This window comes from Bizionia sediminis (genome assembly GCF_042684585.1).
Lineage (GTDB): Bacteria > Bacteroidota > Bacteroidia > Flavobacteriales > Flavobacteriaceae > Algorimicrobium > Algorimicrobium sediminis.
In genome coordinates, this window is the sequence record NZ_JBHULS010000004.1 from 191,031 (window position 1) to 248,089 (window position 57,059).

Consider the following 57,059-nt stretch of genomic DNA (forward strand, 5'->3'; position numbering starts at 1 on the left):
CACAAGTTTCCACTACTACAGCCGCACCCGTTACATCCAGCGCAGCACACAAACCGATACTTGTAACTAAATTTAGCACATCGCCACCGGTAGTGACACCAAAATTAATTACAGAGGTATCCAAATAATTTGGGTCGTTGGAATCGCTTAACTCTGCAACTAACGTGTGAATGGTATAATTTCCAGCGCTAGTCACGGTAAATTCTGGTGTTGCAGCCAATTGCTCAATAATAAGTGTGGTACCAGATGTTAGCACATAAGCCATTTCATAATTGGCAGGAATAACAGGAGCCGCATCTTGGGTAGCACTAATGGCTACGTCGGCACCAGCCAATTGTACTGGCGAGGCATCGGCTGTTAAAGTTCCAGCGTCAGCAGTACAAGTTTCCACTACTACAGCCGCACCCGTTACATCCAGCGCAGCACACAAACCGTTGCTTGTAACTAAATTCAGCACATCGCCACCAGTGGTGACACCAAAATTAATTACAGAGGTATCCAAATAATTCGGATCGTTGGAATCGCTTAACTCTGCAACTAACGTGTGAATGGTATAATTTCCAGCGCTAGTCACGGTAAATTCTGGTGTTGCAGCTAATTGCTCAATAATAAGTGTGGTACCAGATGTTAGCACATAAGTCACTTCATAATTGGCAGGAATAATTGGCGCCGCGTCTTGCGTGGCACTAATGGCTACGTCGGCGCCAGCCAATTGCACTGGCGAGGCATCGGCTGTTAAGGTTCCAGCCCCTGCGGTGCATTGGGCGTGTAGGGTGTAGTTAAAGAATAAACTAAATAGAAAGAATGTTCCGAGTAGTTTAATTTTTTTCAAATTTCCGAAAGTTTGGGGATTGTAAAGATGTGTCATAGCAATTTTGTTTAATGATTTATTCGTAAAGCTAAACAAAATTACAATATGATGCTTTTTTAACCGTGTTAAAAAAAGTATAAATTCACTTTTAAAATTATTTTTAGTAATTGGTTTTTAAGTATTTAGGGTTTGAATACGCTGTTTTTACTGACTTCGTTCAGCCAAACAGCGGTTGTTGACTAGAAGTTTTTTTTTATTTAAGCCTTGCAGTAAAAACTGAAAATATTTTTTGTAACTTGGAGTGTATTAGGATTCCTATACTTTTGTAAGTACACTAATTAAAAAAGCATTTATTACAAGATGATGAGAGACGATAAGCAGCTGTTAGTTCTAACCCATTTGAGTCAGTTATTAACCTATGTAACCGGTTTTGGCGGCTTAATTGTGCCACTAATAATTTGGGCCACCCAAAAAGACAAAGTTCTTAAAATGGATGCTCACGGAAAACAGATTATAAATTTTCAAATTAGCATTTTTATTTATGCCATTTTGTGTATTCCTGCTGTATTACTGCTAGGTTTGGGTATTATTGCGCTACTTATAATAGGTGTTATTGCTTTAGTTTTTCCTGTGTTAAATGCTATTAAGACGAGCAATGGCGAACCAATAAACTATCCGCTCACAATAAACTTTATAAAATAAACCAGCACCTTACTTTTTTGAGGAAGCATGACAGGCCGTTTCGGAAGTAATTGATATTTTTTCGGTTTACATTGTGTTCAGAAAGGCATAGTAACTGAATAAGCTAAAAGCTTTTTAACAAAAAAACCACAACAAATAACGTGTTGTGGTTTTTTAATGATTTATATGTCTGTACCAGATTTTAACTGTTTAGCATTACCGGCATAACCAACATTGTAACTTGTTCGCCTTCATCCAAGCCATCTACAGGTGTTAAAATTCCTGCACGGTTTGGTAAGCTCATTTCTAATTGAACATCATCGCTAGTTAAGTTATTTAGCATTTCAGTTAAGAAACGCGAATTAAACCCAATTTGCATGTCGTCGCCTTGGTAGTCGCAGGTTAAACGCTCTTCGGCTTTGTTTGAATAATCGATATCTTCAGCAGAAATATTTAATTCTGCTCCCGCAATTTTTAAACGAATTTGATGGGTTGTTTTATTGGAGAATATACTTACACGACGAACCGAGTTTAAAAATTGATTGCGGTTTATAACCAGTTTGTTTGGGTTTTCTTTAGGAATAACCGCCTCGTAGTTTGGATATTTACCATCAATTAATCGGCAAATTAACTGAACGTTCTCAAACGTAAATTTTGCATTAGAATCGTTGTATTCAATGGTAACATCGTCATCGCTAGCAGCTAAAATGCCTTTTAACAAATTGAGCGGTTTTTTAGGCATGATGAATTCTGTAACTTCCGATGCTTGCACATCCGCGCGTGCATATTTTACTAATTTATGCGCATCGGTGGCAACAAACGTTAAGCCTTCTGTTGAAAACTGAAAAAATACACCACTCATTACTGGGCGTAAATCGTCGTTACCAGCCGCAAAAATAGTTTTGTTAATAGCGGTTGCCAGGATGTCTCCGTTTAATGTTGTGGACGAGGCATCCTCCAATGTAACGGGTTTTGGAAATTCGGCACCATCGGCATAAGCTAAGGCATACTTTCCGTGGTTGGAGCTAATTTCAATGGTATTATTATCGGCAACTGTAAATGTTAAAGGTTGCTCGGGAAATGTTTTTAAGGTGTCCAATAAAAGTCTAGCAGGAACGGCCACACTACCACTATTATCACTTTCTACAGTAAGTTTAGAAGACATAGTAGTTTCTAAATCACTTGCAGAAATAAGAAGTTCAGATTGATTTAAATCGAATAAAAAATTATCTAAAATTGGTAGGGTGTTGGAGTTATTAATAACGCCGCCAAGAACTTGCAGTTGTTTTAATAAATACGTGCTGGATACTATAAATTTCATCTATGTGTATTACGTTTTAGCTTTCAATAAACTTGTCTTACAAATATATCGTAATCCGTGTAATATTGGAAACAAACTTATTAACATTAATTTTATCAAATATTGATTTTTGCATGCGGCGTTTTAACGGTTTTGTTTTAAAAAGCCGGATATTTTTACAAGCCGTGTAATTGGTTTAAAGGCCTACTAAATAAGGTAGTTAGCAATTTTGTTAATACGTATTTTTGCTTCTTTAATTTTTGTGAAAACTTTAAAATTTTTAAATCAAATTTGGTAGTTGGCACTTTTTAATGTTTATAAGTAGCAACTTACAGCTACTTAAATTCGCCAATTTATACCAAATTACGGCCTGTTATGCGGGTTTTTAAGATGCGTATTTGCGTTTTCTAAACCAATTAAAAACAAAGCCAAACAGCCCTAAAAGGAGCAAAGGAAAGCCCATATTTATGAGTTGCCAGGTAGTTTTTTCGGCAGCTACTTTTTTGTAATCCAGAAATGCAATAGATAATTCTTTGGAGCGAATATAAATAAGCCCATTATCGTCTAGAAGGTAATTTACAGCATTTAATAGAAAATCCTTATTGCCATAACTTTGGCCCGTCCATCTGTCGAAACCAAGTTCCAAAGGTCCATTTCTGCCAATATCATTTTTAATAACATCGCCATCGGCTATAACAATCATTTTGGTATCTGTACTTTCAGTTTTAAAGTCACTAATATTAAATGGTTTTATTCTGTTTTTGTATACAGATGTAAATTGCCCCTCTAGAAGTACCGCCAGATTTTGAAAACCTTTGGTGTATAACTCGGGGTTGGGCTCCTCATTAGTCAATTCTAAATTAATTTCGCGAGGCGTGCCGTCTAGCTTGGTAAGTATGGAACTTTGCAAAAGCAGTGTTTTGTTTACACTGTTTTTTAAGGTATCTATCTGGTTGGCAAAGTCAAATTTTATCAAATTTAAGTTTTTGGTAATAGGGTGGGCGGATGTAGGGTTTACCAAAGGTGCATAAAACCAAGGTAACTGTTGGAATTGCGATTGACTACCTTCGCCTGAAGCGAGTGTAATGGGAGCAGAATACAAATCGTTTACTAATACCGGATTTATACGCACACCGTATCTAAAAAAGAAATCGGTTAAATTTAGGTCGCGTGGCATGGCGATAGTTTTTCCCGCTGGGTTGTACAAGCTATCTTGCTCTATGGCTACCTTATCTAACAGCCACAGACTCTTACCGCCAGACATGGTGTATTGATCCAGCACTAGCTTTTCTGCTTCCGAAAAGGCTTCCGTTGGTTTGGCTGATACAATGAGGTCGTATGTTTTTAAATCCTCAAGCGTTTTTTGTGGGTTTGTTGCTACGCTATCCAATGTAAAAGCTGCTATGTAGTAATAATCTTTTATACTCGTAACAAAGTCGAAAATGGCGCCATCGCGTAACTGATTATTGCCTTTTAAAATGGCAATTTTTCGGCGTTTTGGATTTACTAATTTACTCAAGCCATCGGCAAAGGCATATTCTAAATGCTGAATTGAGTTTGTTGCAAGTTCTTGCACATCTGCTCCAATTTTATTTTTTATTAAAGGAATTTCTACGGTAACATTATTGTAGCTTGCTAAGGCCCAAGGAAAAATAACTTCTTGACTAGCTTTCCCCGACTCCTGCACCGTAATTTGCATGGGTTTTAGGCCGCGCTCTGTTAACTGCTGTATGTTTTGCTCCTGGGTTGCTTCATCTGCAAGTGGGTTGATAAAATTGAAGACAATTTGCCTTTTCTTAGCCTTGAATTCCTCTAGTAACTGCCTCGTTTCAGTTTTAAGACGTCTAAACTCCGATGGTAAGTTGGAGCCATCTAAAAAAACATCTATTACAATAGGATTTTCAACTGTTTTTACAATATCCAGAGTAGCTTGGCTTAAGGTGTAACGTTTGTCTTGGGTAAGATCCAAACGGATATAAGTTTGTTGTGTTATTACGTTTACTACCAAAAGCAAAATAGGTGCCAAAAGCACAACCGTACGTGCGCGTTTATTGGCAGGTTTATTGCTTATTTTTAGCGTGGTTAGCAGTAAAAACACAGTTAAAATACTTATAAAATATAGTAAATCTCTGCTATCTATAACACCTCTGCTAATGCTTTTGTAATGCGCACTCATACCTAGTTGATCTATGGCATTACTGGCTGTAAAATCGGCTAACCCTTCAAAACCAACATAAAAAAAGAAGCATAAAAAAACGGCTGTAATAAAGGCTACAATTTGATTGTCTGTAATACTGGAGGCAAAAACCCCAATAGCTGTGTAGGAAGCAGCTAAAAATAACAAGCCCAAATAGGAGCCAAAAGTACTCCCAAAATCGATGTTACCCGCCGGATTTCCTAAAATAAAAATAGTGTAAACGTATAGCAAGGTTGGTATTAAGGCAATAATTATAAGGAAAAAAGCGCCAAAATATTTTCCTAAAACAACTTTGTAAAGCGGTAAAGGTTTTGTTAGCAGTAATTCTAAAGTTCCTTGTTTTTTTTCATCCGAAAAGCTTCTCATGGTAACCGCCGGAATTAAAAATAACAAGATCCAAGGAGCCAGTAAAAAGAAGCTGGACATGTCTGCAAAACCATTATCTAAAATGTTAAACTCGCCCTTAAAAAGCCATAAAAATAAGCCATTTAAAACAAGAAAAATGGCAATAACTAAATACCCAATGGACGATGCAAAGAAGGTGTTTATTTCTTTTTTAAGTAATGCTAACATATGGTTGTTATGAGTTTCTTATTATGGGGTTTAACACATTATTGTAGTACCAAGGCTTTATACAGAAACGGTTTCTAATTTATTGACACTCCAAGCCTCGGGCTTCATATTAAACAAAGGTTTGGTAGCTGCCCAAATTTGCTGGAACAAGTCAGATTGCCTGTAATGTTCCAAATGTTGCGCAGACCGCCAATAGCTATATGTAAAAAATACGTGCTTGTTTTGGTTGTCTTGGTAAAGTTCTAAAAACTCACAGCCTTCAAAATTTCTAATAGCCTGCTTATTTTTATGAAAATTGGCCGTAAACGTATTTATATGTTCTGGTTTAAAGCCTAGTTTAACTATTCGTATTAGCATGGTTTTTAGTCTAAAAAATTAACAGTTACCGTATCCATTAACCCCAATCCAAGCAAGGATGATGCACTACCAGTGGTATTTGGATTGCTTTTGTACACAGCAATTTCAATATAACCTGAAGCGTTAAAAACAACCATCCGTTGCCCTTCAATATGTCTGTCTTCGGGTGCTTTACTAAAATCTATTATATCGCTATACCGATTGTATATTTTATTAAAACGTTTATTGCGTGCCGATATTTCAAAAGCACGCCCGCGCTGAATTTTTTCAAAAAATGGCTGTTTAATGTTGCTTATAACATTGCCGTAATTATCAATATAAATTATGTGACCAATAATTTGAGTTTGATCGTCGTTTACAAACGGGTTAATATTTTTTATGGGCTTAATGGTGTGCACCACTTTACCAACCACCTCCAGAGTACCACCCCTAGCAATGTGGCAAGCCACTTTAACAAACACATCCAAAACTGGAAAACTGGTAACAATTTTGTCATGAATATTTATTTCAACAATTTTTTCAGGAGCAATTTCAGCACAAATCATGCTCATTATCCCATTGTTGGCACAAATAAAATAATGACCATCTAGCTTTACAGCAATGTGTTTGTTTTCGTCGTTTAACTCGGAATCTACACCAATTATATGAATGGTGCCTTTAGGAAAACTACTGTAGGCATTTAAAATAATATAAGCAGCCTCGGGAATGCTAAACGGCGAAATAGAGTGCGAAATATCTACAATTTTAACATCGGGTAATTCTGTATAAATTGCCCCTTTGGTTGCACCAGCAAAATGATCCCGTTCTCCAAAGTCCGTAGTTAATGTAATAATGGCCATCTATAATTGTTGAAATTTTTAACAAAACACGTATTAATTTGTGTATTTTTGTTTAAGCACAAAACTAATAAAACTTAATAGATTAATTTAATTAAATCTCTCAGCTTTTGAATGAAATTGAAATCGAATTAAATCAGGTATCACCAAAAGATTTTTTTGGTGCGCAAAACCGCCACATAGAGCATCTTAAAACGTATTTTCCTAAATTAAAAATTGTAGCTCGGGGTAATAAAATTAAGGTTTTTGGCGATGAAGAAATGCTGGAGGAATTCGATAAGCGCTTTCAAATGTTATTAGATCATTTTGTAAAATACAACAAACTAGACGAAAACAGCATTGAACGTATTTTAACCAGCAACAGCGAGCAGGATTATGAAACCTCTGCCAAAAGTGGCGAGGTTATTTTGCACGGTGTAAGCGGTCGTTTAATTAAGGCGCAAACCGCTAACCAGCGAAAACTGGTAGAGAGTGTGCGTAAAAACGATATGGTTTTTGCTATTGGTCCGGCAGGAACAGGTAAAACTTACACTGGGGTAGCTCTGGCTGTTCGTGCCCTAAAAAATAAAGAAGTAAAACGAATTATTTTAACGCGACCTGCTGTAGAGGCCGGTGAAAATTTAGGATTTTTACCAGGCGATTTAAAAGAAAAATTAGATCCGTACATGCAGCCGCTGTACGATGCATTGCGCGACATGATTCCGCCTGAAAAACTAGCACATTATATAGAAAATGGTACTATACAAATTGCACCGTTAGCTTTTATGCGTGGTCGCACGCTGGACCATGCCTTTGTTATTTTGGACGAAGGACAAAATACCACACACGCCCAAATGAAAATGTTTCTAACACGTATGGGCAAAAATGCCAAATTTTTACTTACCGGCGATCCTGGTCAAATAGATTTGCCGCGGCGCACGCGCTCTGGTTTAAAAGAAGCCTTATTAATACTTAAAGATGTAGAAGGTATTGGCATGATTTATCTAGACGATAAAGATGTAATAAGACACAAATTGGTTAAAAAGGTCATTTCTGCATACAAGAGTTTCGAAAACCTTAACCAAATATAAAAAGCTACCTGGTTACTACAGTCCTAATTTAAAGATTTGTTCGTCTTGTTTTTAAAAGCAATGGGTTGCTGTTTAACGTCAAAATAGTCTGTTTCTAGTAATTTCTAAAGGTTCTGTAAACAATGCCCATAATCTTGTAAGGGATAAGCTTACAAGTTTTGGAACTTTGTAATCTAATCAGAAAAACAATAATAATATGAAGAAATTACTAGTAGCAGTTGCATTTTTAGGATGTCTTTCTGCATTCGCTCAAACTGAAGATATTGATATTACACCTAATAATTCGTGGTTAAAAGCAGGAATTACAGCAGGAATACCGTTGGGTGATGCTGAAGATTTTTCGTCTTTTGCCCTGGGAGCAGATGTAAGAGGACAGTACTTATTTAATCCAAATATAGCCGTTGGTGTGGCATCTGGGTACACCCATTACTTTGGAAAAGATAATTTTGAGGATATTGGTATTATACCAGCCGCAGCCTTTTTCCGATACTATTTTACACCAGATGGCTTGTTTTTTGGTGCCGATGTTGGCTATGGTTTTTTAACAAACGTCGATAATAATTCTGGTGGCCTGTATTTAAATCCACAAATTGGCTACCATAACGAAGATTGGAATTTTTACGCGTATTACCAAAATACCATGGCCGAAAACGATATTAATATTCAAAATATTGGTGTAGGTGTAACCTATAATATTCGGTTTAAATAATTAATATAAAATCTTTCAGATACTTAAAAGGAGAACTATTTAGTTTTCCTTTTTTTATTTAGATTTGTCCCTTACTAATTTTCAACAAAGCCTAACCAAGCTATGAATACAATTACAGATACTAATTTTAATTTCCCAGGACAAACCAATCTTTATAAAGGGAAAGTTCGGGAAGTTTATACCATTAACCACTCAAAATTAGTAATGATAGCAACCGATAGGTTAAGCGCTTTTGATGTAGTAATGCCTAAAGGTATTCCTTACAAAGGACAAATTTTAAACCAAATTGCTACAAAAATGATGGAAGCCACCGCCGATCTAGTTCCTAATTGGTTGGAAGCAACTCCCGATCCAAACGTAGCCGTAGGGCATTTGTGTACCCCTTTTAAGGTGGAAATGGTTATTCGTGGCTATTTAGCAGGGCATGCAGCCAGAGAATACCATTTAGGGAAACGCCAACTGTGTGGTGTGGCCATGCCAGATGGTTTAAAAGAGAATGATAAATTTCCAGAACCTATTATAACACCCGCCACCAAAGCCGAAATGGGCGATCATGACGAAGATATTTCGCGCGAGGATATTATAAAAAAGGGCCTAGTGTCCGAGGCAGATTATGTAGTGTTGGAAGACTATACACGTAAACTTTACAAAAGAGGTTCGGAAATTGCTGCTTCCCGTGGTTTAATTTTAGTAGATACAAAGTATGAATTTGGCAAAACACAAGACGGTAAAATTGTTTTAATTGATGAAATTCATACACCGGATTCTTCCCGATATTTTTATGCCGAAGGCTACCAAGAACGGCAGGATGCCAATGTAGCGCAAAAACAACTTTCAAAAGAATTTGTTAGGCAGTGGCTTATAAAACATAAATTTCAGGGGTTACCTGGGCAAACAGTGCCACACATGTCCAACGAATATATACAATCTGTTAGTAATAGGTATATAGAACTTTACGAAAAAATTACAGGCGAACCCTTTGTAAAAGCCAATGTGGCCGATATTCAAAATAGAATAAAGCATAATGTTGAAAGTTATTTAAATAACTAAATTCACTATAAATTTTAAAACTGGCAATATTAAGTAACGATACCGCACGTATTTTTTCGTGCTAACTAAACTTATGTCAATTTTAAAAGATTGCAAATTAGCTTTTTAAATAATACATCTGCTAAAATTAACAGGGTCTTCGGTTTGTAATACGTGGCAAGTGGCTGCTTTTTAGAATTTCATTTTTGATTACTCCAACTAATATTTTATCTTTTCAGTTTAAAATAGAGCTACCATGAGTAATTACCACATAAAACATTTAGAAGAATATTATCAAGTTTATAGGAAATCTGTTAGGGAGCCTCATAACTTTTGGGAAGAAATAGCCGAAGAGCATTTTTTATGGCGTAAAAAGTGGGATACTGTTTTGAGCTGGGATTTTTCCAAACCAGAAATAACTTGGTTTGAAGGGGCGGAACTCAATATTACCGAAAATTGTTTAGATAGACATTTAGCTACTCGATCCGATAAAACGGCCTTGTTATTTGAACCTAATAATCCGGATGAGCCTGCGCAGCACATTACCTACAAACAGTTATACCACCAAGTAAATAAAATGGCCAATGTGCTAAAAAGTAAAGGGGTGCGCAAGGGGGACCGTGTTTGTGTGTATTTACCCATGATACCCGAATTAGCCGTGGCTGTTTTAGCTTGTGCTAGAATAGGCGCTATACACTCCGTAGTATTTGCTGGATTTTCGTCTACAGCTTTAGCAACACGCATAAACGATGCTAATTGTAGCTTGGTTATTACATCCGATGGCGCTTACAGAGGCGCTAAAACAATCGATTTAAAAGGAATAGTGGACGATGCACTAAATAGCTGCCCAGATGTGAAAACGGTTTTGGTGGTAAAACGCATTCACTCCAAAATAACCATGAAACCCAATCGCGATTGTTGGCTTCAACCACTTTTAGATGCCGCACCCAATGAGGCAAAAGCTGAAGTTATGAAAGCCGAAGATCCGCTATTTATTCTATACACCTCTGGGTCCACTGGAAAACCAAAAGGCATGGTTCATACCACGGCTGGTTATATGGTGTACACCGCATACACCTTTAAAAATGTGTTTCAGTATAAAGAAAATGATGTGTATTGGTGCACCGCGGATATTGGTTGGATAACAGGACATAGCTATATTATTTATGGGCCGCTTTGTAATGGGGCTACTTCGGTTATGTTTGAAGGTGTACCTAGCTATCCAGATTTTGGCCGCTTTTGGGATATTATTCAAAAACATAAAATTAATCAGTTTTATACGGCACCAACGGCTATTAGGGCGCTAGCTAAAAACGGAACAGAATTAATAGACACCTATAATTTAAGCTCTTTAAAAGTACTAGGGTCTGTAGGCGAGCCCATAAATGAGGAAGCTTGGCATTGGTACAACGATAATGTGGGCAAGCGAAAAAGTCCGATAATCGATTCCTGGTGGCAAACTGAAACTGGCGGCATAATGATTTCGCCGTTACCCTATGTAACACCTACCAAACCAACCTATGCAACCTTACCTTTTATTGGTATTCAACCATGTATTATGGATGAGCATGGCACCGAATTGCAAAACAACCAAGTAGAAGGACGTTTGTGTATTAAGTTTCCTTGGCCAAGTATGGCGCGTACCATCTGGAACGACCATAAGCGCTACAAGGATACCTATTTTTCAACGTATAAAAACATGTATTTTACAGGCGATGGTGCCTTGCGCGACGAAGTGGGTTACTACCGTATAACGGGACGCGTGGACGATGTTATTATTGTATCTGGCCATAATTTGGGCACCGCACCAATTGAAGATGCTATAAATGAGCACCCAGCGGTTTCAGAATCTGCCATTGTTGGGTTTCCGCACGAAATAAAAGGCCATGCTTTATATGGCTACGTAACACTGAAAGAAAAAGGCGAAAGCAGAGACCATAACAACTTGAGGAATGAAATTAATCAAATTATTACCGAGCATATTGGTCCTATTGCAAAACTGGATAAAATACAGTTTACACCAAGTTTGCCTAAAACCCGCTCAGGAAAAATTATGCGACGCATCTTACGAAAAATCGCAGAAAAAGATACGTCCAATTTAGGTGATATTAGTACATTGTTAAATCCAGAATGCGTTCAAGATATTATTAAAGAGGCCTTGTAACTTCTTAATTAATATTAACGTGTAGTTGGTACCTATTGGAAGCATGTATTTTCAATTAAGGTCTTACTATTTCTATTAAAATAATGATTAGAATCTGGTTTTAGTTAAATTTATATCCGGGCTAACGTAAACATATTTTTTACCTTTGACCTAAATTTCTGCTTATGGCGCTTCAAACACTATTTTCATATATAAATAATTATGTTTCATTAACTTCAGAAGAAGAGCAACTAATAGCAGAACATGTTACCGTTAGAAAGTATTTAAAAGGGCAATTTATAGTGCAACAGGGCGATATTTGTCAATACAGCAGCTTTATTATTAAAGGCTGCTCAAAAATGTATTTTGTAGATGCCTTGGGTCAGGAGCACATTATAATTTTAGCAGTAGAGGGTTGGTGGGTTTCAGATATAGCCAGTTTTATAAATCAGAAGCCGGCCGATTTTAATATTCAGTGTTTGGAAGATACCGAATTGGTTCAATTTCATTACAACACCATCGAAAACTTATACGATGCTATTCCCAAGCTGGACAAGTTTTTTCGAAAAATACTGGAACGTGGTTTGGCTGCTTCCCAACAGCGCATAGTTAGAAACTTTAGCATGACGGCCAAGGAGCGCTATTTGTATTTCAAAAATACCTATCCAGAAATAGAAACCCGGATCCCACAATATTTGGTAGCTTCCTATTTGGGTATTACCAAGGAGTTTTTAAGCAAAATTAAACGCCAACTGGCCTACGAGCGCTAAATGTTAAACTAGTTTAATAGTATTTAATAAACTAGGTCATTTTTTAGATAGGGAATCTGTTGCATCTTTGCATCAGAAATAAATAAAAAATTAAATAACACATACTATGAAAAAATTATTTTTAACAGTTATGGCCTTTGTAACTGTAGGCGCAGCAGTTGTAGCACAAAACAAAGCGGTAAAAGCTTCCGAGAGTAAAGTGGTTTGGAAAGGTTACAAAGTAGCTGGATCGCACGAGGGAACCATTAATATGGTTGCTGGTAATTTAGAATTTAAAAACGATGTTTTAAAAGGTGGTGCTTTTGAAATTGATATGGCATCTATTGAAACAACCGATTTATCTGGTGAGTATAAGGATAAATTAGACGGACACTTAAAATCGGACGATTTCTTTGGTGTTACAAAATACCCTAAAGCAAACTTGGTAATGACAAAAGTGAAGCCAAAAGGTAAAAATGCTTACGATGTTACAGGCAACTTAACTATTAAAGGTCAAACACATCCTATTCAGTTTGTAATGTCTGTTTATGGTAGTAAAGCAACCGCAAACTTAAAAGTAGACAGAAGTAAATACGATGTTCGTTACGGATCGTCTAGCTTTTTCGATAATTTACAGGACAAAGTAATATACGATGAGTTCGATATTATTGCCGACCTACAGTTCTAAAAAACTGTTATTATTTAAACTCCTAAAACCGTTTCATACAAAATGAAACGGTTTTTTTGTGTTCAAAATTAACCGATTGTGTACCTTTAAAGAAATTTTAAACAGTATGGATATAAAATTAGCAGTTCTTATAGATGGCGATAATATTCCTTCGGCATATGTAAAAGAAATGATGGAAGAAATTGCAAAATACGGGAACCCAACTATTAAACGTATTTATGGTGATTGGACCAAGCCGCATTTAGCAAAATGGAAAAACATGTTGTTAGAAAATGCCATTACACCCATTCAGCAATACGGCTACACCACCGGTAAAAATGCTACGGATAGCGCTATGATTATAGATGCTATGGATATTTTATACAGCGGAAAAGTTAATGGCTTCTGCTTGGTTTCTAGCGATAGCGATTTTACCCGGCTAGCTACCCGACTTCGTGAGGCAGGCATGCAAGTTTACGGAATAGGCGAGAAAAAAACACCAAAACCATTTATAGTGGCTTGCGATAAGTTTATTTATATTGAAATTTTAAAACAAGCATCCAATAGCGATGATGACGATGCTAATGCAGATGAAACAAGCAAAAAGAAAACAACCCAAACAAATACATACGATAAAATAACCCAAAAAGATATTCAGTTTATCTCGCAAACTATTCAAGATTTAGCCGACGACGATGGCTGGGCCTTTTTAGGCGATGTGGGTGGTTTACTTCAAAAAAAGCAACCAAATTTTGATTCGCGTAATTATGGGTTTGCAAAATTAACGCCTTTAATAAATTCTATTGATGCTTTTGAAATTGATAAAAGAGAAAGTGGTAATGGCCGTTTTAAATTAGTGTATGTGCGCCTTAAAGAAAAGAAAACAAACAGCAAAACGCGCCACAAAGGGAAATAAAACAAGCAACCTAAAAGCTTTAAATAACCTATTGCTATAACAGCTTTCTAAAACAACCTGTTGGCGTTACGTGTTACATTAACCGCTTAAAATTAATGCGGTTCGTTGGTACGTAGCAAACTATTTTAAGGTGTGTTTTACCAGTCCTTTTATACGGACTAATATTTAGTGCTTTTACGTACAGGCAAGACAAGGTTGTTAGCTGAATAAAACAAAAAGACTGCCAGAATACCACAAACAGAAAACCCAATAAATAAAGGCAAAACACTTTCGGTTACAAAACTACCTATAAAACTGGCAATAGGCACGGCCATAACCGTACTAAAAAAGCCATTTATGGCAGAGCCAACGCCGGCAATATGTCCAATTGGCTCCATAGCTAGGGATCGTAAATTGCCAAACAAAAATCCAATAGCCGTAAATTGTAAAGCAAAAAATACTACCAAAACAGGCAAACTAGGGTTAACACCAGACCAAAATAGGAAAACATATAATAAGGATACCGTGCTAAAACAAACCGCGGCAACAATGGCAATACGTTTCATGCCAAAGCGCATTACTAAAGTGCCGTTTAAAAAAGTAGAAAAACCTACCGAAATGGCCAAACTAGCAAAAATATACGGAAACAAGTCTGCTAAATTATATTGTTGCTCAAATATTTGTTGCGAGGTGCTTAAATACACCATAAAAGACCCCGTAATTAACCCTGAAATAATTGTATAAATAACGGCATCTTTATGTCTGTAAAATTCTTTGGCTCCAGCCATAAATAGTTGAGGCGTTAGTTTGGTTCGTTTGGAAATACGGTGCGTTTCGGGTTGTCTTTTCCAGAACCAAATCATAACTAAAACACCAAAAAGTAAATTAATGTAAAATATAGAGCGCCAACTGTAAAAACTAATTAGAAACTGCCCTAATGTGGGTGCAATAATTGGAATTAAAATAAAAATCATGACCACAAACGACATTACTTTGGCCATATAATCGCCGCTATACGAGTCGCGAACCATGGCAATGCTTATGGTTCGTGGAGCAGCTAATCCCACGCCCTGAAGAACCCGCCCCAAAATAAGCAGACTAAAACTAGCTGTAACCACACACAGTACGCTAGCAGCTATAAAGAGTAAAAATCCAGCGTAAATAATGGGCTTCCTACCAAAGCTATCAGATAGTGGCCCAAAAATTAGTTGGCCAAATCCCAAACCTAAAAATATCATAGTTACTAATAGTTGGTTGTCCGAAGTGTCTATTAGTTTAAAATCGCTTGCAATATTTGGTAAAGCAGGCAAAAGCGTATCTATGGAAAAAGCAACAATAGCCATGAGTGCAGCCATCATTGCTACAAATTCTATATTAACTTTTTCTGGTGTAATGGGTGTCCGTTGCATCCTGCAAAAATACTGGAAAACACAGCAATTTAGGGCATAATTTTGTTTAATAGATTGTTAATTCTTCCTATTGTTGGTTAGTAGCTTGTTACACATAGTGCTCATGCAGCTAAATAGCCCATAATTTTGGGTTTTTCAGAATTAAAAAATGTATTTTTGTTTAAATATTAGGCCTATGGCACCTCTCATTTCAGCGGAAGAAAAACTAAACGAACGCATTAAAGAACTTACTTGCCTGTATGCAGTTAGTTCGTTTATTGCCAATTCTAATCTGGACGATTTGCATCCAACCCTAAAAGCAATAGCCAGAAGTTTACAGGGAGCGCTGTTGTACTCGGAAGAGGCCTCGGTTGAAATAAAAATTGAAGAAACCATATTTTTTGCGGGTAAAAAAACGGCCGAACAAGTGTTTATTATTTCGGCTATTAAAGCCTTCAATATTCCTATAGGGGCTATAAAAGTAGGGTATTCTAAAGCAAAATTCACAAGCAATAGTTTTTTAAACGAGGAAAAACAACTACTTCATAAAGTAGCTTTTGAAATTGGCAACTTATTTGAACGCAAGCAAATTATAGAAAAAGAAATGCTGTCCAGACGCCAAGTGGAGCGTGCAGATAGGTTGTCTATTTTAGGCGAAATTACGGCCGGAATAGCCCACGAATTGAATACACCTTTGGCTAATATTTTAGGATATTCCGAACTTTTAAAAGAACAGTTTCAAGATAATAAGGCCGTTTTAAACGATTTAGAAAAAATTAGAAACAGTGCTATCTATTCCAGAGAAGTGGTTAAAAAACTTATGTTTTTTTCCTGCGACATGCCGCACCAAATGGCGCGTACCAATATAACCACGGTTATTAAGGATGCTATAAGCCTGTTAAAACCAAATTTTTCTAAAAAAGGTATTACCTGTCAGGTAGCTATTCAGGAAACTAATATTCCGTTTAGGGTAGATAGTATTCAACTAACTCAAGTTATTTTTAATTTAATAATTAACGCCATTTACTTTTCACCGGAAAAAGGTGTTATTACCGTAAAAGTTTCGCAAACCAGTACCCATATTATTATTGAAATAAGCGATCAGGGTACCGGTATAGATAAAACCATTGGCGATAATATTTTCAATCCATTTTTTACCACAAAACCGGTAGGCGAGGGGTCTGGTTTAGGATTAAGTGTGGTGCATGGCATTGTAAAAAGTCATAAAGGAAGTATAAAGCATAGCCCAAATTCGCCAAAAGGTACTATTTTTACCATACGGTTTCCTAAAAACTAATCATGGCCTTAAACCTGGAAAATATTTTACTTGTAGACGACGATGTGCACATACTAGAATTATTGCAACGGCATCTTCAAACCTTAAATTACCACACCTACAAAGCGGTCTCTGTTAAGGAGGCTATTGCCATTTTACAGGATAAAACAATCGATTTACTAATAACAGATTTGAAAATGCCTGGTGTAGATGGTTTGGAATTGGTTAAGTATGTTTCCGAGCATTTTCCAAGTATGCCAAAATTAGTTGTTACGGGTTACCCTTCAATTGATGGCGCTTTGGAAGTCATGAAATCTGGCGTAACAGAGTATGTTACGAAACCATTTACCAAAGAGGAACTAAAAACGGCCGTAAAAAAAGCACTGGATAGTCGGCCTAAAAGTCTTTCAAATTCGCAAGCCAATACCGTTTCAAGCACAGAATCAAGCGGATTAATAGGGCAGTCCGATGCTATTAAAAAAGTTATCGATATCATAAACAGGGTTAAAAATAACAAAGCTACCGTGTTTATTACTGGCGAAAGTGGCACAGGAAAAGAATTGGTAGCACGCTCCATTCATTATTCCGGTAAATTTTCAAAAGCACCATTTATAGCTGTAAACTGTGGTGCTATTCCAGAAAACTTACTGGAATCGGAATTATTTGGTTACGCCAAAGGCGCTTTTACTGGTGCAGAGGCTAACCGCGACGGTTTTTTTCAAGCCGCCCAGCAGGGCACTATTTTTTTAGATGAAATTGGCAACGCCTCATTGGCTACACAAGCCCGTTTGTTGCGTGTGTTGCAAGAAAAAGAAGTCACGCGCGTGGGATCGCAAAAAGTGGAACCTGTAGATGTACGTGTGGTAGCGGCAACCAATGTTAATTTAAAAGAATTAATAGCTAAAGGCACTTTTCGTGAAGATCTTTATTACAGACTCACTGTGGTTGAGGTAGCAGTGCCACCCTTAAAGGAACGCAAAGAAGACATTGCTTTACTTGCTAACAAGTTTTTGCAAAAATATGCCGTTGAATTTAAAGACACACGCATGGCTATGGCGCCTGGAGTTATTGAAGCACTAGAAAGATACGATTGGCCAGGCAATATTAGAGAACTTGAAAATGTTATTCAGCGTGCCGTTATTATGAGCGATAAGGAAGTTACCATTGCCGATTTACCCGACCAACTAAAATACCATATTGAGTTCCCTGAAGTAGAAGAAGCATTTTTACCACTAAAAACCGTTGAGAAAGAGTATATTCTAAAAGTGTTGCAAGCAACCAATAATAACAAATCTAAAGCCGCTAAAATATTACAAATAGACAGAAAAACATTAAGTGAAAAAATTAAGTAAGGTTTAAAATGTGGGTAATTATGACACAGGTGTACAAGAATACCCCAGAACAAAAAAAAGCACACAAAACAATTTAATTATATATAATTGATTTTCAATGATTTAAAATTAAATTATACATGTTAGTTATAAACTGGCACAACAGTTGCCTTATGGTAGCCGAATTAAAACAGATGTAATGAATCATACCGTGGAAAATAGTTTGTGCCAAGATTGTAAGTTTATTGACACCTGTATATTAACCGCAAATAAAAACTTTATTTGGTCTTGTAGCGAATACGAAGTCGTTGCCAAGCACCACAAACCAAAACAAAAGCAATTAATGACGCACTAAAGCAACAACCAGCAAAAATGCGATCATGCACCTAAATTTAAACACAAAAAAATGACATTAACAAAAAAAGTAAAAAAGAAAGAGCAAGCTAAACAAGGCATGTTTGAAAATGTTATGAAGCAATTTAATGCTGCTGCAGACATGGTTGAATTAAATCCAAACATCCGAAAAATATTAGCCGTAACAAACAACGAATTAATTATCCATTTCCCCGTTCGTATGGATAATGGCGAAGTAGAAATTTTTAAAGGCTACCGCGTACAACACAACAACGCTTTAGGTCCTTATAAAGGTGGTTTGCGTTACCACCCAACCATCGATATAGATTCTGTTAAGGCATTAGCTATGTGGATGACCTGGAAAACATCTTTAGCCGGTTTACCTTACGGTGGTGCTAAAGGAGGTATCCAAATGGATCCAACAAAATATTCGCAATCAGAGCTGGAGCGTATAACCAGACGTTTTACCTATGCTTTAGGCGAAAACATTGGGCCAGAACACGATATTCCAGCACCAGACGTAAATACCAACGCCCAAACAATGGCCTGGATTGCAGATACCTACATGTCTACAAAAGCGCCTTCAGAGCGTTCTAAAAATCAGCATGTGGTAACAGGAAAACCAATTGGTTCAGGCGGTTTAGAAGGCCGTGACCGTGCCACTGGTTTTGGTGTTTATTTAACCATTAAATATTGGGCAGAAAGCAAGCAAGTAGACCTAAAAGGCAAGCGCTTTATTGTGCAAGGTTTTGGTAATGTAGGCTACTGGGCAGCGCACTTTTTAGAAAAAGATGGTGCAAAAATGGTAGGCGTGCAAGATGCCTATGGTACCATTAGCAACGAAGAAGGTATATCAGTAGATCATTTATTCGAATTCACAAAAAACAACAAAGGCGCAGTAGTAGGTTTCCCTGATTCTACGGCTGTTGTTAAAGAAGATTTCTTCGGAATTGATTGCGATATTTGTATTCCTGCCGCATTAGGTAACCAAATTACAGAAGATAATGCCGCAAGTATAAAAGCCACACTAGTTGCCGAAGGAGCAAACGGACCAACAACTGTAGAAGCTGAACAAATTTTATTGGACAGAGGCATAACCATTATTCCAGATATTTTATGTAATTCGGGTGGTGTAATTGGTAGTTACTTTGAATGGTTGCAAAACCGTAACGGCGAACTATGGGAATTAGAAGAAATCCTTGCTAGAATTGATAAAAAAATAAGAGAAGTGTTTAGACGCGTTTTAAAAGCATCGGAAGATAAAAATTTAGACATGCGTTCTGCCGCTTATTTTATAGCCATAGAGCGTATAGAGAAGGCTTACATACAACGTGGTATTTTCCCATAAATAAAAAAGTAATTTGAAATGAAATACGGAAGTTTGATATTAGAAAAAAAGGAGTATGTTATTTTAAAGGGCTTATTAAATTTATCTAAAAATTATAAAGAAGATACGCGCACATACTCCGTAAAACGGCTTGATGCTGAATTGCAGAATGCAGTAATTAAAGATGCAGAATTAATGCCAGATGATGTTATTAGGTTTAACTCTATTATTACTGTAGCTACAGAGGATGGTTGGGAAAACACTTTTGAGTTGGTAACACCCAACGAAAAAAACCCGCAAAACAATAAAGTTTCAGTTTTAACACCAATGGGTGCTGCCGTTATGGGCTATGCCGAAAATGATGTTATGGATTGGGAGTTTCCGGGCGGTGTTAAAAAGCTCCGTATTGTGAAAGTAATTCAAAACAAATCTAACAAACAATACCAAGTATAATGGATACAAACTCTTTTAACAACCCAAATACAGACGAAGAAATAATTCTAGCCAGACGCAGTCAAGAATTAGAAGTATGGATTTCGCATCTGAATTATGTTACAGATGAAAGCGATCAGCTAGCCAAAATAGCTTCCAATAAATTGGGAGATAAAGCGCTACGCGACCAGTTGCTTGAAAAAGCTGAACAAAATACGGTTATTTTAAACGAGATGCACAATTATAAATCTTCCATTGAAAAGTATAATGAATGCGACGATTTGGAATGCGACATTTATTATGTTAACCTACATGATACCTATAGTGCTAAATACTTGCGTCATTTAGAGGCATACCGGGCCATAAAAAACCAGGTATTCGCTAAATTATTGCAATAATTTAACCAAGGTTAATTGGAAATAACAAGCCACACGCTAAAACGTGTGGCTTGTTTTGTTTGTATTTAAAATTATTGCTTTGTGCTTTTAAAAAGGCTTATAAAGGAATATTACCGTGCTTGCGTTTTGGTTTATTTACTGTTTTGTCCTCTAGCATGGCAAAGGCTTTTATTAGCTTATGTCTGGTAGTTTCAGGTAAAATTACTTCGTCAACAAAACCGCGTTCTGCTGCGCTATAAGGGTTAGCAAACAGTTTAGCGTATTCAGCTTCTTTTTCTTTCCAGGTAGCTTCTGGGTCGGCAGCAGCATTAATGTCTTTTTTAAATATAATTTCCGCAGCACCTTTTGCCCCCATAACAGCAATTTCGGCAGAAGGCCACGCATAATTAATATCCGCCCCTATATGTTTGGAGTTCATAACGTCGTATGCACCACCATAAGCTTTTCTGGTAATAACGGTAATACGTGGCACGGTAGCTTCCGAAAACGCGTATAGCAATTTAGCCCCATGCACAATAATACCATTCCATTCCTGATCTGTTCCTGGTAAAAAACCGGGAACATCTTCTAGCACTAATAACGGAATATTAAATGCATCGCAAAAACGAACAAAGCGTGCGGCTTTTTTAGAACTGTTTACATCCAAAACACCCGCTAAAAACATGGGTTGATTGGCAACTATACCAATACTTTTTCCGCCTAGACGCGCAAAACCTACAATAATATTTTCGGCATGGTCTTTATGAATTTCATAAAAGGAATTGGTATCTATAATACCGGCAATAACCGCATGCATATCGTAAGGCTTGTTGGCGTTATCCGGAATTATTTCTGCTAACTCTTGGCGTATTTCGTCCGTTAATTCAAACGGGTAGTCCTTGGCTTTTTCCTGATTATTTTGAGGTAAATAACTTAACAGCTTTTTAATATCTTCCAAACATTCCACGTCGTTGGTGGCTGTAATGTGCGCCACACCCGATTTGGTGGCGTGTGTGCTCGCACCACCTAATTCTTCGCTGGTAACGGTTTCATTGGTAACCGTTTTTACTACGTTTGGCCCCGTTACAAACATATAACTGGTATCTTGAACCATGATGGTAAAATCGGTCATAGCCGGCGAATATACTGCACCACCAGCGCATGGGCCCATAATAGCAGACAATTGTGGTATGACCCCCGAGGCTTGTACGTTTCGGTAAAAAATATCGGCGTAGCCACCCAAGGAGCGCACACCTTCCTGAATGCGTGCACCACCCGAATCATTTAGCCCAATTATAGGAGAGCCTACTTTTACGGCTAAATCCATAACCTTACAAATTTTTTCGGCATGTGTTTCAGAGAGAGACCCACCAAAAACTGTAAAATCTTGTGCAAATACATAAACCAATCTACCGGATATGGTGCCATAACCAGTTACTACACCATCGCCATAATATTGTTGTTTGTCCATGCCAAAATCCTTGGTGCGGTGAGTTACTAAAGCACCAATTTCTTCAAACGAACCGGTATCTAACAAATATAAAATACGTTCGCGTGCCGTTAGTTTTTTATTGGCATGTTGCTTGTCTATGCGCTGTTGGCCACCACCCAAATGGGCTTGTGCTAATTTTTCGTTTAGAGTTTTTATATTAGAATCCATAATGTTTTTAATGTTATTATTACCTGTTTTAGTTTGTACGAGCGCTAAATTTTAATGCAATTTAGACTTTCAAGATAGCGTTATGGCACAGGTAAGTAGTTGTTATTTCTTTTGGCGCTATTTATTTTTTGGTACTTTAACCACATCTATAGCCTGTAAATAGTGTTGTAAAGCCATGGCTGCAGCCACGTAAGCTTCATCTTTTTCACTTGCTTGAAGCGCTTCAGGCGAATAATAGTTTTTTACAAAATGCGTGTCGAAATTTCCAGACCTAAAGGCCTCGTGTTTGCACACAAAATCTCCAAACGGTAAGGTGGTTTCTATTCCTTGAACCTCATAATTAGCTATTGCCGAAATCATTAGTGCTATGGCCTCCTCGCGGGTGTTGCCGTAGGTAATAAGTTTGGATAGCATGGGATCGTAATAGATGGGAACATCCATACCTTGTTCAAAGCCATTATCTACCCGAATATTTTTTCCAACCGGTAATTTGTAAACTTCAAGATGTCCTACACTTGGTAAAAAATCGTTTAAAGGATCTTCGGCGTAAACGCGTAACTCAATTGCATGGCCGTGTATATTTAAATCCGATTGTTGCATGGGTAAGTGTTCACCACGCGCTACACGAATTTGCAATTCAACCAAATCGGTTTTGGTAATTAATTCCGTTACCGGATGCTCAACTTGCAAACGCGTATTCATTTCAAGAAAATAAAAATTATGTGCATCGTCCAATAAAAATTCCACGGTTCCAGCACCAATATAATGGCAGGCTTTGGCTACTTTTATGGCTGCTTCTCCCATTTTTTTGCGTAATTCGGGCGTTAGTACCGATGATGGCGCCTCTTCCACCACTTTTTGGTGGCGGCGCTGCACGCTACATTCTCTTTCAAACAAATGAATAATATTTCCATGTGTATCGGCCATAACTTGAATTTCGATATGGCGTGGCGATTTAACATACTTTTCAATAAACACAGCGCCATCGCCAAAAGCCGATGTGGCTTCGCTAATGGCCCGATTCATCTGCGATTCAAAATCGGCTTCACTTTCTACAATGCGCATACCTTTTCCGCCACCGCCGGCCGAAGCTTTAATGAGAATGGGAAAACCAATAGTTTTGGCAATTTTTTTGGCTTCGGCTATATCTGTTATGGCCTCTTCTGTACCGGGCACCATGGGAATATTGTAATTTTTAACAGCCTCTTTAGCGGCTAATTTACTGCCCATTACCCTTATTGCTTCAGATTTTGATCCTATAAATATAAGGTTATTTGCCTCGCATAATTCAGCAAATTCCGCGTTTTCCGATAAAAAGCCATAACCAGGATGAATGGCATCTACTTGAAGGTTTTTGGCAACCTCTATAATTTTATGGCCCAATAAATACGATTCATTGGAGGGTGCATTGCCTATTAAAACGGCTTCATCGGCGTATTTAACATGGGGTGCGTTTCTATCGATGGTGGAATATATGGCGACAGTTTTTAAACCCATTTTTTTTGCGGTTTTCATAACCCGAATAGCAATTTCCCCACGATTAGCAATTAATATTTTCTTCATTTATTTTAAATTTCTGTTGCTTTTAAAGCCTTTTCTAACGGCGTTTAAAAAACTGTTTTTAAAAGTGTTGGCTGGTTTGTTTTTATTCAAACGAAATTAAAAGTTGGTTTTTATCCACGGCATCGTTCGGTTTTACAGAAACGGACTTAATAATACCACTTCGTGGTGCTGTAATAACGTTTTCCATTTTCATGGCTTCCAAAATAAGGATGGTATCATTTTCTTGTACTTCTTGCCCTGCAGTTACCGCAATATCTAATATTAAGCCGGGCATAGGAGCAGTTATGTCATTAATTTGTTTAGAAGCGCCAATTTCGAAACCTAAATCTTTTATTAACAAATCCAATGGATCTTCTATTGCTACATTATAGGTTGTTCCGTTTACTTTTACTTGGTATTGCTTGGTTTGAAAATCCTGTTTTACAATAGCAATTTTGTACGATTTGTTTTCATGCAAAACATGATATGTGTTGGCCGCTTCATGAACGTAATCTAGCTTTGTTACGTTTTTGGGCGTCATTTTAAACACCTGATTATTATTGACGGTGGTTTGATAGGTTTTTGACATAAAATTAATTTTAGTGTGGTAAATATAAGGAATATGAACCGTTTTGATAAATTAGCGGGTTTAATTAATATGTGATTTATTATAATTTTTTAAAACCGTTATAGCCTTATTGCTAAACTAAAAATCTGGTTTTAAAGGGCCTGCAAAAGGTAAGTTTAAATTGTGTTAAACCCCATAAACTTGCAATTAGGATAGTTTCATCTCAATTGCCCGAAGCACCGTTAAATAGTAGTTACGGTTAGATGCAATAAAATGACCATTGGTTTGGCTGCTTGCTAAAAGGGATTTAAACTGATGTTGTGTTACAAGTTTTAAGGCATCTACCTCGCCTTGTTGGGGTTTTAAACTTTCAAGAGGGACCTGTAATTTGGCTATATAGGTATGATGAAATTCATTGTCTGAAATCCCATTCTCATAACTTCGGAAGCTGGGAAAAATGCCGATTTTGTATAAATCCGTTTTTAATATAGTAAGGCCTATTTCTTCTTGTATTTCCCGAATTGCTGCAGCTTCAATGGTTTCGCCAGCATCAACATGTCCTGCTACCGATACATCCCAAAGTAAGGGGTAAATAGTCTTTGCTGCAGATCGTTGCGCTAATAATATGGCGCCTTTTGCAGTATAGAACCAAATATGAGCTGTGTTATGGTAATAGCCTTTCGTGTGAATTTCCGATTTTAAAGCTGTTTTGCCCGTTGCTTCACCGGTTTCTGTAACAATATCTATGCGTGTTTCCATGGTTTAGGTAATAATATTCAAAAATAGATAATTACGGAATTTTAGTACCGGTATAACATGCAATTTTGAATGTTGAACAGTAACTCATGCATAAATTAATATAAAAGCACTTTTTTTTAAGAATGAAATAACAAATTTTTTGAGTTTTTTTGGTTTAATACTGTGTTTTTGTACATTATTCTTATTTTTGTGTATTATTAATCAATAAAACCATAAAAATATGACAAAAAAACACCAATTCTTTATAATCTTGTTACTAATGGCAACGCTTACGCAAGCACAAGTAATGAATGAAACTTTGGGTTCGGATTCGGGAACCAGTTTAACGTTTGGCGACTATAATACAGCTGTGGGCGATTCCACATTAACAAGGTTAACATCAGGAAGCTATAATGCAGTACTAGGAACGTGGGCTGGAGCTAGCCAAACAACTGCTTCGGATAATGTTTTTATTGGTGCTTATTCTGGGTACAGTAACCTAATTGGTACTGATAACACCTTTGTGGGTAAAGAAGCTGGCCGGTTTAATACAGCTACAGACAATGTATTTGTAGGCACAAAAGCCGGTAATTTAAACACCACTGGTAATGACAATACGTTTATTGGAGAAGAAGCTGGTGAACATAATACCACAGGTAGCCATAATACCTTTTTAGGGGAAGATGCGGGAATCACTAATACCACAGGTAGCTATAATACCTTTTTAGGGGAAGATGCTGGGTTTTCTAACACCACTGGGCACTCTAATACTTTTGTAGGTGGAGATGCACGCTATGTTGAGACCTTCGGCGATTTGGAAGGATATGTCTTTCAGTCAGGAAAAAGTGCTGGTGCGGATAACACAACGGGATATTATAACGCTTTTTTTGGCGCAGGAGCTGGCGGCGATAATGGAATAGGTGTTGCCAATACGTTTTTGGGTTATGGCGCCGGTGGCAATAACGAATACGGCATATTAAATACTTTTGTGGGCTTTGGTGCAGGACATGATAACAACAGAACTAATACAACATACGATGCACGAAGAAATACCTATGTAGGTGCAATGGCAGGAGGCAGGAACAGAGAAGGTAGCGATAATGTAGGGATGGGACATTTTGCTGATTTTAAGCCAACAAACGATTATGTTTTTAGGTACGAAAGAAATGTGTTTATTGGATCGGATAGTAGAGTATGGGGTAATGATAATGTGGTACTAGGATACGCGGCTAAAGCCATTGGTTCACAAAGCTCCACTAACCGTATTGCTATTGGCGCTTACAGTGAGGCAAATGGCAATAACGCCATTGCTATTGGTGCCAACACCATTGTTAATGAAGCAAATACTATGGCGTTAGGTGGCGACACAGAAAGCAGTAGAGTTAGTGTTGGTATTGGTACAATGGCTGCCAATAAAAATGCGTCTTTGGAATTAGCGGATACTGATAAAGGATTTCTTGTTAACAGATTAACCACCGCGCAACGTATAGCTCTTGAAACCACACCAGCTTCTGGTGTGGCCCTAGATAGTACCGATATGGGATTACTAGTTTACGATACAGATTTAAAAGCATTACACGCTTGGAATGGTGCCGCTTGGTCTAGTTTAGGTGGCTCCGAATCAGCGCAAGATTTAAGTCTAGTAAGCGATTCTTTAAGTATTACAGGTAGCGCAACAATAATCGATTTGAGTCCGTATTTAGATAATACAGACGCTCAAGCTTTAAGTTTAACCAATGATTCGCTGGCTATTACTGGTAATGACACACGCATAGATTTAAGCCCGTATTTAGATAACACTGATAATCAAGAGTTAGCACTAGTGTCTCATGTATTGAGTATCAGCAACGGTAGTACAACAATAGACTTGACACCATATTTAGACAACACCGATGCGCAAGCCTTAAACCTAACAGGTACTACCTTGGGAATTTCAGGGAGCACAGAAACTGTAGATTTATCGGTAATACAAGACGGCACCGGAACAGATAATCAGGAATTAGCTTTAAATAGCAATACGTTAAGTATTTCGGGTGCTAGTAATACCATCGATTTAAGCAGTTATTTAGACAACACCGATGCGCAAGCTCTAAACCTAACAGGCACTACCTTGGGAATTTCAGGAAGCACAGAAACTGTAGATTTATCGGTAATACAAGACGGCACCGGAACAGATAATCAGGAATTAGCTTTAAATAGCAATACGTTAAGTATTTCGGGTGCTAGTAATTCCATCGATTTAAGCAGTTATTTAGACAACACCGATGCGCAAGCTCTAAACCTAACAGGCACTACCTTGGGAATTTCAGGAAGCACAGAAACTGTGGATTTATCGGTAATACAAGACGGCACCGGAACAGATAATCAGGAATTAGCTTTAAATAGCAATACTTTGAGTATTTCGGGTGCTAGTAATACCATCGATTTAAGCAGTTATTTAGACAACACCGATGAGCAAGCTCTAAACCTAACAGGTACTACCTTGGGAATTTCAGGAAGCACAGAAACTGTAGATTTATCGGTAATACAAGACGGCACCGGAACAGATAATCAGAGTTTAACAGCAGCCACTTTAAATGGTACAAACTTGGTTATAGAAATAGAAAATGGAGCGAGTACGTCTGTAAATTTACAGCCTTTAATAGCCTCACAACAGAATGCTATTTCAAATTTAGAAACTTTAGTTAACAGTCAGGCAGCGGTAATAGCCGATTTAACCACTCGTTTAGAGATTTTAGAAGAATGTGCCTGCTCCACGTTAACAGTTACCAATCCAGATGGTGTTTCTGGTAAGCCACAAGGCCCAACTTTATACCAAAACATACCTAATCCGTTTAATGGCACTACTTCTATAAAGTATTATGTGCCAACTAATTATAAAAATGCTGCAATAGTTTTCAGCAATACATCAGGACAAATTATTGATAATGTGGCCTTAAAAAAATTAGGCGATCAGGAATTGTTTTTTAATAGTGCCTCTTTACAAATGGGTGTTTACTATTACACGCTATATGTAGATGGCCGAAAAATAGACACCAAGAAAATGGTTATTAATTAATAATTACTAATTCATAATTTAAAAAAGGGTTGGCACTTACAAGTGCCAACCCTTTTTATTTTGAGAACTATTTTTCAGAAAATGAGTTGCGCTCTTTTATTACCACTTTAGTCGAAGTAGGAGTAGGTTTCCCCTGCTTTCATTTTTAAAAGCGTTTCGTAAATCATTTTAATAACATTTTCTACATCCTCTCGGTGCACCATTTCTACGGTTGTATGCATATAGCGTAATGGTAAAGAAATTAAAGCAGAAGGCACCCCACCATTGCTATACGCAAAGGCATCGGTATCAGTTCCGGTAGCTCTAGATAGCGCTGCACGCTGAAACGGTATGTTTTTTTCTTCGGCTGTATTGGTAATTAAATCGCGCAATTTTTGCTGTACTGCTGGTGCATAAGCAATTACAGGACCGGCGCCTAGTTCAACAAACCCTTGTACTTTTTGCTCAATCATGGGCGTGGTTGTATCGTGCGTAACATCGGTAACTATAGCGGCGTTGGGTTTAATGGTTTGTGTAATCATTTCAGCACCACGCAAGCCAATTTCTTCTTGTACAGAGTTGGTAATATACAATCCAAAAGGCAGCGTTTTTTTGTGCTCTTTTAATAGACGTGCCACCTCGGCAATCATAAAGCCACCCATTCGGTTATCTAAAGCACGACACACAAATTTATCGCCATTTAAAATGTGGAATTCATCTGGGTAGGTTATAACACAACCAACGTGAACGCCCATTTTTTCGACTTCCGCTTTATCTTTTGCGCCCACATCAATACAAATATTATCGGGTTTTGGCGCTTCTTCTTTAGCTTTATTTCTGGTATGAATGGCAGGCCAACCAAATACGCCTTTTACAATACCATTTTTAGTATGAATGTTTACTACCTTACTTGGTGCAATTTGATGGTCGCTGCCCCCATTTCTTACCACGTAAATTAGTCCGTTGTCTGTAATATAATTAACATACCACGAAATTTCGTCGGCATGGCCCTCAATAACCACTTTGTATTTAGCATCCGGATTTATAACGCCTACAGCGGTACCATAGGTATCGGTTATAAACTCGTCTACATAAGGTTTTAGATAGTCCATCCATATTTTCTGACCCTCCCATTCGTAACCCGTAGGAGCGGCATTGTTTAAATAGGTTTTTAAAAAGTCCATAGACTTTTCGGTAAGTATACTCTTGTTTGCCATATGATTTAATTTTGCACTAAAATACTAATATTAATAGTATTTTAAGGTTAAAGGTTTTTTAAATTATTAATTTTACAGTGCTTTAAAACTGGCTGCATTTATTCTGTTAACCTATGAAACACCTTGCGTATTTCCTTTTGATACTGCCATTAAGCCTATTTGCTCAAATAGAGGAGGAGGTCGCGGATACCACCGCTGCTTTTTATATAATTGTTGAAGGCGATTCAATTCCTAAAAGTGCTATAAACCTGAATGAAGTGGTGTTGCTACATCGTTTAAAATTTGACAATCAAGCGGAAAGGCGTGCCTATTTAATTTTACGCCGAAAAACAATAAAAGTATACCCGTATGCTAAATTAGCAGCCGAACGCTTAGAAACGCTAAACCAGCGTTTAAATAGTTTGGAACGCCCGTCGGAAAAGAAGCGTTATGCCCGTATTATTCAGAAATATATTGAAGATGAATTTTCAGCCGAATTAAAAAAATTAACCAAAACGGAGGGGCAAATTTTAGTAAAGTTAATTCATCGCCAAACGGGTATTACTACCTTCGATTTAATAAAAAATTTACGCAGTGGTTGGCGTGCTTTTTGGTTTAACAATACTGCTAGGCTCTTTAATATATCTTTAAAAGAGGCATTTAATCCGTTGGAGGTAAAAGAAGATTATTTAATTGAAGATATTCTGGAACGCGCCTTTCAGAGTGGTTTGTTAGAGCGTCAAGAATCGGCTTTGGCGTACGATTTTTTAGAATTAACAAATGTTTGGCGTCGGACAAAAAGTGAAAATTAATGCGAAAACAAAGTCCATTTGAAGAGCGTTTAAATACCATAACACATGCGTTTGGCGCACTATTTGGCGTTTTGGCCTTGCTACTTTTAGTAAGCCAACAAACCACTAATGTGCCTTGGCATTTTTTTGCCGTATGGGTATACGGATTAAGTATGGTTTTACTGTTTAGTGCTTCTGCTTTATACCATTATGTAAGGAGTGAACACCTAAAGCATTATTTTCGTATTCTAGACCACGTAAGTATTTACATTTTAATAGCCGGCACCTATACACCGGTAACATTAATAACACTAGCGCCTAGCAGAGGTTGGTACTTGTTTCTAATTGTATGGAGTATTGCCGCTTTTGGAACACTGTTAAAAATTTTCTTTACTGGCAGGTTTGAAGTATTTTCTTTGGTTTTGTATTTAGCCATGGGTTGGCTTATTGTTTTCGATTTTACCTACCTCGCCACGCATCTGCATGCCAACGGTTTGTTTTGGCTTTTTGCAGGCGGTTTAGCCTATACAGTTGGTGTGTTGTTTTACGCCATACACCGTATTAAATTTAACCATGTTATTTGGCACTTATTTGTGCTAGCAGGTGCCATTTGCCATTTTATTATGGTGTATAAGTACGTTATTTAAGATTTCTTTTTACGGTAAGTTAAAGGTAATTTTAATACCTTCAATAATCATGTTGGTACCAATAATAGCAATAATTAAACCCATTATTTTTCCGACCACAGAAATAACATTATATCCAATTTTACGCACTATAAAGTTGCTTAACCGGAAGGTAACAAAGGTTAAAAAACACATTAGTGCAAAAATTAATAGCACCAAAATAATTTGTAATAGGTTAGCATCCGACACAAAGTTCATGGCAGTAACAATGGTGCCAGGCCCGGCCAAAATAGGAATAGCTAAAGGCGAAACAGCTATGTTTTCGTCTATATGTGTATTTTTCAGGTTTTTTATGCTGGATTTTTTCGACTGAAGCATGTCAAAACCAACATAAAATATTAAAATACCACCTGTAATTTTAAAGGCAGGAATAGTAATACCAAAAAGTTCGAAAATAAATTTTCCTAGAATAACAAATACGGCTACAATAATAAAAGCTATAAGTACTGCTTTTTTGTTAATGCGAAGTTTGGCTTCATCGTTAGCGCCACCCACCAAAGATAAAAAAATAGGTAGGTTGGAAATAGGATTCATAATGGCAAAAAAACCAGTGAATACTGTAATAGAAAATGTAATAAGATGATCCATGTTACGCGCAAACGTTTTTAAATTAAGAAAAAACAGGTTTCGTCCTGGTTTAAAGGCTGCAAATTTATAAAAACACAATGAGATAATTAATTGAAAATGAATAATTAAATTACGCTTTAACAAAAACGTAACGTGCGGTATTTGTAAGCGCCTTTAGTGGTTTGCATACCACGCCTTTAGCGTTTTTATGCTTTTGGGTAGCTATTCGGGTTTAATGATATCTTTATAATCTTCAAAAAAAGCTTCAAATTGCGGCATGGTTGCGTTAAAAAATACCATAACTGTTTGCCAAGTGTTTTTATTATGAATGGAAACTTTTTCGTTTAAGGGCACAAAAATGCGCGAAATTTCTTTACCGTTATCTAAAAAATAAGTTTCCTCAAAATGAGCTTCGGGTAAATAATCGGTTTTAATAATGGTTTTTAAGCTTTCTAATTTTTCCCAAATATTAATTCTGTTTTCCAAATCGTCCTCTAAATCCAGCGCTACGAAGGCTTTTTTAGTGTCGAAATAGAACTTAAATTGCAACCCTTTTATTTTGGTGTCGTATAAAATCCATTTCCTTGGAAAGGATTTGCCAAAACTTGTCCAAAAAGTTTGTCGTAATTGTCTAGATTCTTCCTTTGAAAACATACTTAAAACATAAACGCGGCAGCAATACCTAAAACAATAGCTACCAATTTAGTAAGATTAAATTTATGGCCTTCGCCACTTTCAAATAAAATAGTTGTAGAAATGTGTAAAAATATACCAATAACAACCGCATTTATAGCTGTAATATACGCCGTGGCAATATTCATGTGATTGGAAATGTAAGTTCCCAGAGGTGTCATGAGCGCAAATATGCTTAAAAATAAACCCATTTGAATTTTGGAACATTTGGAGTTAATTAGAAAGCTGGTAATAACTGTAGCAATAGGAATTTTATGCACCAAAACACCATAAACCATGTCGTTGTGTTCGTGAATAGGGAAACCTTCTAAAAAACTATGGATACACAGGCTTATAAACAAAGCCCAAGGGAAGTTGTTTTCGTGGTTGTGGTGATGTACATGGCCGTGTTCGGCTCCTTTAGAAAAAAATTCAAGAATAATTTGAATTAAAATCCCTAACATAATATACAAACCAGAAGCCTTGGCATTTAAGTGGTGGTACACTTCCGGAAGTAATTCGAATAGGGTTAAGGCTAATAAAAAAGCCCCACTAAACGCTAATAATAATTTAAAGTTAAAATAGGTTTTCGTTCGCGTAAAAATAACTAGAATGGCTCCAATTAAAACGGCTAGAATGGGTAATAAATACTGTAACATTATTTAAAAATCATGATTAAACGTTCCGATGTTTTGGCATTAAATTTTTGCAGTTTATAGTCTCCAAAAATATCTAATAAATACACTCCTGCCTGATTAAAAAGCGCCTCAAAATCGGCCAACGTAAAGGCTTTTACGCGCTCTTGGAATGTATAATTTTGTCCGCCATCGGTAAAGGCTATGTTTTTTATAATGTAGCCGTTTTCTACATATCGTGTTATGTGAAACGCAATATCATTTACTGTTTTTATCTCTTTAGGAACTAAATTTTCGATAACATAGTCGGTATTCATAAAATCTATTACACCAAACCCCGTTTCGTTTAAATTGGCTTGAATGGCTTTAATTGTGTTTAAATTATCAGCTTCGTTTTTAAAGTAACCAAAGCTTGTGAATAAATTAAAAACGGCATCAAATTGTTGGTTTAGCGGCTTGCTCATATCGTGCACTATAAATTGTAAACGATCGTTTTCAAATTGTTTGGCATGCAAAATACTGTTTTCCGATAAGTCTGCACCCGTTACCTGGTAGCCCAATTTGTTTAAATAAATGGCATGCCGGCCTTTGCCACAAGCTAAATCTAAAATATGGGCCTGTTCCGGCAGATTTAAATAATGTGTTAGGGTATCCATAAATAGTTGGGCCTCCTTGTAATCTCGGTCCTTATACAGAATGTGATAATAAGGTGTATTAAACCACGAGGCAAACCATTGTGTGTTATTTTCCATAGGAATATTCCCTGAAAGGGGTATTAAACTTTTAGTAAACTAGTTATATACAAGGCGCTTTTGTTTGTTAGCTAAAACCTGTTGTCTTGCCACAAAAATACTGTATTTTTGCAATCTATTTAATGAATGTCATGGAGAATAATTTTAAAATGGTAGCCAAAACCTTGTTTGGCTTTGAGGAATTACTGGAAAACGAACTGCTGCAATTAGGGGCACAAGATATAGAAAAGGGCGTGCGTATGGTTGGTTTTACCGGGGACAAAGGTTTTATGTATAAGGCAAATTTAGCCTTGCGCACCGCTATAAAAATTTTAAAACCTATAGCTAGTTTTCGGATTAAAGACGAACAAGATTTATACAACCAAGTGTATAAAATGGACTGGAGTGCGTATATGAAAGCTACCGGTTCCTTGGCTATTAGTGCAACAGTACACTCTGAAAAATTTACGCATTCGCAATTTATTGCATTAAAAACTAAAGATGCTATTGTAGATAAATTTAGGGATACCACTGGCGCGCGCCCAAATATAGATTTGCGGTTTCCAGATTTAAAAATAAACGTTCATATAGATAGAAATCAGTGTACCATTTCATTGGACTCGTCTGGAGAATCGCTTCATAAACGCGGGTATAAAACAGCTACCAATATTGCACCAATTAATGAAGTGCTGGCAGCAGGTATGATTATGCTGTCTGGTTGGGATGGCCAAACGGATTTTATGGATCCTATGTGTGGTAGTGGCACTATACTGGCAGAAGCCGCTATGATTGCTTGTAATATTCCGCCAAATTTAATGCGAAAAGAGTTTGCTTTCGAGCGCTGGAATGATTGGGATGTGGATTTGTTTGAAAAAATAGAAGAGTCTTTATTAAATAAAACACGCGATTTCCATCATCAAATTATTGGTTACGATAAATCGCCCAGCGCAGTAGCCAAAGCACAGGACAATATAAAAAATGCGCACTTGGAAGCTTTTGTGAGTATTAAGCATGAAGACTTTTTTAAAACACAAAAAGGAGGCGATAAAAAACTACATATGGTTTTTAACCCGCCCTACGGCGAACGTTTGGATATTGATATGGAAAAATTTTATGCCGCTATTGGCGATACGCTTAAACAGCATTACCCAGGTACCGATGCCTGGTTTATTACCTCCAATCTGGATGCCTTAAAACATGTAGGTTTGCGCCCTTCCAGAAAAATCCATTTAATGAATGCCAAGTTAGAATCGCGTTTGGTTAAATATGTTATGTACGAAGGCAGTAAAAAAGCAAAATATAAAAAATAGGTTGCCAGCTTGTTAATTAACCAGCAATGTTTTGCCTATTAAGCTAATGGGTTAAAAAAACAGATGCTCGGTTAATTGGCTTTTTTGAAAATAGGAATTAAGTACGAAATGGTGTAACCGTAGCCAAAACCAAAGCTACCACTATCGTAGGTTTTATTATAACCCGGTATATAAATGTTTTCCAGATTTTCAGCTTCTTTTTGAGTTATAATGTATTTAAACTGAATGTTTAATCCTAAATATAAGTTGTTTAAAACTTCAACTTTTAAACCGGCTATAAACTCGGCCCAAACGGCATTTAAACCACTGTAAGTGGTACTATTGGAAGACGTAAATTGTGGCGCCCAATATTGGTTTTCGGAATATACACTAAAACTATTTAGTTCCTGACTAAAATTGCTGGCACCCACTCTAAAACCGCCGTAAATAAGGTTGCTCATACCGTACCAGTTTTCGTAAGCATTATAATCTGCGCCCAGTTTTATATAAGTTCCAGATGCGGTGGTATTCAAATAATCGTTAGTGGTTTGTTTTTCTTCGTAACCAAACTCTCCGGCTACATACCATTTTTTGGTAAACCTAAAATCGCCTTGAATTTCAAAACCAGTATAAGCATCATCAACAACGGACCGAAGTAATTTACTGGCATCTGCACCAACACGCAAGCCGTACTTTTCTTTCTGTACGGTTTTGGCAGCTGTTCCATTACCAACAGGAATACTATCGTTTTGAGCAAACGACCCCGAACAGCACAACAAGCCCAATAAACAGCTTTTAATGAAAAATGTTAAAGTTGGTTGCGTTTTCATTTTCTAAAATTTGGTTATCGTTTACAGATTGGATAATTTTTATCCATTTGTCGCCATCGTCGTTTACTGTTATATTAATATTTTTAAAAACAGTTTTAAATCCGCAGGCTCTCGATACATATACCTGTTCTGTTATATACGAAATGGTTATAATATCTTCATTACCCGTAACAACGCCCGCATCGGTTTGTTCATAATTGTTGTATATGCTGTATTGTGTTTTGGTATCGGTTGTTTTAAGGGGTAATGAAATTACTTGTCTGGATTGCGCGCCGCTAAGTTCAGGCAGCGTTTGTTCGTTTCCAATACCTTGCACGCGACAATTAAATACGTTTTTTGGGTTTAATTGTTCTGGATTTTCTGCACTGTAAAAGGCAATAGTTAAGCGTGGTGTAGTGCCTGTTTCGGCGGTGCAAATATCGTCGCGTTCGCAGCCAAATAAGAACAGGCAGGTAAGTACTAATAAGGTATATAGGTATTTCATCATATTATCTTCGCTCTAAAAGTACAACATTTTCTACATGATGCGTTTGCGGAAACATATCCACAGCTTGCGTGCGGGTTACCTTATAATCCTTGTCCATAAGCTGTAAGTCGCGGGCCTGTGTAGCAGAATTACAACTAACATACACTATTTTTTTTGGCGCGATATTTAATATTTGTTGCACGACATCCTTGTGCATACCATCGCGAGGCGGATCTGTAATAATAACGTCGGGCACACCGTGTGTTGTTATAAAATTGGTATTAAAAACCTGTTTCATATCGCCCACAAAAAAATCTGCGTTAGTTACCCCGTTTAGTTTAGCATTGGCTTTGGCGGCTAGAATGGCATCCGGAACGGCTTCAACACCAATAACTTTTTTGGCATGTTTAGCAACAAATTGGGCAATAGTTCCTGTTCCGGTGTATAAATCGTAAACCAATTCTGTTCCTGTTAAACCTGCAAAGTTGCGGGTTATTTTGTACAATTCATAGGCTTGGGCGGAATTGGTTTGGTAAAACGATTTAGCGTTAATTTTAAATTTTAAGCCCTCCATTTCCTCAAAAATATGATCGCGTCCTTTAAAGCAAATCACCTCTTGGTCGTAAATGGTGTCGTTTGCTTTTTCATTTATAACATATTGCAAAGAGGTTATTTCAGGAAAACTATCTGCAAGGTGTTGCAACAGGAGTTCACGTTTGGTTTTATCGTCTTTAAAAAATTGAATAAGCACCATAATTTCGCCGGTTGATGCCGTTCTAATCATTAAAGTTCGGAGCAGACCTTCCTGATTTCTAGTATTAAAAAACGGTAGCTTATTGGCAATAGCAAAGGATTTAACCGCATTTCTAATAGCATTAGAGGGGTCGGCTTGCAGATGACATTTTTTAATATCTAAAATTTTATCCCACATACCCGGAATATGAAAACCAAGGGCGTTTTTATCGCCTACATCGGCATCAGATTGGATTTCTTCTAAAGTCAACCATCGGCTATCGCTAAAGGAAAACTCCATTTTATTTCTGTAAAAATAAGGCGTTTTACATCCTAAAATAGGTGTTATTTCTGGCAGGGTAATATGACCAATACGCGTTAGGTTGTTGGTAACTTCCTTTTGTTTGTAATACAATTGGTGTTCGTAACCCATATCCTGCCATTTGCAGCCACCACAAACACCAAAATGCTGACAAGCGGGCTGTACACGTTTATCAGACAAGTTATGGAAAGTAGTAGCCTTACCTTCGTAATAGGCTTTTCGTTTTTTATAAGTTTGTACATCTACCACATCGCCTGGTACTGCATTACTAATAAATATTACCTTACCATCAGGAGCTTTCCCAATAACTTTTCCTTTTGCACCGGCGTCTGTAATTTCGACTTTGGTAAATAATTGTTTTCTATTTTTTCTTGACATGCTGCAAAAGTAGTTTGTTTTTTCGTAGCAAAAAACATGTTCGAAATATTTTAAGAAGCAGCGGATATTTAGTAATTTGCGCCCCCTAGGGATGATTTCTCTCCCACGCTGAATTTTCGTTCCGACTAGGATCGGCATTTCGAAAGAATAAAGGTACAGAAGGAATGGTTATTTTACCAACAACTTAAATTTTTTTAAAATGGCTAATTTAGACCAATTAACATCACAACAAGCAATTGATTTAGAAAACGAGTACGGAGCTCATAACTATCATCCGCTTCCTGTAGTTTTAGCAAAGGGTAATGGCGTATATGTTTGGGATGTGGAAGGGAAACAATACTACGATTTCCTCTCTGCATACTCGGCAGTAAACCAAGGCCACTGTCATCCTAAAATTGTAGATGCCATGACCAAGCAAGCACAAACATTAACCCTTACTTCCAGAGCATTTCATAACGATATGTTGGGGCAGTACGAAAAATTTGCTTGTGAATTTTTTAAGTTTGATAAACTCTTGCCAATGAATACGGGTGCCGAAGCCGTAGAAACGGCCTTAAAAATTTGCAGAAAATGGGCGTATGAGGTAAAAGGTATTCCAGAAAATGAAGCAGATATTGTGGTGTGCGAAAATAATTTTCACGGGCGTACCACTACCATCATTTCTTTTTCCAACGATCCTGTTGCTCGTAAAAACTTTGGACCTTACACTGCAGGATTTGTAAAAATTCCTTACGACAATCTAGAGGCGCTGGAGAACACATTAAAAAACAACCCCAATGTAGCCGGTTTTTTAGTTGAACCAATACAAGGTGAAGCTGGCGTATATGTACCGGCCCCAGATTATTTGGCCAAAGCTAAGGCACTTTGCGAAAAATACAATGTTTTATTTATTGCCGATGAGGTACAAACAGGAATAGCCCGAACTGGCAGACTTTTAGCCACGTGCGGAAATTGTAGTTGTGCCGACAAAAATTGTTCTGGAGAACCGGAAGTTAAACCAGATGTTTTAATTTTAGGAAAAGCCCTTTCGGGTGGTGCTTATCCGGTATCGGCCGTTTTAGCAAACAATGCTATTATGAATGTTATAGGACCTGGAAACCATGGTAGTACCTTTGGAGGAAACCCTGTGGCAGCAGCCGTTGCTATGGCAGCACTAGAAGTGGTACGCGACGAGAAATTAGCTGAAAACGCCTTTAAATTAGGAGAATTGTTTAGAAGTGAAATGAATAAGTTTATTGAAACTAGCTCTATTGTAAGCTTGGTTCGTGGCAAAGGGCTTCTAAATGCTATAGTTATTAACGACCATGAGGATAGCGATACAGCTTGGAATATTTGTTTAGCGCTTCGGGATAATGGTTTATTGGCCAAACCAACACATGGTAATATTATCCGCTTTGCACCACCCTTGGTAATGACGGAAGCCGAGTTATTGGACTGTGTGGCTATTATTACAAAAACACTCAAACAATTTGAAGCTTAATGTTTTAAACAAACCAATAAAAATAGGTTTGAAACATACGGTATAAAACAAAAGCGACCTGGTTTAAGGTCGCTTTTGTTATTATTTAAAGCTAATTTACTTGCGCTTCTTGGTATTCTTTCATAAGCTCTTGAATCTCGTTTACGTAAGCATCCCAGCCGCCAAAAGCGTATATTTGATAAATACTCCACAGCAAGGTTAAAATATTTATAATAAGTATAATTAAAGCCACTGTTTTGGCCGTATTCATAGCATTTAAGGTTTTTAGTTCATAAGCTTCTGGTTCTAGCTGCGCTTTTTTAAGTTGGTTTAGTGCAATAACATAGGCAATAGCCGCCAATATAAAGCCGAGACCTGAAAAGCAGCAGCATAACAAGCCTAAAATAGCTAGAACATAAACAAGGGTTGGGTTTAGTGTTTGTTTTTCCATAAATGATGTTTAAGTGATTATTAGTTTAATTATAAAGCTTCCAATAATGAAGCCTATGGTTATAATAGCAAGTAGGTTTATAATTTTTATACCGTGCTTGAATTTAAAAAACATATGAAGGCCAATAAACAAAAAAAGTGCTAGTAACGGAAATACAGCCGGATACATTTTAAAGGCAGCTAGTATATTGCCTTGAAAAAGTAGCGCCACAGACCGTTGTAAGCCGCAGCCCAAGCAGTCAAAGCCAAGGATTTGCTTATTTAAACAAGGCAACATAAAATTTTCAGGTGTGGACATATGTTTAGTGCATTCAATTGTTTCAAAGTTAAAAAAAGAATGGAATAAAAGTAATTTTCAAAAAAAATACACTAAAATTAAATAATTATTGGTTACACTTTATTTTAGTAAAACCACTAATATTGTGCCTTCAATATTTATTTTTTTAATTACAAACCCATGAAAAAACACAACTATATTTCGTACTTTTTAATCCTATTGGGTGGCGGTTTGGCTATTTATGGCCAGTCTGGTGCAGAAAAGAATGTATTAGTGTTGGTTTTAGGTATCATTGTATTAATGTTTGGTATTTTTAGAATATCTAGTCATATTCCTAGTAAATACGAAAAAGAATTGGAGCGGGAAAAAACACAAGAAAACGAAGAAGATGAGCTTTGAAATAGGAGATAAGGTAGCCGTTTTAGACGATGATATTAGCGGTACTGTAACAGGTGTAAAACAAAAAAGCATTTGTATTGAAACAACTGATGGTTTTGAGTTGGTTTTTGAACCGCACGAACTGGTGCTTACTAAACCTATGCCTGTTCACTTACACAATTTGCAAGAGGTAATTAATGAAAAAGAACAGCCTAAAAGGCGCACACAAACTGGTAAAAAGCGAAAAGAAAAATTTCAACCGACTCTAGAAGTAGATTTGCATATTCATCAGTTAACACCAAATTCTAGCCGGATGACAAATTATGATATGCTTACGCTACAATTGGATACGGCTAAACGCCAATTAGATTTTGCCATAAAAAAACGCATTCAAAAAGTGGTATTTATACATGGCGTAGGCGCGGGCGTTTTAAAAACGGAATTGGAATTTTTATTTGGACGCTACGATTGTCTTAAGTTTTACGATGCAGATTATCAAAAATATGGTTTAGGTGCCACCGAAGTTTATATTTTTCAAAGCGCTGTAAATGCATAAAAAACTACAATTGTGGTGTAACCGACTTATTTTTTGTTAAACGGCTATCTGTTAAGGTACCCATATTAAAAACATCTTGTTGTATGGTAGAAAAACGCACATCTTCCACACGTAAACTAATAGTAAATACTTGGTTTATAAGATGGGTTCTGTAGGCGGTTGCTGGAACTGAAATGGCTACGTTTGGATTTAAATAATCGGCTATCTCTGGAGAGCTAAAGTCGTTTGCAGGGTTTTGGTCGGCAGACTCGTTTTCTTCCTCTATGGTTGGAACACCATCATTGTCGTCGTCTGGATCTAAATAATCTGGAATGCCATCAAGATCGGTGTCTCTAAAATTTGTTAACGGATCGTTGTCGCCGTCTTCATTGCTATCGGCAATTTCAATACTGGTTAAAACGTTGTCTCCATCGTCATCAACATCCAAGTAATCAGGAATGCCATCGCCATCGCGATCTGTTGGGTTGGTAGCAGGATTAAAATCGCCATCTAGATTTTCATCTTCAAATGCTGCTGGAATGCCATCGCGGTCGTCTTCTAATAAACTAACCGTAATATAGGCTTTACCGGCAACGCTGGATAAATCTTCATTTATTTGTATGTTGGATGGCGGTACATCGTTACAGAATAAACTACTCGGATTCCCAGAGTAGGACCGGTAGTTAAATTGGTTGGCTGCGCGCGCAATATCAACAACAAGGCCATTTTTATATACCAGCTCGTTGGTTACAGTGTCAATAGCAATAAGATCTTCTAAACTAATAGCCGGATCGCCAATTTTTAAAGACAAAGATTCGAATGGGTTTTGTTTTACCTGATAAAAAACCAATTCGCCGCAGGCTAAAAAGGTGTCATCAAAATTAAATTCAACATTCAAAATATCGCCATCATCGCAAGATGATATGAGAGTAAAAATAAATAAAATGGTAACTAATTTTCGCATGAACGAGCTATTTTAAACAAATTTAAAAGAATTGGTAAATATACAACGCCAACGCTTACAAATAATTTTATTTCTTGTAATTTTGTGCCTATTATTTTTTAATGCGAAAATTCCATTTATGAATCCAGTTTATTTTGATAGTGCGGCAACAACAAAGGTAAGAGACGAAGTAATAGATACCATGACGGCGGTTATGCGTAACGAATATGGTAATGCATCATCTACACATAGTTTTGGCCGCTCTTCCAAAGCCCTAATTGAGCAAGCACGCAAAAATATAGCGAAACAATTAAACGTTAGTGCCGGCGAAATTGTTTTTACTTCCGGAGGCACCGAGGCAGATAATTTAGCCTTGCAGTGTGCCGTGCGCGATTTGGGTGTTACACATGTTATTACATCTAAAATTGAACATCATGCCGTGTTGCATACGGTGGAGCAGTTGGAACAAAGTGGTAGTGCCAAGGTTAGCTATGTGAAATTAGATGCTCATGGCAGTGTTGATTTAAAAGATTTGGAACGCCTGTTACAAATACCCGAAAAAACTTTGGTTAGTTTAATGCATGTAAATAATGAAATTGGCAATATTTTAGATGTAGAACGTGTAGGCCAGCTATGTAAAGACAACGGTGCCTTGTTTCATTGCGATGCGGTGCAATCTATAGGACATTTTAATATGGACTTGCAGGCTATTCCAATCGATTTTTTAGCAGTTAGTGCGCATAAATTTCATGGACCTAAAGGTGTAGGTTTTGCATATATTCGGAAAAATTCAGGTTTACGCCCCTTAATTTTTGGTGGCGAGCAAGAGCGCGGTTTCCGAGCTGGAACAGAAGCCGTTCATAATATAGTAGGTTTGGAAAAAGCTTTTACCATGGCGTATGCTAACTTGGAAGCAGATAGAGCGTATATTTCAGATTTGAAACAATATTTTATTACCCAATTGCAAAGCAAACTACCAAATGTGCAGTTTAATGGTTTGTCTGGTAATTTAGAAAAAAGCACCTATACATTGGTTAATGTGCGTTTGCCAATTCCGCCAGAAAAGGCTTTAATATTGCTTTTTCAAATGGATTTAAAAGGCATAGCCTGCTCCAAAGGAAGTGCATGCCAAAGTGGGAGTAATAAAGGGTCTCATGTGTTAACAGAAGTTTTAAGCGATCGTGATTTGGAAAGCCCGTCGCTGCGTTTTTCTTTTAGCATATACAATACAAAAGCGGAAATAGATTACGCGGTGTCTGTGCTACACGATTTTATAACATCCTAAACGTTTAAAGCAGAATTTAAGTGTTCGTTATACTTAATGCTAAACTATTACAGGAACAATAACAAATTAAAAGGTTCAAAATAATTTATATTTTGAACCTTTTTTTATGTAATAATACTGTGGCGTTAAGCAGCCATTTTACTGGTGGTTAAGGCCGCAGTAATTAGGTTTTGCCATTTTTGTAATAAGGGGTGCTCGGTGGTCATTTCAAAGTTTACATCTACATTATAAAACTCCAGAACAACAGTGTCTTGCGCGTGTTTTGTTTTTAAAACTAAATTAAGACGTTCGGTTTCAACTTTGTTTGCAGTTTTTGTTTTAATGTGTTGCGTTACCGTGTCTATGTAGCAAGTTTTTATAGTGTTCAAATTCACCGAAAGCCACACCGGGTTTTCTTCTGTTTTTTTTGAATAGACTAAAACATTTTTCTGGCTGTCCAGACCTATACCGTAATAAGTCCCCCAAAAATCCATGTGGGATACTTGTATTTTATTTTGTTTGGCATTGTTTATAAATGCGGTTTTTGTTTTCTTTTTCTCAATTTTTTGCGACCATTGTATGTAGGCTATTGGCACAACAATAACAGCGGTTATAATTAACCCGATTATGATGGTATTTAAATCCATGATTTTATTTTTTAAATGAAACAATGTTTAGATGCTTATTAAATAAGCCTAAAAAAGAGACTAATAACTATTAGCCATTCAAAAATAAAAGCAGGGCTTTACGTAAAACTATGAAATGGAAAAATACAGGTTCGTGTATTGTAACTAGGAATAAGAAGCTTGCTGTTAGTTAACAACTGAACATCTTTGGCTACTAAATAGGCCTCTGAACTAGCCCAACTTGTAAATTTTTTTGAAATTGTTTTTAGCTTATCCGGATGGCTTAACTCTGTTGGGGTGTCGCTAAAAAACTCAAACGCTTTTGGGGTGTCGAAGGATTTAGTTGGTTGTTCAGATTGTTTGTTTGCGGTATTGTTAGCACCTTCAAATGCGGCTTGAGCATACCAAAAACTTGTGTGCACGGTTGTACCAAAATTTACCGCGTAAACAAGGAGTAACAAAAGGGTGATTGGTATTTTAATAACGTGCTTCACAAGACTAAAGTAGCATAAAATTGAATGGCTTTTTCCAAAGTTATGTTAAATTTATGAACTAATTTTATTTTAAATAAAGACTAGAATTGCATGCGTATTCTTACATTAAACACGCGTGGAGTCAGGTAATTAGGAATGGCGTATTGGCGTTTACTATACACGTCTCTAACCCATGTATTGGTAATTGAGTTTTGCACATCGAATACATTAAAAATTTCAACTCCTAACGATAGGTATTTAAAAGGTTTACGCCAGCCTTGTTGGTAATTGTCGGTTTGATCTACTATTACATATTGAAAGCCAACATCGGCGCGTTTATAGTCTGGTAGCCTGTTTTGATAAACATAGGGATCTGCATAACTAGGGGAGCCTCCAGGAAGACCTGTGTTGTATACCAAATTTAAATACATCTTCATTTTAGGAAGATTTGGCACATAATCTTGGAATAAAGCGGCAAATTTTAGACGTTGGTCCGTTGGCCGTGCAATGTAACCACGATTGTTAATGTTTTCTTCTGTTTTTAAATAACCAAAACTAAACCACGATTCGGTTCCGGGTACAAATTCGCCATTTAAACGCACATCCAATCCGTAGGCGTAGGCTTCTGCATTGTTATTGGCACGGTAACGAATACGCACGTTTTCCAATGTGTAGGGGTTTACATCAGATAATTTCTTATAGTAGGCTTCTGTGGTTAGCTTAAAAGGTCTGTTCCAAATATTAAAACTATAATCATTACCTAAAACAATATGATAGGATTTTTGGGCCTTTACACCGGGTCTTACCGTTCCAGACGAATCGCGTAATTCTCTGTAAAACGGTGGTTGGTAATACAAACCAGTACCAATGCGAAATAGCATGTCTTTTTTCCAGTTAGGCTTTATTGCAAATTGCGCACGTGGGCTAACTACTGTTTGGTTATTACTGGCTATATTGCTTCCTGTTACCGACCAATTATGAACACGAGCGCCCACATTAAGCCAAGCCTCGTTTGTGCCAATATCCATACGCTTACTCCATTGCACGTAAGCCTGTAAGCGGTTTAATTGCGTATTATTTTTAGATCGCACATTTTGAAAGGGCTCCAAAGGGCCTTCGTAAGGTGTGTAAGGTTGGTTATTAAAAGCATCGGAGCTTGGCGGATTTATAGAAAAACCAGCCGAATCGATAACTTCCCATTCTACCAATCTGTCCCGAATATCTTCATTCGTATATTTAACAGACCAATTAACATCATGGTCGTCTTTTTTGTAATTTCCCTGATGTTCTACGGTAGTAATTAAGGCATCTAAATTATTACGACCGTGATTAAGCTGGCCACCAATACCCTCGCTAAATTCTACTTCGCCTAAATCTTCATCGCCAATATTTGTATTTACTTCTCCCAAACGATATTGCGCCAGTATATCAAAATGTTCTTCTTCAATGGTGTGGTATGCAGAGGCAATAACATTTAAAGTAGTATGCGCAGAGGCTTTGTAACTTCCTTTTACAGCTCCAAAATAGGTTTGGTACGAGTCGCGTTCTTGACCTGAATAAAAAACTAATAGAGCCAAAGGGTTTTGTAAGGTTCCAAAGTTTGTTTGTCGTGTTTTGGGTTCGTAATTGTAGTTGTTTATGGAGGCATTTCCTAAAAAGCTTAATTGAAATTTATCTGAAAAAGCATAGGTTAAATACGTTTGTACATCGGCAAAAGTAGGATCGTAATTGGTTTCGGTTTCTTTGGCATTTACTAAAAGACTGTTATCTCGGTAGCGCATGCCTATGATTCCGGTAAATTTAGAATCCTTACTAGCACCCTCTGCCGACACACTAGCACCTAATAAACTTAAGTCGGCACGCGCTCCAAATTGATAGGGTTTTTTATATGTAATATCCAGTACCGATGATAATTTGTCGCCGTACTTGGCTTGAAATCCACCTGCCGAAAAATCTACATTTTGAACCAAATCGGTATTCACAAAACTTAATCCTTCCTGTTGTCCGGAGCGAATTAAAAATGGTCTGTAAACTTCAATACCATTTACATACACTAAATTTTCATCAAAATTACCACCACGTACCGCATACTGGGTACTTAATTCGTTATTACCGCTTACTCCAGGCAGGGTTTTTAGTAAATTTTCTATTCCTGAATTTGCACCCGGAATATTCCTAATAGTTTCGGGTTGTAAGGTTAAAATGCCTTCAACATCTTTTCGTGTTTTTCCAGATATTACTACGGTTGCAATTTGCGCTACAGTTTCGTTCATTATGGGATGAAACTCTATAACCTCACCATTTTTTAAATTAAAGGTAGCGGTAACAGATTTATAAATAATATGTGTAAACACTACGGTTACGCTTTTATTTGCAGGTAGGGAAATGCTGTAAAATCCATTTTCATTTGTTATGGTACCCGTGTTTCCAGCAATAATATTAACATCGGAAATAGGTGTGTTGGTATTGTCTAGAATAACACCCTGAAGTGTTCCTGTTTGCCCCATAGTGCTACAAATAGCTGTAAACAGAAGGACAACAAAAGCGGAAAAAGATTTATATGCCAAGTTATTTTGTTTTATTTTCGGAAAAAGGTTGTTTCAAAAGTAGAACTATTTCCAACATTATCCGTTACAATTAGTTTAAAATTATTTTTAGTTTCGGTATTTACACCATCGTTAAAGTCGTACACCAACAAGTTTGTTTTGTAATCGTATTCCATTAAAATCCACTTGCCATTAATAGTTGCACGATAACTAGAAATACCAGATTCGGCATCTTCTATTTTAAGTTTCAAAAACCGATATTTACTTAACCATTTGCCATCTGTAAAATTAATTGGTTTAATGGTTGGTGGCACTAAATCCTCGGTTAGGGCATAGGTTCCCAATATTTTAGTTTGGGTTTTAAGGGTGTTTTCTGTGCGGTAGGTGTTGGAGTATATGGTATACTGATTTTTCCAACCCGTAAGTCTTGCTATGTATAGCTTGTCGGTATTTTTATTCTGGTAATTACTAATATCGTATGTTATGCTAAAATTCTTCTTGGCAGGTACCGTATTGTCGTGTAAAAAAAGAGTGTCGTTACTAACTTCAAAATTGATATAAAAATCGTCGAAAAAAGTGTCTTGTGGGAAATGCACAGATATGTTTTTGTGTAACAACTCATTCGACTTTTGAGCATAAATATGATAATTTGTTTTTAAAGGAGCTGTTTTTTTTATGTCGTCAGATTTTTGGCCGTTTATATTTACGGTAAGCCAGACATCGTTATCGTGGAAGTCTTTTACACGCACTTTATATACAGATGCTGTGCTATCCTCTATAAAAATATAGCCAGCATCATCTGCATTTTTAAACATACTTAACGTATTACCAGATTCTATAAACAGTTTCTGAAGTCTTTCTTTGTTGCTGTGGTAATGTTCGTAATCTATAAACCGATTTATTAGTCTGGTTTCATCAAAAGAAAAGCGCCTAAAGTCCACTTCCAATTTAGGATTTCCATTAAAAAACGTTTGTATGTTTTCAATGCCATTTTTGTTGGTAGCCATATCCTGCCTGTCGTTGGCTTCTATGGCGAAGCCAATTTTGCCATAGGCATTTAAGTTTTCTACCATGTAGTCGCCATTTTGTGTTTTTACAAAGCGCAGTTTTTGTTTACCGCTGGTGTTGTTTACATGCGCATCCCCCGAGAATGTGTAGGCATAAACTTCCGTTATAAAAGGAACTGTGGTATCTTTAATATCCATGCCAAATAACAACGGATTAATAGGGCGTTGGTTATTATCGCGTATTTCGTAATGCAAATGCGGCCCGTTGGAGCCACCTGTATTGCCACTTAAAGCAATAAAATCGCTTTTAGAAACAGGTAATTCGTTTATATTAGGAAAAAGCTCTATTTCGTAAGTTTCTTGTTCGTATTGCTGCTTTTTCACATAAGCTTCTAGCTCTGGGGCAAGTTTTTGAAGGTGCGCATACACAGTAGTATAGCCATTTGGATGGGTAATATACAAGGCTTTTCCATAACCAAAATGCGCTATTTTTATACGGCTTATATACCCGTCGGCTGCGGCAAAAACTTTCAATCCTTCGCGTTGTTGGGTTTTTAAGTCAATGCCGGCATGAAAATGATTTGGTCTTAATTCGGCAAAGGTCCCTGACGGAATTAAGGTAATATCCAACGGATGCCTAAAATAGTTTTCAGGATAAGGATTTTGTGCCTGACCACAAAAAGTAATCAGAACGAAAAGGAATAGGAATTTTTGCATGGTATAAAACTTAAGGCTAAAATATTAATTTGATTCAAAATGGACAAGTAAATAGTTAGGCTTTAATAGTTGACTGATTTTCAGATATCAGAACCAACCACAATTTTTATTAAAAAAGTATTGTTAATTAATTGAAGGAGTCTTAACTTTGTGTGATAAGTATGAAGAGGGTATATGAGTCAAATTGAAGAAACTGTAAGTGCGTTAGAATTTAAAATAAAGAAAATTTTAAATGAAAATAGCCGTTTAAAACAGGTAAACATATCGTTACAAAAACAACTTCAATTTACGCAACAAAAGCTTCAGTCTCAACAAGCAAGCCTTGTAGAATGGGAGGATAAGTATGAAGCTTTAAAAATGGCCAACTCCATGCTTGGCAGTGACGAAAACAAAAGAGAAACAAAACTCAAAATAAATGCATTAATTAGGGAAATTGATCAGTGTATTGCACAACTTTCCGAATAGTGATTACTAGTTTTTAATGTCAGAAAAACTAAAAATAAAAATATCGATAGCTAACAGGGTTTATCCGCTTACTATCGCGCCAAACCAAGAAGAGGGTTTGCGCAAAGCGGCCAAAAATATTGAAGCTATGATATCGCAATTTGAGCAAAGTTATTCTGTTCAAGATAAGCAAGATGTATTGGCCATGTGCGCTTTGCAGTTTGCCACACAAGTAGAACAGAAATTATTGGACAATAAATATGCGGACGAAGCCGTTTCGTTAAAGTTGGAGGCTTTAAACGCGCTTTTAGATGCACATTTAGACTCTGAACGTTCTTAAAAATAAATAAAGGTTTACTGCCTGCATTAGTTATTATTTTTGATAAACTCAACGCGAATTCTTTAAAAAGGGTGAGTTTAAGCTGTAAAAGCGCGCTGTTAATACTTATTTTATTAGTATTTGGACAGATTCTTGATCAGCTTGGTATCCCTAAACTTGTTTTAAGGAGTTTATACAAAACCATACTCTAGTGCAGGCTTTTTTTATATAAATTAATTAACTAAAAAATGGAGAATACAATAATTGTTGTAGGAGGAATATTATTAGGTGTTATTATCGGCTTTGTTGTTGCTAAAGTTTTAGAGCGCAACAATGCTTCGAAAGTCATAAAAAATGCTAAAAAAGCAGCTTCAGCTATACTCAAGGAAGCAAAAAGTGAAGGTGAGTCCATTAAAAAAGACAAAATACTTCAAGCTAAAGAAAAATTTATTGAACTAAAATCCGAGCATGAAAAAGTAATCATGTCACGCGATAAAAAGATTGCAGAAACAGAAAAACGGATCCGTGATAAGGAATCGCAAGTTTCGGGCGAGCTTTCAAAAAATAAAAAACTAAATAGCAGTTTAGAAGACAAAATTAAAGATTACAACTACCGCCTAGACGTTATAGAAAAGAAGCAAGAAGAAATAGACAAGCTTCATAAAAGCCAAATAGAGCAACTAGAGGTTATTTCCAGCTTATCGGCAGAAGATGCCAAAAGCCAGTTGGTAGAGTCGCTAAAAGGAGAGGCAAAAAACGATGCGATGTCCTTTATACAAAGTACCTTGGAAGAGGCTAAATTTACAGCCCAACAAGAAGCGAAAAAAATTATTATAAATACCATTCAGCGCATTGGTACCGAAGAAGCAGTGGATAATTGTGTGTCTGTGTTTAATATAGAATCGGACGATGTGAAAGGACGTATTATTGGTAGAGAAGGCCGTAATATTCGTGCCATTGAAGCGGCAACAGGCGTAGAAATTATTGTAGACGATACGCCCGAAGCCATTATTTTATCGTGTTTTGATTCGGTACGCCGCGAAATAGCCCGACTGTCATTACACAAACTAGTCACCGATGGCCGAATTCATCCAGCTCGTATAGAAGAAGTGGTACAAAAAACAACCAAACAAATTGAGCAGGAAATAATTGAAGTGGGTAAACGCACAATTATAGATTTAGGTATACATAATTTACACCCAGAATTAATTAAAATGGTAGGTAGAATGAAATACCGTTCGTCCTATGGGCAAAACCTGCTTCAACACTCCAGAGAGGTTGCCAAGTTATGTGGTATTATGGCTGCCGAACTAGGATTAAATCCAAAAGCAGCCAAACGCGCTGGCTTATTACACGATATTGGTAAAGTGCCAGATGCGGAAGTAGACATGGAAACACCACACGCCATTTTAGGTATGCAATGGGCTGAAAAATATGGCGAAAAGGATGATGTATGCAACGCCATTGGTGCACACCACGATGAAATTGAAATGAAATCGTTGTTAGCACCAATTGTTCAGGTGTGCGATGCTATTTCGGGTGCAAGGCCAGGAGCAAGACGCCAAGTATTGGATAGCTATATTCAGCGTTTAAAAGATTTAGAGGATATTGCTTTCGGTTTTGGTGGTGTTAAAAAAGCCTATGCTATTCAGGCCGGTCGCGAATTACGTGTAATTGTAGAAAGTGAAAAAGTGGACGACCAAAAAGCAGCCGATTTATCGTTTAGTATTTCGCAAAAAATTCAAACAGATATGACGTATCCGGGGCAAGTAAAAGTAACTGTCATTCGGGAAACGCGTGCCGTTAATATTGCGAAATAAACATTATTGCTACTTATAAATACTAAAAGTCCTTTACCACACTAAAGGACTTTTTTATTTTCTAGGATGGTAGGTTTGAATGGCTTTTTGGAGTTGTGTATTGTCTAAATGCACATAAATTTCTGTAGTTGTAATGCTTTCATGACCCAGCATAAGTTGAATGGCTCGTAAATTGGCGCCATTTTCTAGTAAATGTGTAGCAAATGAGTGCCTAAAGGTATGTGGTGAAATGGTTTTATTTAAATTTATTTTAACAGCTAATGCTTTAATGATGGTAAAAATCATGGCACGTGTTAATTGTTTGCCGCGGTTGTTTAAAAATAAGGTGTCTTTGTAGTCTTTCTGAATCTTTATAGAGGGTCTTACTGTTTTTATATAATTGGTAATGTAGGTTTGTGTAACGGGACTAATAGGAACAAAACGCTCTTTATTGCCTTTTCCCGTAACTTTTATAAAGCCTTCTTTAAAAAACAAATCCGATAGTTTTAACGCAATCAGTTCGCTAACACGCAAGCCGCAGCTATATAGTGTTTCAAGCATAGTGCGGTCGCGCTCACCTATTTGAACACCGTTGTAAAACTTATTTACATTTATGGCATTTATTAGTCTATCAATATCCTGAACACTTAAGGTATCGGGTAGTTTTCGGCCAATTTTGGGTGTTTCAATTAAATCTAAAGGATTGGTGCTTCGGTAGTTTTCAAATATTAGGTAATTAAAAAAGCTTCGAAGTCCTGAAATAATGCGGGATTGTGTTCTTGGGTTTACCGTTTTAGCCGTTTCGTAAATAAATTGAGCAACTACTTCAGTATCTATATTTACAGGGGACACGCTTAAGCTTTTAGCGTTTAAAAAATGAATCAATTTTTCTATGTCCAGTGTATAACCTGTTATGGTGTTCTCTGCCAAGCCACGTTCAATTTTTAAAAATAAACTAAAATCGGTTACTGCCTGTTCCCATGTCATTTTACGTCCTGTTTAAATGTGTTAGCAAGATACAAAAAGTATGTTTCTCCAATACAACTGGCCTTTGCTATGCGCTTAAAAAATGTCATTCATCGGAATTTTTTGGTGGTTTAGGCATTTAAGTTATATTTGCACCTATATTAATCTTAAATCATTATCATGAAAAAATTATTATTTACTGCAGCAATTGCTGTAATTGGATTTACGCAGGTGTCTGCGCAGGACTTTAGCTATGGGGTTAAAGCAGGTTTAAATATTGCAACTTTAAGCGGTGACGATATTGAAAACAACGATCCTAAATTAGGTTTGCATATTGGTGCTACTGGCGAGTATATGGTTACCGAAAAATTTGCTATTCAAGCGGACCTATTGTATTCTATGCAAGGTTTAAAGCAGTCAGGTTTCGAGGAAATTAATTTTAATGGCGAAACTAGCAGATTGGATTTAGAAAGCGATGTTAAGTTAAATTACATTAACCTACCAATAATGTTTAAGTATTACATTACAAAAGGATTTAATGTAGAACTTGGTCCACAAGTAGGTTTTTTAGTTTCTGCTAAAGCCGACGTAGAGTTAAAGTCTACTTCGTCAATAACTGGTACAGAAACTATTAAAATAGATCAAGATATCAAGGACCAGACTAAAAGTGTAGATTTTGCCCTTGCCTTTGGTTTAGGTTATAAGTTTGATAGCGGTTTAAATTTAGGTGCTCGTTTTGCGGCTAGTTTAGGTAATGCTTTCGAAGACACTTCAAATTCAGGTTCTGGTGATACGGAGTTTGATGCAACTGGATCTGATGCGCGCAATGGCGTAATTTCATTTTCTGTAGGCTATATGTTCTAAACCAGAAAAATAAGACAGTTTTAAAAAACACCAAAATAATTATTTTGGTGTTTTTTTTGCACCTAATTTAAACTAACAAAATAGAAGAGCAGACCATTATACCACGTTACATGTACTTACATATAAGGTTAAAAACACTTTTTTATTTGGTGATTTCCTTGCTTTCAACTACATTCGCCGGGCAAAATTAATTTAACAATTTTAACTTATGAAAAAACTATTACTTTCCGCAGCCGTTGCTGTAATTGGATTTACACAAATTTCGGCTCAAGATTTTAGCTTTGGAGCTAAAGCAGGTGCTAACTTTTCAACAGTAACTGGCGATGTAGATGATACCACAATGCGCGTAGGTTTACACGTAGGTGCGGTAGCAGAATACATGTTAAATGACAAAATGGCTTTACAAGCAGAACTTTTGTACTCTATGCAAGGCACAAAAAATGAGTACCAAGAAACCGAATTAGTAGACAGCTTTTTAGAAACCTATAAAGATGAAGCGACTGTAAAGCTAGATTACATTAACATTCCTGTAATGTTTAAATACTATGTAACCGAAGGTTTAAGTGTTGAAGCTGGTCCTCAAGTAGGCTTTTTAATTTCTGCAAAATTAGATTTAGAAAGTACATATACTTACAATGATGAAGGTACTATTGTTACAGAAAGCTCTAAATTATCTGATTTTGATGTAAAAGACACCTTTAAAACGCTAGATTTTGGCTTAAACTTTGGTTTAGGTTACAAGCTTGATAACGGTTTAAACTTTGGTGCACGTTACAACCTAGGTTTAGCAAATACATCGGATAACAGCGATAACTTTCCTGGCGATCCAGATTTAGATACAAAAAACAGTGTTATTCAAGTATCTGTAGGTTTTATGTTCTAAACCACTTTACAAGACAGTGTGAAAACCGAAGCATCGCTTCGGTTTTTTTTATACCTTTACTTTTATGAAAAAACTGATAATTATTAACGGACCCAATTTGAATCTTTTAGGAGTTCGCGAGCCTGACATTTATGGCAACTTATCGTTTACCGAGTTTTTGGATAACTTAAAACAGCGCTATCCCAACGTTACTATTACCCACTTCCAATCCAATATTGAAGGTGCTATAATTGATAAATTACAGGAAGTTGGTTTTTCATGGGATGGTATTATATTAAATGCGGCAGCGTATACACACACCTCTGTAGGAATTGGCGATGCCGTAGCGGCCATAAAAACACCTGTGGTGGAAGTTCATATTTCCAATACCTTTAGCCGGGAAGATTTTAGACATCAATCCTTTATAGCGCCACATGCTAAAGGTGTTATAGTTGGTTTTGGTTTACAGAGTTACGAATTAGCGCTTCAGAGTTTTTTGGCGTCGCATGTTTAAAGAGATAAGGAAATACTAGTATAACACAATGTAACACGCACCTACTTTTGGTGTGAGCGAAAAAAGCACAATTTTTAAACTTAAAATTGTGCTTTTTTTATTTCGGTACTATCTCATTTTGTAGTACCGTCAAATTTGTTTATTGCGGGGTAAAACCTTCAAAATTTTTTATAAGTGTATTACTTCGCCGTAAGCATCTGCAACAGCTTCCATGACAGCTTCACTCATAGTTGGGTGTGGGTGTACAGCCTTTAATACCTCGTGTCCAGTAGTTTCAAGTTTTCTACCTAAAACTGCTTCAGCAATCATATCTGTAACGCCTGCGCCAATCATGTGGCAGCCTAACCACTCGCCATATTTAGCATCAAAAATAACTTTTACGAAGCCTTCTTTGGTTCCTGCAGCACTCGCTTTTCCGGATGCGGAAAATGGGAATTTACCAACTTTAATATCCAAGCCTTGTTCTTTAGCTTGTTTTTCCGTTAAACCTACAGAGGCAATTTCTGGCGAAGCATAGGTACAGCCTGGTATATTACCGTAATCCAAAGCTTCTACATGTTGTCCAGCTATTTTTTCAACACACAAAATACCTTCAGCCGAAGCTACGTGAGCTAGAGCTTGTCCTGGGGTAACATCGCCAATGGCGTAGTAACCAGGAATGTTGGTTTGGTAGTAATCGTTTACTAAAATCTTATCACGATCTACTGCTATGCCTACATCTTCAAGACCAATATTTTCTATATTCGATTTAATACCCACAGCCGATAAAATAATATCTGCCTCCATAGTCTCTTCACCTTTTTTGGTTTTTATGGTTGCTTTAACGCCAGTTCCAGAGGTATCTACCTGTGTCACTTCGGAAGAAGTCATTATTTTTATACCACTCTTTTTAAAAGAGCGCTCCAGTTGTTTAGAGACATCTTCGTCTTCAACAGGAACTATATTAGGAAGGTATTCTACAATGGTTACATCGGTACCCATGGCATTATAAAAATAGGCAAACTCCACACCAATTGCTCCAGAGCCTACAACAATCATTTTTTTAGGTTGCTCTTTTAGGGTCATGGCTTCTCTATAACCAATAACTTTTTTACCATCTTGTGGCAAGCTTGGTAATTCGCGCGACCGTGCTCCAGTGGCAATAATGATATGATCGGCACTGTACTCGGTACCATTAACATCTACTTTCTTACCAGGTTTTAGTTTTCCAAAACCTTCAATAACATCAATCTTATTTTTTTTCATTAAAAACTTAACACCACCACTCATGCCTTCGGCAACGTTTCTCGAGCGTTTTACAACTGCGTTAAAGTCTTTATCGGCCTCTTTTACAGATAACCCATAATCTTCAGCATGTTTTAAATATTCAAAAACTTGAGCCGATTTTAAAAGGGCTTTGGTAGGAATACACCCCCAGTTTAAACAAACACCACCTAGGCTTTCTTTTTCAATTACAGCGGTTTTAAAACCTAATTGCGATGCTCTAATAGCAGTTACGTAACCTCCTGGGCCACTTCCAAGAACAATAATGTCGTATTTACTCATTGTGTTTTTTTTAATCATTTTTTCGATGCTACGAATTTACGAAATCGTATCCGATTATTAAATGATACTAGAAAATTTATTCCATACCACGGCAAACACCTACCAACCATATAAACAAGTTAATTAGACCTTGCTATTTTTAGCAAAAGCGAAAAGTAATACAAAAGAAAAGAATTGCTTTTAAATTAAAGCACTGTAGATTTTTAAAATATAGAAAGTAGCCTTTATTAATTAGCAGGTACAAATTTTAAAGCGACCCCATTAATACAATGGCGTTCGCCGGTAGTTTCCTTTGGGCCATCGTTAAAATAATGACCTAAATGGCCGCCACAATTTGCGCAATGTTCTTCATTTCTGGCATAACCTAATTTGTAATCGGTTCCAAAGGCCACGTTCCCCTCAATTGGTCTATCAAAACTTGGCCAACCTGTACCCGAATCAAATTTGTGTTCACTTTTAAACAAAGGGTGGTTACAAGCAGCGCAAACATACACACCTTCCTCAAAATTATCGTTTAACGGACTCGAAAATGGGCGTTCCGTTCCAGCCTCTCGCATAACGTGGTACTGTACTGCTGTTAATTCCTGTTTCCACTGGGTCTCTGTTTTTGTAATGGGAAAGCTTTTTTTAGCAACTTCTTTTTTTTGAGCAGCACCTGTGCAACTGGAAAACAAGGTAAATAAAAGCGTTATTGCTATGTATTTCATTGTTTTTATTGTTTTGGTCGAATAATAATCAAAAAAATAACACAGGTTTTTAAATTTTCTACCAATGCTATACTTTTGTTATGTAAATAAAAACCGAACACGTTTAACGTTATTTTATTTTTGTATATTCCGTAATGAAAATTAATATCAAATGACTTACAAACATTATTTATTAGGGCTTTCAGTTTTTATGTTGGCTGTGGCATGTTCTACCAATCCGTTTACTGGAAACCAAACAATGGCTCTGGTCTCTAACGATCAGTTGTTTCCTACCGCTTTTCAGCAATATAATCAGGTGCTTTCTGAAAATAAAGTCATTACAGGTACGCGCCAATCGGAAATGATTAAACGTGTAGGACAGCGTATAGCTGTGGCAGCAGAACGCTGGTTAAAAGCAAACGGACACGCGGGTTATTTAGAGGATTACCGCTGGGAATACACCTTAATAGACTCCGAAATGGTGAATGCTTGGTGCATGCCTGGAGGTAAAATAGCTTTTTACACGGGTATTTTGCCCGTAGCAGAAAATGAAACAGCCATTGCTGCCATTATGGGGCACGAGGTTGCGCATGCTTTAGCCAATCATGGTCAGCAACGTATGAGCGCCGCTTATATTCAGCAGGGAATAGCCTTGGCGGGAAATGCCTTAATTGAGGACGATAAAACCCGCGATATTTTTAATCAATCATACGGTATTGGTTCTCAAGTAGGCGTTATGCTGCCTTTTAGTCGCAGTCACGAAACAGAGGCCGATAAAATTGGCCTAATATTAATGGCTATAGCTGGATATAATCCAGAAGAAGCGCCAAATTTATGGAAACGTATGGATGCCATAAGCGGTGGGCAAGCACCACCAGAATTTTTAAGTACGCATCCAGCAAATGCTTCTAGAATAAGCACGTTAACATCTTTAATACCAAAGGCTAAAGTGGAGGCACAAAAATTTGGTGTTACAGAATTTAGACCGCTAGGAAAATATTAAAGGTTTAAAATTATTTGTTTACTTTAGACGCTGCTCCAAA

At 37.0% G+C, this 57,059-nt stretch carries 57 protein-coding genes and 1 other RNA gene; 30 read left to right on the forward strand and 28 right to left on the reverse strand.

Features of this window, described 5'->3' with window-relative positions:
* A partial coding sequence (locus tag ACFSQP_RS10560; protein WP_376894195.1) for a hypothetical protein occupies positions 1–868 on the reverse strand: 868 nt, incomplete at its 3' end.
* Between the two features lie 306 nt (positions 869–1,174).
* Here ACFSQP_RS10560 and ACFSQP_RS10565 point away from each other — a divergent pair.
* Positions 1,175–1,513, forward strand: a complete 339-nt coding sequence (locus tag ACFSQP_RS10565) for a DUF4870 domain-containing protein (protein WP_376894334.1) — start codon at positions 1,175–1,177, stop codon at positions 1,511–1,513.
* 181 nt (positions 1,514–1,694) lie between these two features.
* On the opposite strand, the gene dnaN is transcribed toward ACFSQP_RS10565, so the two are convergent.
* The 4 genes from dnaN to ACFSQP_RS10585 form a co-directional block, all read right to left on the reverse strand.
* Positions 1,695–2,813 carry a DNA polymerase III subunit beta gene (gene dnaN / locus ACFSQP_RS10570; protein WP_376894197.1) on the reverse strand — a complete coding sequence of 373 codons (1,119 nt, stop codon included), beginning with the start codon at positions 2,811–2,813 and terminating at the stop codon, positions 1,695–1,697.
* A gap of 364 nt (positions 2,814–3,177) precedes the next feature.
* Complete coding sequence (gldG, locus tag ACFSQP_RS10575; protein WP_376894198.1) at positions 3,178–5,562, reverse strand: gliding motility-associated ABC transporter substrate-binding protein GldG; 2,385 nt, start codon at positions 5,560–5,562, stop codon at positions 3,178–3,180.
* Between the two features lie 57 nt (positions 5,563–5,619).
* Complete coding sequence (locus ACFSQP_RS10580) at positions 5,620–5,919, reverse strand: putative quinol monooxygenase (protein ID WP_376894200.1); 300 nt, start codon at positions 5,917–5,919, stop codon at positions 5,620–5,622.
* Positions 5,920–5,924: 5 nt separating this feature from the next.
* Positions 5,925–6,758 carry an SAM hydrolase/SAM-dependent halogenase family protein gene (locus ACFSQP_RS10585; protein WP_376894202.1) on the reverse strand — a complete coding sequence of 278 codons (834 nt, stop codon included), beginning with the start codon at positions 6,756–6,758 and terminating at the stop codon, positions 5,925–5,927.
* A gap of 107 nt (positions 6,759–6,865) precedes the next feature.
* Between ACFSQP_RS10585 and ACFSQP_RS10590 the strand changes: the two genes are divergently transcribed.
* From ACFSQP_RS10590 to ACFSQP_RS10620, 7 genes are all read left to right on the forward strand, one after another.
* On the forward strand, positions 6,866–7,825 hold the full coding sequence (locus ACFSQP_RS10590) for a PhoH family protein (RefSeq protein ID WP_376894204.1): 960 nt from the start codon (positions 6,866–6,868) through the stop codon (positions 7,823–7,825).
* 196 nt (positions 7,826–8,021) lie between these two features.
* Positions 8,022–8,534 (forward strand): hypothetical protein, encoded by a 513-nt coding sequence (locus ACFSQP_RS10595; protein ID WP_376894206.1) that lies wholly within the window; start codon positions 8,022–8,024, stop codon positions 8,532–8,534.
* 102 nt (positions 8,535–8,636) lie between these two features.
* Complete coding sequence (locus ACFSQP_RS10600; protein ID WP_376894207.1) at positions 8,637–9,584, forward strand: phosphoribosylaminoimidazolesuccinocarboxamide synthase; 948 nt, start codon at positions 8,637–8,639, stop codon at positions 9,582–9,584.
* 235 nt (positions 9,585–9,819) lie between these two features.
* A complete protein-coding gene (gene acs / locus ACFSQP_RS10605) occupies positions 9,820–11,727 on the forward strand; it encodes an acetate--CoA ligase (RefSeq protein WP_376894209.1) in 1,908 nt (635 codons plus the stop codon).
* A gap of 164 nt (positions 11,728–11,891) precedes the next feature.
* The gene (locus ACFSQP_RS10610) at positions 11,892–12,476 is read left to right on the forward strand and encodes a Crp/Fnr family transcriptional regulator (RefSeq protein ID WP_376894211.1); all 585 of its coding nucleotides are present in this window, start codon (positions 11,892–11,894) and stop codon (positions 12,474–12,476) included.
* Between the two features lie 106 nt (positions 12,477–12,582).
* Positions 12,583–13,143, forward strand: coding sequence for a YceI family protein (locus ACFSQP_RS10615; RefSeq protein ID WP_376894213.1), 561 nt, complete (start codon positions 12,583–12,585; stop codon positions 13,141–13,143).
* Between the two features lie 106 nt (positions 13,144–13,249).
* Positions 13,250–14,038, forward strand: a complete 789-nt coding sequence (locus ACFSQP_RS10620; RefSeq protein ID WP_376894215.1) for an NYN domain-containing protein — start codon at positions 13,250–13,252, stop codon at positions 14,036–14,038.
* Between the two features lie 158 nt (positions 14,039–14,196).
* Here ACFSQP_RS10620 and ACFSQP_RS10625 read toward each other — a convergent pair whose 3' ends face one another.
* Positions 14,197–15,426 carry a multidrug effflux MFS transporter gene (locus tag ACFSQP_RS10625; RefSeq protein ID WP_376894217.1) on the reverse strand — a complete coding sequence of 410 codons (1,230 nt, stop codon included), beginning with the start codon at positions 15,424–15,426 and terminating at the stop codon, positions 14,197–14,199.
* Between the two features lie 175 nt (positions 15,427–15,601).
* On the opposite strand from ACFSQP_RS10625, the gene ACFSQP_RS10630 reads away from it, so the two are divergent.
* The 6 genes from ACFSQP_RS10630 to ACFSQP_RS10655 all read left to right on the forward strand — a co-directional run bounded on the left by ACFSQP_RS10630 (position 15,602) and on the right by ACFSQP_RS10655 (position 20,523).
* Positions 15,602–16,702 (forward strand): sensor histidine kinase, encoded by a 1,101-nt coding sequence (locus tag ACFSQP_RS10630; protein WP_376894219.1) that lies wholly within the window; start codon positions 15,602–15,604, stop codon positions 16,700–16,702.
* 2 nt (positions 16,703–16,704) lie between these two features.
* Positions 16,705–18,033 (forward strand): sigma-54-dependent transcriptional regulator, encoded by a 1,329-nt coding sequence (locus ACFSQP_RS10635; protein ID WP_376894221.1) that lies wholly within the window; start codon positions 16,705–16,707, stop codon positions 18,031–18,033.
* Between the two features lie 178 nt (positions 18,034–18,211).
* Positions 18,212–18,367: a hypothetical protein gene (locus ACFSQP_RS10640; RefSeq protein ID WP_376894223.1), complete on the forward strand. Its 156-nt coding sequence runs from the start codon at positions 18,212–18,214 to the stop codon at positions 18,365–18,367.
* Positions 18,368–18,418: 51 nt separating this feature from the next.
* Complete coding sequence (locus tag ACFSQP_RS10645; protein ID WP_376894225.1) at positions 18,419–19,714, forward strand: Glu/Leu/Phe/Val family dehydrogenase; 1,296 nt, start codon at positions 18,419–18,421, stop codon at positions 19,712–19,714.
* 18 nt (positions 19,715–19,732) lie between these two features.
* Positions 19,733–20,146, forward strand: a complete 414-nt coding sequence (locus ACFSQP_RS10650) for a GreA/GreB family elongation factor (protein ID WP_376894226.1) — start codon at positions 19,733–19,735, stop codon at positions 20,144–20,146.
* Positions 20,146–20,523 carry a hypothetical protein gene (locus ACFSQP_RS10655; protein ID WP_376894228.1) on the forward strand — a complete coding sequence of 126 codons (378 nt, stop codon included), beginning with the start codon at positions 20,146–20,148 and terminating at the stop codon, positions 20,521–20,523. Before ACFSQP_RS10650 ends, ACFSQP_RS10655 begins: the two co-directional genes overlap by 1 nt.
* A gap of 97 nt (positions 20,524–20,620) precedes the next feature.
* Here the strand turns inward: ACFSQP_RS10655 and ACFSQP_RS10660 are convergent, their stop codons facing one another.
* From ACFSQP_RS10660 to ACFSQP_RS10675, 4 genes are all read right to left on the reverse strand, one after another.
* Complete coding sequence (locus ACFSQP_RS10660) at positions 20,621–22,162, reverse strand: acyl-CoA carboxylase subunit beta (RefSeq protein WP_376894229.1); 1,542 nt, start codon at positions 22,160–22,162, stop codon at positions 20,621–20,623.
* A gap of 117 nt (positions 22,163–22,279) precedes the next feature.
* Positions 22,280–23,725 (reverse strand): acetyl-CoA carboxylase biotin carboxylase subunit, encoded by a 1,446-nt coding sequence (locus tag ACFSQP_RS10665; protein ID WP_376894231.1) that lies wholly within the window; start codon positions 23,723–23,725, stop codon positions 22,280–22,282.
* 82 nt (positions 23,726–23,807) lie between these two features.
* Entirely contained in the window at positions 23,808–24,293 is a 486-nt protein-coding gene (locus ACFSQP_RS10670; protein ID WP_376894233.1) for a biotin/lipoyl-containing protein, read from the reverse strand.
* A 186-nt stretch (positions 24,294–24,479) separates the two neighbouring features.
* Positions 24,480–25,031: an NUDIX hydrolase gene (locus ACFSQP_RS10675; RefSeq protein ID WP_376894235.1), complete on the reverse strand. Its 552-nt coding sequence runs from the start codon at positions 25,029–25,031 to the stop codon at positions 24,480–24,482.
* Between the two features lie 220 nt (positions 25,032–25,251).
* Here ACFSQP_RS10675 and ACFSQP_RS10680 point away from each other — a divergent pair, with 220 nt between their 5' ends.
* Positions 25,252–28,068, forward strand: a complete 2,817-nt coding sequence (locus ACFSQP_RS10680; protein ID WP_376894237.1) for a beta strand repeat-containing protein — start codon at positions 25,252–25,254, stop codon at positions 28,066–28,068.
* 107 nt (positions 28,069–28,175) lie between these two features.
* Here the strand turns inward: ACFSQP_RS10680 and ACFSQP_RS10685 are convergent, their stop codons facing one another.
* Positions 28,176–29,264, reverse strand: a complete 1,089-nt coding sequence (locus tag ACFSQP_RS10685) for a M42 family metallopeptidase (RefSeq protein ID WP_376894239.1) — start codon at positions 29,262–29,264, stop codon at positions 28,176–28,178.
* 113 nt (positions 29,265–29,377) lie between these two features.
* Here ACFSQP_RS10685 and ACFSQP_RS10690 point away from each other — a divergent pair, with 113 nt between their 5' ends.
* Both ACFSQP_RS10690 and trhA read left to right on the forward strand, forming a co-directional pair.
* Entirely contained in the window at positions 29,378–30,055 is a 678-nt protein-coding gene (locus tag ACFSQP_RS10690) for a DUF4294 domain-containing protein (RefSeq protein WP_376894241.1), read from the forward strand.
* Positions 30,055–30,681: a PAQR family membrane homeostasis protein TrhA gene (trhA, locus tag ACFSQP_RS10695; protein WP_376894243.1), complete on the forward strand. Its 627-nt coding sequence runs from the start codon at positions 30,055–30,057 to the stop codon at positions 30,679–30,681. Before ACFSQP_RS10690 ends, trhA begins: the two co-directional genes overlap by 1 nt.
* A gap of 9 nt (positions 30,682–30,690) precedes the next feature.
* Here trhA and ACFSQP_RS10700 read toward each other — a convergent pair whose 3' ends face one another.
* The 4 genes from ACFSQP_RS10700 to ACFSQP_RS10715 all read right to left on the reverse strand — a co-directional run bounded on the left by ACFSQP_RS10700 (position 30,691) and on the right by ACFSQP_RS10715 (position 33,346).
* Positions 30,691–31,308, reverse strand: coding sequence for a MarC family protein (locus ACFSQP_RS10700; RefSeq protein WP_376894245.1), 618 nt, complete (start codon positions 31,306–31,308; stop codon positions 30,691–30,693).
* A 201-nt stretch (positions 31,309–31,509) separates the two neighbouring features.
* Complete coding sequence (locus ACFSQP_RS10705; protein ID WP_376894247.1) at positions 31,510–31,941, reverse strand: DUF4268 domain-containing protein; 432 nt, start codon at positions 31,939–31,941, stop codon at positions 31,510–31,512.
* A 2-nt stretch (positions 31,942–31,943) separates the two neighbouring features.
* On the reverse strand, positions 31,944–32,618 hold the full coding sequence (locus tag ACFSQP_RS10710) for a ZIP family metal transporter (protein ID WP_376894249.1): 675 nt from the start codon (positions 32,616–32,618) through the stop codon (positions 31,944–31,946).
* Positions 32,618–33,346: an SAM-dependent methyltransferase gene (locus ACFSQP_RS10715; RefSeq protein ID WP_376894251.1), complete on the reverse strand. Its 729-nt coding sequence runs from the start codon at positions 33,344–33,346 to the stop codon at positions 32,618–32,620. Before ACFSQP_RS10715 ends, ACFSQP_RS10710 begins: the two co-directional genes overlap by 1 nt.
* A 131-nt stretch (positions 33,347–33,477) precedes the next feature.
* Here ACFSQP_RS10715 and ACFSQP_RS10720 point away from each other — a divergent pair, with 131 nt between their 5' ends.
* Complete coding sequence (locus tag ACFSQP_RS10720) at positions 33,478–34,635, forward strand: THUMP domain-containing class I SAM-dependent RNA methyltransferase (protein ID WP_376894253.1); 1,158 nt, start codon at positions 33,478–33,480, stop codon at positions 34,633–34,635.
* 71 nt (positions 34,636–34,706) lie between these two features.
* Here ACFSQP_RS10720 and ACFSQP_RS10725 read toward each other — a convergent pair whose 3' ends face one another.
* From ACFSQP_RS10725 to rlmD, 3 genes are read right to left on the reverse strand one after another with little or no spacing between them, the layout of a single operon-like run.
* Positions 34,707–35,444, reverse strand: a complete 738-nt coding sequence (locus ACFSQP_RS10725) for a DUF6048 family protein (protein ID WP_376894255.1) — start codon at positions 35,442–35,444, stop codon at positions 34,707–34,709.
* Entirely contained in the window at positions 35,410–35,931 is a 522-nt protein-coding gene (locus ACFSQP_RS10730) for a DUF6452 family protein (protein ID WP_376894257.1), read from the reverse strand. Before ACFSQP_RS10730 ends, ACFSQP_RS10725 begins: the two co-directional genes overlap by 35 nt.
* 1 nt (position 35,932) lies before the next feature.
* On the reverse strand, positions 35,933–37,342 hold the full coding sequence (gene rlmD, locus ACFSQP_RS10735) for a 23S rRNA (uracil(1939)-C(5))-methyltransferase RlmD (protein WP_376894259.1): 1,410 nt from the start codon (positions 37,340–37,342) through the stop codon (positions 35,933–35,935).
* Positions 37,343–37,541: 199 nt separating this feature from the next.
* Between rlmD and rocD the strand changes: the two genes are divergently transcribed.
* Positions 37,542–38,822 carry an ornithine--oxo-acid transaminase gene (rocD, locus tag ACFSQP_RS10740; RefSeq protein ID WP_376894261.1) on the forward strand — a complete coding sequence of 427 codons (1,281 nt, stop codon included), beginning with the start codon at positions 37,542–37,544 and terminating at the stop codon, positions 38,820–38,822.
* 91 nt (positions 38,823–38,913) lie between these two features.
* On the opposite strand, the gene ACFSQP_RS10745 is transcribed toward rocD, so the two are convergent.
* Together ACFSQP_RS10745 and ACFSQP_RS10750 are read right to left on the reverse strand one after the other, a co-directional pair.
* Entirely contained in the window at positions 38,914–39,252 is a 339-nt protein-coding gene (locus ACFSQP_RS10745; protein ID WP_376894263.1) for a CCC motif membrane protein, read from the reverse strand.
* 9 nt (positions 39,253–39,261) lie between these two features.
* Entirely contained in the window at positions 39,262–39,549 is a 288-nt protein-coding gene (locus ACFSQP_RS10750; RefSeq protein ID WP_376894265.1) for a DUF2752 domain-containing protein, read from the reverse strand.
* A gap of 159 nt (positions 39,550–39,708) precedes the next feature.
* On the opposite strand from ACFSQP_RS10750, the gene ACFSQP_RS10755 reads away from it, so the two are divergent.
* Together ACFSQP_RS10755 and ACFSQP_RS10760 are read left to right on the forward strand one after the other, a co-directional pair.
* On the forward strand, positions 39,709–39,927 hold the full coding sequence (locus ACFSQP_RS10755) for a hypothetical protein (RefSeq protein WP_376894267.1): 219 nt from the start codon (positions 39,709–39,711) through the stop codon (positions 39,925–39,927).
* The gene (locus tag ACFSQP_RS10760; RefSeq protein WP_376894269.1) at positions 39,917–40,462 is read left to right on the forward strand and encodes a Smr/MutS family protein; all 546 of its coding nucleotides are present in this window, start codon (positions 39,917–39,919) and stop codon (positions 40,460–40,462) included. Before ACFSQP_RS10755 ends, ACFSQP_RS10760 begins: the two co-directional genes overlap by 11 nt.
* A gap of 4 nt (positions 40,463–40,466) precedes the next feature.
* Here the strand turns inward: ACFSQP_RS10760 and ACFSQP_RS10765 are convergent, their stop codons facing one another.
* Complete coding sequence (locus tag ACFSQP_RS10765; protein WP_376894270.1) at positions 40,467–41,405, reverse strand: hypothetical protein; 939 nt, start codon at positions 41,403–41,405, stop codon at positions 40,467–40,469.
* A 118-nt stretch (positions 41,406–41,523) separates the two neighbouring features.
* Between ACFSQP_RS10765 and ACFSQP_RS10770 the strand changes: the two genes are divergently transcribed.
* Positions 41,524–42,669, forward strand: coding sequence for a cysteine desulfurase family protein (locus tag ACFSQP_RS10770; protein ID WP_376894272.1), 1,146 nt, complete (start codon positions 41,524–41,526; stop codon positions 42,667–42,669).
* A gap of 125 nt (positions 42,670–42,794) precedes the next feature.
* Here ACFSQP_RS10770 and ACFSQP_RS10775 read toward each other — a convergent pair whose 3' ends face one another.
* From ACFSQP_RS10775 to ACFSQP_RS10790, 4 genes are all read right to left on the reverse strand, one after another.
* Positions 42,795–43,295 (reverse strand): hypothetical protein, encoded by a 501-nt coding sequence (locus ACFSQP_RS10775; RefSeq protein WP_376894274.1) that lies wholly within the window; start codon positions 43,293–43,295, stop codon positions 42,795–42,797.
* A 98-nt stretch (positions 43,296–43,393) separates the two neighbouring features.
* The gene (locus ACFSQP_RS10780; protein WP_376894276.1) at positions 43,394–43,735 is read right to left on the reverse strand and encodes a hypothetical protein; all 342 of its coding nucleotides are present in this window, start codon (positions 43,733–43,735) and stop codon (positions 43,394–43,396) included.
* Between the two features lie 113 nt (positions 43,736–43,848).
* Positions 43,849–46,254: a TonB-dependent receptor gene (locus ACFSQP_RS10785; RefSeq protein ID WP_376894336.1), complete on the reverse strand. Its 2,406-nt coding sequence runs from the start codon at positions 46,252–46,254 to the stop codon at positions 43,849–43,851.
* A gap of 71 nt (positions 46,255–46,325) precedes the next feature.
* Complete coding sequence (locus tag ACFSQP_RS10790; RefSeq protein WP_376894278.1) at positions 46,326–48,017, reverse strand: M23 family metallopeptidase; 1,692 nt, start codon at positions 48,015–48,017, stop codon at positions 46,326–46,328.
* Between the two features lie 174 nt (positions 48,018–48,191).
* On the opposite strand from ACFSQP_RS10790, the gene ACFSQP_RS10795 reads away from it, so the two are divergent.
* The 4 genes from ACFSQP_RS10795 (at position 48,192) to rny (ending at position 50,600) form a co-directional block, all read left to right on the forward strand.
* Complete coding sequence (locus tag ACFSQP_RS10795; protein WP_376894280.1) at positions 48,192–48,482, forward strand: hypothetical protein; 291 nt, start codon at positions 48,192–48,194, stop codon at positions 48,480–48,482.
* Between the two features lie 16 nt (positions 48,483–48,498).
* The gene (locus ACFSQP_RS10800; protein WP_376894282.1) at positions 48,499–48,801 is read left to right on the forward strand and encodes a cell division protein ZapA; all 303 of its coding nucleotides are present in this window, start codon (positions 48,499–48,501) and stop codon (positions 48,799–48,801) included.
* A gap of 46 nt (positions 48,802–48,847) precedes the next feature.
* Positions 48,848–48,973: non-coding RNA, 6S RNA (ssrS, locus tag ACFSQP_RS10805), on the forward strand.
* Positions 48,974–49,028: 55 nt separating this feature from the next.
* A complete protein-coding gene (rny, locus tag ACFSQP_RS10810; protein ID WP_376894284.1) occupies positions 49,029–50,600 on the forward strand; it encodes a ribonuclease Y in 1,572 nt (523 codons plus the stop codon).
* A gap of 54 nt (positions 50,601–50,654) precedes the next feature.
* Here rny and xerA read toward each other — a convergent pair whose 3' ends face one another.
* On the reverse strand, positions 50,655–51,566 hold the full coding sequence (xerA, locus tag ACFSQP_RS10815; RefSeq protein WP_376894286.1) for a site-specific tyrosine recombinase/integron integrase: 912 nt from the start codon (positions 51,564–51,566) through the stop codon (positions 50,655–50,657).
* Between the two features lie 159 nt (positions 51,567–51,725).
* Here xerA and ACFSQP_RS10820 point away from each other — a divergent pair, with 159 nt between their 5' ends.
* From ACFSQP_RS10820 to aroQ, 3 genes are all read left to right on the forward strand, one after another.
* The gene (locus tag ACFSQP_RS10820) at positions 51,726–52,409 is read left to right on the forward strand and encodes a porin family protein (protein ID WP_376894287.1); all 684 of its coding nucleotides are present in this window, start codon (positions 51,726–51,728) and stop codon (positions 52,407–52,409) included.
* A 208-nt stretch (positions 52,410–52,617) separates the two neighbouring features.
* The gene (locus ACFSQP_RS10825) at positions 52,618–53,292 is read left to right on the forward strand and encodes a porin family protein (RefSeq protein ID WP_376894289.1); all 675 of its coding nucleotides are present in this window, start codon (positions 52,618–52,620) and stop codon (positions 53,290–53,292) included.
* Between the two features lie 64 nt (positions 53,293–53,356).
* Positions 53,357–53,785: a type II 3-dehydroquinate dehydratase gene (gene aroQ / locus ACFSQP_RS10830; protein WP_376894291.1), complete on the forward strand. Its 429-nt coding sequence runs from the start codon at positions 53,357–53,359 to the stop codon at positions 53,783–53,785.
* A gap of 168 nt (positions 53,786–53,953) precedes the next feature.
* Here aroQ and lpdA read toward each other — a convergent pair whose 3' ends face one another.
* Entirely contained in the window at positions 53,954–55,330 is a 1,377-nt protein-coding gene (lpdA, locus tag ACFSQP_RS10835) for a dihydrolipoyl dehydrogenase (RefSeq protein ID WP_376894293.1), read from the reverse strand.
* Positions 55,331–55,557: 227 nt separating this feature from the next.
* The gene (gene msrB / locus ACFSQP_RS10840; protein WP_376894295.1) at positions 55,558–56,037 is read right to left on the reverse strand and encodes a peptide-methionine (R)-S-oxide reductase MsrB; all 480 of its coding nucleotides are present in this window, start codon (positions 56,035–56,037) and stop codon (positions 55,558–55,560) included.
* A 151-nt stretch (positions 56,038–56,188) separates the two neighbouring features.
* On the opposite strand from msrB, the gene ACFSQP_RS10845 reads away from it, so the two are divergent.
* Positions 56,189–57,019: a M48 family metallopeptidase gene (locus ACFSQP_RS10845; protein ID WP_376894297.1), complete on the forward strand. Its 831-nt coding sequence runs from the start codon at positions 56,189–56,191 to the stop codon at positions 57,017–57,019.
* Positions 57,020–57,059 lie beyond the last annotated feature (40 nt).

Bases quoted from the DNA above. Each gene is read 5' to 3' on its own strand.
- ACFSQP_RS10565 (WP_376894334.1), top strand. From the start codon at position 1,175: ATGAGAGACGATAAGCAGCTGTTAGTTCTAACCCATTTGAGTCAGTTA.
- dnaN (WP_376894197.1), bottom strand. From the start codon at position 2,813: ATGAAATTTATAGTATCCAGCACGTATTTATTAAAACAACTGCAAGTT.
- gldG (WP_376894198.1), bottom strand. From the start codon at position 5,562: ATGTTAGCATTACTTAAAAAAGAAATAAACACCTTCTTTGCATCGTCC.
- ACFSQP_RS10580 (WP_376894200.1), bottom strand. From the start codon at position 5,919: ATGCTAATACGAATAGTTAAACTAGGCTTTAAACCAGAACATATAAAT.
- ACFSQP_RS10585 (WP_376894202.1), bottom strand. From the start codon at position 6,758: ATGGCCATTATTACATTAACTACGGACTTTGGAGAACGGGATCATTTT.
- ACFSQP_RS10595 (WP_376894206.1), top strand. From the start codon at position 8,022: ATGAAGAAATTACTAGTAGCAGTTGCATTTTTAGGATGTCTTTCTGCA.
- ACFSQP_RS10600 (WP_376894207.1), top strand. From the start codon at position 8,637: ATGAATACAATTACAGATACTAATTTTAATTTCCCAGGACAAACCAAT.
- acs (WP_376894209.1), top strand. From the start codon at position 9,820: ATGAGTAATTACCACATAAAACATTTAGAAGAATATTATCAAGTTTAT.
- ACFSQP_RS10610 (WP_376894211.1), top strand. From the start codon at position 11,892: ATGGCGCTTCAAACACTATTTTCATATATAAATAATTATGTTTCATTA.
- ACFSQP_RS10615 (WP_376894213.1), top strand. From the start codon at position 12,583: ATGAAAAAATTATTTTTAACAGTTATGGCCTTTGTAACTGTAGGCGCA.
- ACFSQP_RS10620 (WP_376894215.1), top strand. From the start codon at position 13,250: ATGGATATAAAATTAGCAGTTCTTATAGATGGCGATAATATTCCTTCG.
- ACFSQP_RS10625 (WP_376894217.1), bottom strand. From the start codon at position 15,426: ATGCAACGGACACCCATTACACCAGAAAAAGTTAATATAGAATTTGTA.
- ACFSQP_RS10630 (WP_376894219.1), top strand. From the start codon at position 15,602: ATGGCACCTCTCATTTCAGCGGAAGAAAAACTAAACGAACGCATTAAA.
- ACFSQP_RS10635 (WP_376894221.1), top strand. From the start codon at position 16,705: ATGGCCTTAAACCTGGAAAATATTTTACTTGTAGACGACGATGTGCAC.
- ACFSQP_RS10640 (WP_376894223.1), top strand. From the start codon at position 18,212: ATGAATCATACCGTGGAAAATAGTTTGTGCCAAGATTGTAAGTTTATT.
- ACFSQP_RS10645 (WP_376894225.1), top strand. From the start codon at position 18,419: ATGACATTAACAAAAAAAGTAAAAAAGAAAGAGCAAGCTAAACAAGGC.
- ACFSQP_RS10650 (WP_376894226.1), top strand. From the start codon at position 19,733: ATGAAATACGGAAGTTTGATATTAGAAAAAAAGGAGTATGTTATTTTA.
- ACFSQP_RS10655 (WP_376894228.1), top strand. From the start codon at position 20,146: ATGGATACAAACTCTTTTAACAACCCAAATACAGACGAAGAAATAATT.
- ACFSQP_RS10660 (WP_376894229.1), bottom strand. From the start codon at position 22,162: ATGGATTCTAATATAAAAACTCTAAACGAAAAATTAGCACAAGCCCAT.
- ACFSQP_RS10665 (WP_376894231.1), bottom strand. From the start codon at position 23,725: ATGAAGAAAATATTAATTGCTAATCGTGGGGAAATTGCTATTCGGGTT.
- ACFSQP_RS10670 (WP_376894233.1), bottom strand. From the start codon at position 24,293: ATGTCAAAAACCTATCAAACCACCGTCAATAATAATCAGGTGTTTAAA.
- ACFSQP_RS10675 (WP_376894235.1), bottom strand. From the start codon at position 25,031: ATGGAAACACGCATAGATATTGTTACAGAAACCGGTGAAGCAACGGGC.
- ACFSQP_RS10680 (WP_376894237.1), top strand. From the start codon at position 25,252: ATGACAAAAAAACACCAATTCTTTATAATCTTGTTACTAATGGCAACG.
- ACFSQP_RS10685 (WP_376894239.1), bottom strand. From the start codon at position 29,264: ATGGCAAACAAGAGTATACTTACCGAAAAGTCTATGGACTTTTTAAAA.
- ACFSQP_RS10690 (WP_376894241.1), top strand. From the start codon at position 29,378: ATGAAACACCTTGCGTATTTCCTTTTGATACTGCCATTAAGCCTATTT.
- trhA (WP_376894243.1), top strand. From the start codon at position 30,055: ATGCGAAAACAAAGTCCATTTGAAGAGCGTTTAAATACCATAACACAT.
- ACFSQP_RS10700 (WP_376894245.1), bottom strand. From the start codon at position 31,308: ATGGATCATCTTATTACATTTTCTATTACAGTATTCACTGGTTTTTTT.
- ACFSQP_RS10705 (WP_376894247.1), bottom strand. From the start codon at position 31,941: ATGTTTTCAAAGGAAGAATCTAGACAATTACGACAAACTTTTTGGACA.
- ACFSQP_RS10710 (WP_376894249.1), bottom strand. From the start codon at position 32,618: ATGTTACAGTATTTATTACCCATTCTAGCCGTTTTAATTGGAGCCATT.
- ACFSQP_RS10715 (WP_376894251.1), bottom strand. From the start codon at position 33,346: ATGGAAAATAACACACAATGGTTTGCCTCGTGGTTTAATACACCTTAT.
- ACFSQP_RS10720 (WP_376894253.1), top strand. From the start codon at position 33,478: ATGGAGAATAATTTTAAAATGGTAGCCAAAACCTTGTTTGGCTTTGAG.
- ACFSQP_RS10725 (WP_376894255.1), bottom strand. From the start codon at position 35,444: ATGAAAACGCAACCAACTTTAACATTTTTCATTAAAAGCTGTTTATTG.
- ACFSQP_RS10730 (WP_376894257.1), bottom strand. From the start codon at position 35,931: ATGATGAAATACCTATATACCTTATTAGTACTTACCTGCCTGTTCTTA.
- rlmD (WP_376894259.1), bottom strand. From the start codon at position 37,342: ATGTCAAGAAAAAATAGAAAACAATTATTTACCAAAGTCGAAATTACA.
- rocD (WP_376894261.1), top strand. From the start codon at position 37,542: ATGGCTAATTTAGACCAATTAACATCACAACAAGCAATTGATTTAGAA.
- ACFSQP_RS10745 (WP_376894263.1), bottom strand. From the start codon at position 39,252: ATGGAAAAACAAACACTAAACCCAACCCTTGTTTATGTTCTAGCTATT.
- ACFSQP_RS10750 (WP_376894265.1), bottom strand. From the start codon at position 39,549: ATGTCCACACCTGAAAATTTTATGTTGCCTTGTTTAAATAAGCAAATC.
- ACFSQP_RS10755 (WP_376894267.1), top strand. From the start codon at position 39,709: ATGAAAAAACACAACTATATTTCGTACTTTTTAATCCTATTGGGTGGC.
- ACFSQP_RS10760 (WP_376894269.1), top strand. From the start codon at position 39,917: ATGAGCTTTGAAATAGGAGATAAGGTAGCCGTTTTAGACGATGATATT.
- ACFSQP_RS10765 (WP_376894270.1), bottom strand. From the start codon at position 41,405: ATGCGAAAATTAGTTACCATTTTATTTATTTTTACTCTCATATCATCT.
- ACFSQP_RS10770 (WP_376894272.1), top strand. From the start codon at position 41,524: ATGAATCCAGTTTATTTTGATAGTGCGGCAACAACAAAGGTAAGAGAC.
- ACFSQP_RS10775 (WP_376894274.1), bottom strand. From the start codon at position 43,295: ATGGATTTAAATACCATCATAATCGGGTTAATTATAACCGCTGTTATT.
- ACFSQP_RS10785 (WP_376894336.1), bottom strand. From the start codon at position 46,254: ATGGGGCAAACAGGAACACTTCAGGGTGTTATTCTAGACAATACCAAC.
- ACFSQP_RS10790 (WP_376894278.1), bottom strand. From the start codon at position 48,017: ATGCAAAAATTCCTATTCCTTTTCGTTCTGATTACTTTTTGTGGTCAG.
- ACFSQP_RS10795 (WP_376894280.1), top strand. From the start codon at position 48,192: ATGAGTCAAATTGAAGAAACTGTAAGTGCGTTAGAATTTAAAATAAAG.
- ACFSQP_RS10800 (WP_376894282.1), top strand. From the start codon at position 48,499: ATGTCAGAAAAACTAAAAATAAAAATATCGATAGCTAACAGGGTTTAT.
- rny (WP_376894284.1), top strand. From the start codon at position 49,029: ATGGAGAATACAATAATTGTTGTAGGAGGAATATTATTAGGTGTTATT.
- xerA (WP_376894286.1), bottom strand. From the start codon at position 51,566: ATGACATGGGAACAGGCAGTAACCGATTTTAGTTTATTTTTAAAAATT.
- ACFSQP_RS10820 (WP_376894287.1), top strand. From the start codon at position 51,726: ATGAAAAAATTATTATTTACTGCAGCAATTGCTGTAATTGGATTTACG.
- ACFSQP_RS10825 (WP_376894289.1), top strand. From the start codon at position 52,618: ATGAAAAAACTATTACTTTCCGCAGCCGTTGCTGTAATTGGATTTACA.
- aroQ (WP_376894291.1), top strand. From the start codon at position 53,357: ATGAAAAAACTGATAATTATTAACGGACCCAATTTGAATCTTTTAGGA.
- lpdA (WP_376894293.1), bottom strand. From the start codon at position 55,330: ATGAGTAAATACGACATTATTGTTCTTGGAAGTGGCCCAGGAGGTTAC.
- msrB (WP_376894295.1), bottom strand. From the start codon at position 56,037: ATGAAATACATAGCAATAACGCTTTTATTTACCTTGTTTTCCAGTTGC.
- ACFSQP_RS10845 (WP_376894297.1), top strand. From the start codon at position 56,189: ATGACTTACAAACATTATTTATTAGGGCTTTCAGTTTTTATGTTGGCT.